The 57,132-nt window shown below is 60.7% G+C and carries 53 protein-coding genes and 1 pseudogene (1 of these 54 only partly in view); 27 read left to right on the forward strand and 27 right to left on the reverse strand.

The annotated features are described in order from the left end of the window. Positions 1 to 171: 171 nt before the first annotated feature. The 4 genes from P3T25_RS19220 to P3T25_RS19235 all read right to left on the reverse strand — a co-directional run bounded on the left by P3T25_RS19220 (position 172) and on the right by P3T25_RS19235 (position 6,560). The gene (locus P3T25_RS19220) at positions 172 to 1,821 is read right to left on the reverse strand and encodes a PQQ-binding-like beta-propeller repeat protein (RefSeq protein ID WP_429358715.1); all 1,650 of its coding nucleotides are present in this window, start codon (positions 1,819 to 1,821) and stop codon (positions 172 to 174) included. A gap of 228 nt (positions 1,822 to 2,049) precedes the next feature. After that, positions 2,050 to 4,869 carry an ATP-binding protein gene (locus P3T25_RS19225; protein WP_429358716.1) on the reverse strand — a complete coding sequence of 940 codons (2,820 nt, stop codon included), beginning with the start codon at positions 4,867 to 4,869 and terminating at the stop codon, positions 2,050 to 2,052. Then, a complete protein-coding gene (locus tag P3T25_RS19230; RefSeq protein ID WP_154565408.1) occupies positions 4,866 to 5,999 on the reverse strand; it encodes a substrate-binding domain-containing protein in 1,134 nt (377 codons plus the stop codon). Before P3T25_RS19230 ends, P3T25_RS19225 begins: the two co-directional genes overlap by 4 nt. 204 nt (positions 6,000 to 6,203) lie before the next feature. Then, on the reverse strand, positions 6,204 to 6,560 hold the full coding sequence (locus P3T25_RS19235; protein ID WP_429358717.1) for a septal ring lytic transglycosylase RlpA family protein: 357 nt from the start codon (positions 6,558 to 6,560) through the stop codon (positions 6,204 to 6,206). Positions 6,561 to 7,129: 569 nt separating this feature from the next. Between P3T25_RS19235 and P3T25_RS19240 the strand changes: the two genes are divergently transcribed. The 12 genes from P3T25_RS19240 (at position 7,130) to P3T25_RS19295 (ending at position 19,588) form a co-directional block, all read left to right on the forward strand. Beyond that, entirely contained in the window at positions 7,130 to 8,314 is a 1,185-nt protein-coding gene (locus P3T25_RS19240) for an FIST signal transduction protein (RefSeq protein WP_171929184.1), read from the forward strand. Between the two features lie 93 nt (positions 8,315 to 8,407). After that, a complete protein-coding gene (locus P3T25_RS19245) occupies positions 8,408 to 9,445 on the forward strand; it encodes a ribonuclease Z (protein ID WP_154565411.1) in 1,038 nt (345 codons plus the stop codon). A 145-nt stretch (positions 9,446 to 9,590) separates the two neighbouring features. After that, a complete protein-coding gene (locus P3T25_RS19250) occupies positions 9,591 to 9,809 on the forward strand; it encodes a hypothetical protein (protein WP_174825323.1) in 219 nt (72 codons plus the stop codon). A gap of 6 nt (positions 9,810 to 9,815) precedes the next feature. Continuing rightward, positions 9,816 to 10,295 (forward strand): DUF417 family protein, encoded by a 480-nt coding sequence (locus P3T25_RS19255; protein WP_154565412.1) that lies wholly within the window; start codon positions 9,816 to 9,818, stop codon positions 10,293 to 10,295. A gap of 118 nt (positions 10,296 to 10,413) precedes the next feature. Continuing rightward, the gene (locus tag P3T25_RS19260; RefSeq protein WP_154565413.1) at positions 10,414 to 10,701 is read left to right on the forward strand and encodes a TlpA family protein disulfide reductase; all 288 of its coding nucleotides are present in this window, start codon (positions 10,414 to 10,416) and stop codon (positions 10,699 to 10,701) included. 118 nt (positions 10,702 to 10,819) lie between these two features. Continuing rightward, a complete protein-coding gene (locus P3T25_RS19265; protein ID WP_154565414.1) occupies positions 10,820 to 11,656 on the forward strand; it encodes a shikimate dehydrogenase family protein in 837 nt (278 codons plus the stop codon). Between the two features lie 593 nt (positions 11,657 to 12,249). Next, a complete protein-coding gene (locus tag P3T25_RS19270) occupies positions 12,250 to 13,647 on the forward strand; it encodes an MFS transporter (RefSeq protein ID WP_154565415.1) in 1,398 nt (465 codons plus the stop codon). A gap of 189 nt (positions 13,648 to 13,836) precedes the next feature. Further along, the gene (locus P3T25_RS19275) at positions 13,837 to 14,889 is read left to right on the forward strand and encodes a Gfo/Idh/MocA family protein (RefSeq protein WP_429358718.1); all 1,053 of its coding nucleotides are present in this window, start codon (positions 13,837 to 13,839) and stop codon (positions 14,887 to 14,889) included. A 239-nt stretch (positions 14,890 to 15,128) separates the two neighbouring features. Further along, the gene (locus tag P3T25_RS19280; RefSeq protein WP_154565417.1) at positions 15,129 to 15,959 is read left to right on the forward strand and encodes a 3-keto-5-aminohexanoate cleavage protein; all 831 of its coding nucleotides are present in this window, start codon (positions 15,129 to 15,131) and stop codon (positions 15,957 to 15,959) included. 115 nt (positions 15,960 to 16,074) lie between these two features. Continuing rightward, a complete protein-coding gene (locus P3T25_RS19285) occupies positions 16,075 to 17,994 on the forward strand; it encodes a bifunctional sugar phosphate isomerase/epimerase/4-hydroxyphenylpyruvate dioxygenase family protein (RefSeq protein ID WP_154565418.1) in 1,920 nt (639 codons plus the stop codon). A 54-nt stretch (positions 17,995 to 18,048) separates the two neighbouring features. Continuing rightward, positions 18,049 to 18,882 carry a sugar phosphate isomerase/epimerase family protein gene (locus P3T25_RS19290; RefSeq protein WP_154565419.1) on the forward strand — a complete coding sequence of 278 codons (834 nt, stop codon included), beginning with the start codon at positions 18,049 to 18,051 and terminating at the stop codon, positions 18,880 to 18,882. Between the two features lie 235 nt (positions 18,883 to 19,117). Beyond that, positions 19,118 to 19,588, forward strand: coding sequence for a ribonuclease (locus P3T25_RS19295; RefSeq protein ID WP_171929191.1), 471 nt, complete (start codon positions 19,118 to 19,120; stop codon positions 19,586 to 19,588). 441 nt (positions 19,589 to 20,029) lie between these two features. Here the strand turns inward: P3T25_RS19295 and P3T25_RS19300 are convergent, their stop codons facing one another. After that, a complete protein-coding gene (locus tag P3T25_RS19300; RefSeq protein ID WP_429358719.1) occupies positions 20,030 to 20,230 on the reverse strand; it encodes a hypothetical protein in 201 nt (66 codons plus the stop codon). A 153-nt stretch (positions 20,231 to 20,383) separates the two neighbouring features. Here P3T25_RS19300 and P3T25_RS19305 point away from each other — a divergent pair, with 153 nt between their 5' ends. The 3 genes from P3T25_RS19305 (at position 20,384) to P3T25_RS19315 (ending at position 23,557) form a co-directional block, all read left to right on the forward strand. Further along, positions 20,384 to 20,836, forward strand: a complete 453-nt coding sequence (locus P3T25_RS19305) for a DUF3828 domain-containing protein (RefSeq protein ID WP_154565421.1) — start codon at positions 20,384 to 20,386, stop codon at positions 20,834 to 20,836. 410 nt (positions 20,837 to 21,246) lie between these two features. Continuing rightward, entirely contained in the window at positions 21,247 to 22,626 is a 1,380-nt protein-coding gene (locus P3T25_RS19310) for a M14 family metallopeptidase (protein WP_154565422.1), read from the forward strand. 409 nt (positions 22,627 to 23,035) lie between these two features. Beyond that, entirely contained in the window at positions 23,036 to 23,557 is a 522-nt protein-coding gene (locus P3T25_RS19315; protein ID WP_166618286.1) for a PH domain-containing protein, read from the forward strand. 157 nt (positions 23,558 to 23,714) lie between these two features. Here the strand turns inward: P3T25_RS19315 and P3T25_RS19320 are convergent, their stop codons facing one another. From P3T25_RS19320 to P3T25_RS19335, 4 genes are all read right to left on the reverse strand, one after another. Then, the gene (locus tag P3T25_RS19320) at positions 23,715 to 24,167 is read right to left on the reverse strand and encodes a cupin domain-containing protein (RefSeq protein ID WP_154565424.1); all 453 of its coding nucleotides are present in this window, start codon (positions 24,165 to 24,167) and stop codon (positions 23,715 to 23,717) included. 156 nt (positions 24,168 to 24,323) lie between these two features. Then, on the reverse strand, positions 24,324 to 24,755 hold the full coding sequence (locus P3T25_RS19325; protein WP_154565425.1) for a (R)-mandelonitrile lyase: 432 nt from the start codon (positions 24,753 to 24,755) through the stop codon (positions 24,324 to 24,326). 45 nt (positions 24,756 to 24,800) lie between these two features. Continuing rightward, complete coding sequence (locus P3T25_RS19330; RefSeq protein ID WP_429358720.1) at positions 24,801 to 25,628, reverse strand: SDR family oxidoreductase; 828 nt, start codon at positions 25,626 to 25,628, stop codon at positions 24,801 to 24,803. Positions 25,629 to 25,663: 35 nt separating this feature from the next. Next, entirely contained in the window at positions 25,664 to 26,410 is a 747-nt protein-coding gene (locus tag P3T25_RS19335; RefSeq protein WP_154565445.1) for an SDR family oxidoreductase, read from the reverse strand. A 117-nt stretch (positions 26,411 to 26,527) separates the two neighbouring features. On the opposite strand from P3T25_RS19335, the gene P3T25_RS19340 reads away from it, so the two are divergent. Both P3T25_RS19340 and P3T25_RS19345 read left to right on the forward strand, forming a co-directional pair. Further along, the gene (locus tag P3T25_RS19340) at positions 26,528 to 27,463 is read left to right on the forward strand and encodes a LysR family transcriptional regulator (RefSeq protein WP_154565427.1); all 936 of its coding nucleotides are present in this window, start codon (positions 26,528 to 26,530) and stop codon (positions 27,461 to 27,463) included. 175 nt (positions 27,464 to 27,638) lie between these two features. After that, the gene (locus P3T25_RS19345; RefSeq protein ID WP_429358721.1) at positions 27,639 to 28,340 is read left to right on the forward strand and encodes an SH3 domain-containing protein; all 702 of its coding nucleotides are present in this window, start codon (positions 27,639 to 27,641) and stop codon (positions 28,338 to 28,340) included. Between the two features lie 175 nt (positions 28,341 to 28,515). Here P3T25_RS19345 and P3T25_RS19350 read toward each other — a convergent pair whose 3' ends face one another. The 5 genes and pseudogenes from P3T25_RS19350 to P3T25_RS19370 form a co-directional block, all read right to left on the reverse strand. Continuing rightward, entirely contained in the window at positions 28,516 to 29,250 is a 735-nt protein-coding gene (locus P3T25_RS19350; RefSeq protein ID WP_168435909.1) for an LrgB family protein, read from the reverse strand. Between the two features lie 122 nt (positions 29,251 to 29,372). Then, positions 29,373 to 29,696: pseudogene (locus tag P3T25_RS19355) on the reverse strand (CidA/LrgA family protein); the annotation flags it as partial. Positions 29,697 to 29,846: 150 nt separating this feature from the next. Then, positions 29,847 to 30,110: a DUF4148 domain-containing protein gene (locus P3T25_RS19360; RefSeq protein ID WP_166618287.1), complete on the reverse strand. Its 264-nt coding sequence runs from the start codon at positions 30,108 to 30,110 to the stop codon at positions 29,847 to 29,849. Between the two features lie 402 nt (positions 30,111 to 30,512). Continuing rightward, positions 30,513 to 31,235, reverse strand: coding sequence for a response regulator transcription factor (locus P3T25_RS19365; RefSeq protein WP_325063540.1), 723 nt, complete (start codon positions 31,233 to 31,235; stop codon positions 30,513 to 30,515). Next, entirely contained in the window at positions 31,159 to 32,829 is a 1,671-nt protein-coding gene (locus P3T25_RS19370; RefSeq protein WP_154565431.1) for an MASE1 domain-containing protein, read from the reverse strand. Before P3T25_RS19370 ends, P3T25_RS19365 begins: the two co-directional genes overlap by 77 nt. A 443-nt stretch (positions 32,830 to 33,272) precedes the next feature. On the opposite strand from P3T25_RS19370, the gene P3T25_RS19375 reads away from it, so the two are divergent. After that, entirely contained in the window at positions 33,273 to 34,328 is a 1,056-nt protein-coding gene (locus tag P3T25_RS19375; RefSeq protein WP_154565432.1) for a hypothetical protein, read from the forward strand. 32 nt (positions 34,329 to 34,360) lie between these two features. Here P3T25_RS19375 and P3T25_RS19380 read toward each other — a convergent pair whose 3' ends face one another. Then, the gene (locus tag P3T25_RS19380) at positions 34,361 to 35,116 is read right to left on the reverse strand and encodes a TrmB family transcriptional regulator (protein WP_154565433.1); all 756 of its coding nucleotides are present in this window, start codon (positions 35,114 to 35,116) and stop codon (positions 34,361 to 34,363) included. 296 nt (positions 35,117 to 35,412) lie between these two features. Here P3T25_RS19380 and P3T25_RS19385 point away from each other — a divergent pair, with 296 nt between their 5' ends. From P3T25_RS19385 to P3T25_RS19400, 4 genes are all read left to right on the forward strand, one after another. Further along, entirely contained in the window at positions 35,413 to 36,099 is a 687-nt protein-coding gene (locus P3T25_RS19385) for a hydrolase (RefSeq protein ID WP_154565434.1), read from the forward strand. Positions 36,100 to 36,305: 206 nt separating this feature from the next. Further along, positions 36,306 to 36,452: a hypothetical protein gene (locus P3T25_RS19390; protein ID WP_233465038.1), complete on the forward strand. Its 147-nt coding sequence runs from the start codon at positions 36,306 to 36,308 to the stop codon at positions 36,450 to 36,452. A gap of 23 nt (positions 36,453 to 36,475) precedes the next feature. Next, positions 36,476 to 37,393: a glyoxalase gene (locus tag P3T25_RS19395; protein ID WP_429358722.1), complete on the forward strand. Its 918-nt coding sequence runs from the start codon at positions 36,476 to 36,478 to the stop codon at positions 37,391 to 37,393. Positions 37,394 to 37,469: 76 nt separating this feature from the next. Continuing rightward, a complete protein-coding gene (locus tag P3T25_RS19400; protein ID WP_154565436.1) occupies positions 37,470 to 38,168 on the forward strand; it encodes a YoaK family protein in 699 nt (232 codons plus the stop codon). Between the two features lie 118 nt (positions 38,169 to 38,286). Here the strand turns inward: P3T25_RS19400 and P3T25_RS19405 are convergent, their stop codons facing one another. Continuing rightward, entirely contained in the window at positions 38,287 to 40,047 is a 1,761-nt protein-coding gene (locus P3T25_RS19405; protein ID WP_429358723.1) for an FAD-dependent oxidoreductase, read from the reverse strand. A 385-nt stretch (positions 40,048 to 40,432) separates the two neighbouring features. Here P3T25_RS19405 and P3T25_RS19410 point away from each other — a divergent pair, with 385 nt between their 5' ends. Then, entirely contained in the window at positions 40,433 to 43,198 is a 2,766-nt protein-coding gene (locus tag P3T25_RS19410; protein WP_168435910.1) for an MGH1-like glycoside hydrolase domain-containing protein, read from the forward strand. Between the two features lie 223 nt (positions 43,199 to 43,421). On the opposite strand, the gene P3T25_RS19415 is transcribed toward P3T25_RS19410, so the two are convergent. After that, positions 43,422 to 43,685 carry a DUF4148 domain-containing protein gene (locus P3T25_RS19415; RefSeq protein WP_166618289.1) on the reverse strand — a complete coding sequence of 88 codons (264 nt, stop codon included), beginning with the start codon at positions 43,683 to 43,685 and terminating at the stop codon, positions 43,422 to 43,424. 568 nt (positions 43,686 to 44,253) lie between these two features. Here P3T25_RS19415 and P3T25_RS19420 point away from each other — a divergent pair. From P3T25_RS19420 to P3T25_RS19430, 3 genes are all read left to right on the forward strand, one after another. After that, a complete protein-coding gene (locus tag P3T25_RS19420; protein ID WP_154565439.1) occupies positions 44,254 to 44,619 on the forward strand; it encodes a DUF2946 domain-containing protein in 366 nt (121 codons plus the stop codon). Positions 44,620 to 44,757: 138 nt separating this feature from the next. Further along, positions 44,758 to 45,816, forward strand: a complete 1,059-nt coding sequence (locus tag P3T25_RS19425) for a transporter (RefSeq protein ID WP_154565440.1) — start codon at positions 44,758 to 44,760, stop codon at positions 45,814 to 45,816. After that, positions 45,806 to 46,390, forward strand: a complete 585-nt coding sequence (locus P3T25_RS19430; RefSeq protein ID WP_429358724.1) for a TlpA disulfide reductase family protein — start codon at positions 45,806 to 45,808, stop codon at positions 46,388 to 46,390. Before P3T25_RS19425 ends, P3T25_RS19430 begins: the two co-directional genes overlap by 11 nt. Positions 46,391 to 46,463: 73 nt before the next feature. Here P3T25_RS19430 and P3T25_RS19435 read toward each other — a convergent pair whose 3' ends face one another. Genes P3T25_RS19435 through P3T25_RS19475 form a run of 9 tightly spaced genes read right to left on the reverse strand, consistent with a single transcriptional unit; the run spans position 46,464 to position 55,270 of the window. Continuing rightward, a complete protein-coding gene (locus tag P3T25_RS19435; RefSeq protein WP_429358725.1) occupies positions 46,464 to 47,909 on the reverse strand; it encodes an NAD-dependent succinate-semialdehyde dehydrogenase in 1,446 nt (481 codons plus the stop codon). A 23-nt stretch (positions 47,910 to 47,932) separates the two neighbouring features. Then, positions 47,933 to 48,847 carry a LysR family transcriptional regulator gene (locus P3T25_RS19440; protein ID WP_154559334.1) on the reverse strand — a complete coding sequence of 305 codons (915 nt, stop codon included), beginning with the start codon at positions 48,845 to 48,847 and terminating at the stop codon, positions 47,933 to 47,935. A gap of 9 nt (positions 48,848 to 48,856) precedes the next feature. After that, positions 48,857 to 49,192: a ferredoxin gene (fdxA, locus tag P3T25_RS19445; protein WP_097395489.1), complete on the reverse strand. Its 336-nt coding sequence runs from the start codon at positions 49,190 to 49,192 to the stop codon at positions 48,857 to 48,859. Next, the gene (locus P3T25_RS19450; RefSeq protein WP_154559335.1) at positions 49,192 to 49,965 is read right to left on the reverse strand and encodes an enoyl-CoA hydratase-related protein; all 774 of its coding nucleotides are present in this window, start codon (positions 49,963 to 49,965) and stop codon (positions 49,192 to 49,194) included. Before P3T25_RS19450 ends, fdxA begins: the two co-directional genes overlap by 1 nt. Then, positions 49,962 to 51,143, reverse strand: coding sequence for a CaiB/BaiF CoA transferase family protein (locus tag P3T25_RS19455; RefSeq protein WP_154559336.1), 1,182 nt, complete (start codon positions 51,141 to 51,143; stop codon positions 49,962 to 49,964). The genes P3T25_RS19450 and P3T25_RS19455 overlap by 4 nt, the downstream gene beginning before the upstream one ends. Then, entirely contained in the window at positions 51,140 to 52,525 is a 1,386-nt protein-coding gene (locus tag P3T25_RS19460) for an FAD-dependent oxidoreductase (protein WP_168435621.1), read from the reverse strand. Before P3T25_RS19460 ends, P3T25_RS19455 begins: the two co-directional genes overlap by 4 nt. Before the next feature lie 37 nt (positions 52,526 to 52,562). After that, complete coding sequence (locus tag P3T25_RS19465) at positions 52,563 to 53,402, reverse strand: ABC transporter permease (protein ID WP_154559338.1); 840 nt, start codon at positions 53,400 to 53,402, stop codon at positions 52,563 to 52,565. After that, positions 53,402 to 54,235, reverse strand: a complete 834-nt coding sequence (locus tag P3T25_RS19470) for an ABC transporter ATP-binding protein (protein WP_154559339.1) — start codon at positions 54,233 to 54,235, stop codon at positions 53,402 to 53,404. Before P3T25_RS19470 ends, P3T25_RS19465 begins: the two co-directional genes overlap by 1 nt. A 3-nt stretch (positions 54,236 to 54,238) precedes the next feature. Then, the gene (locus P3T25_RS19475; RefSeq protein ID WP_154559340.1) at positions 54,239 to 55,270 is read right to left on the reverse strand and encodes an ABC transporter substrate-binding protein; all 1,032 of its coding nucleotides are present in this window, start codon (positions 55,268 to 55,270) and stop codon (positions 54,239 to 54,241) included. A gap of 519 nt (positions 55,271 to 55,789) precedes the next feature. On the opposite strand from P3T25_RS19475, the gene P3T25_RS19480 reads away from it, so the two are divergent. Next, complete coding sequence (locus tag P3T25_RS19480) at positions 55,790 to 56,917, forward strand: porin (RefSeq protein ID WP_154559341.1); 1,128 nt, start codon at positions 55,790 to 55,792, stop codon at positions 56,915 to 56,917. Positions 56,918 to 57,014: 97 nt separating this feature from the next. Here P3T25_RS19480 and P3T25_RS19485 read toward each other — a convergent pair whose 3' ends face one another. Continuing rightward, positions 57,015 to 57,132, reverse strand: partial view of a DNA-binding protein gene (locus P3T25_RS19485; RefSeq protein WP_154559342.1) — the final stretch only. Its footprint extends 2,315 nt past the window's final position; 118 of the gene's 2,433 nt are visible here — the last part of the coding sequence; its start codon lies off the right edge, out of view — the gene reads right to left on this strand; its stop codon occupies positions 57,015 to 57,017.

Raw genomic sequence — 57,132 nt, forward strand, 5'->3', positions numbered from 1 at the left:
TGGCCCGTGCAGCGGGCACACCGCTTTCATGGTGTCTCCTGAGACTCATAAGTCAACTGGTCCTATCGTACACGCAGCTCGCCGGTCCGGTATGGTCCGATGCTGGCGAGCGCTATTGCAACAGTTTTGACCGACCGACGGGGTGCGTTAAGGGTTATTCGATGCCGTGTGCTACAGACCGAAGGCACGCAGTATGTGGTCGAGGCCCGCCACGAAAAGCTGCCCGTTCACGACTGTGGGCGACGTTAGGACGCCGCCCGCGGGCCGCTCAGCGACCGGAAGGTTATCGGTGCTCCAGAGTATCTGTCCGCTTTTTGCGTTCACCGCATACACCTGGCTGGCGATGCCGTCGGCGTAGTACACCACCCCGTTGGCGACGATGGGAGGGATGGACGGATTGTCGGAAATCGTGTTTTTTCCGACCGGTTGCTGCCAGGCAAGGCTGACGGTACACGTGCTGTTGAAGGCCAGCGCGAGAAGCCCGTGCTTGTTGAAGCCGGTCGGCGAATCGGAGGGCGACCCGATGTATAGCTGTTTCAGTACCGGATCAAATGCAGGCAGACCGATGTTGGTTCCGGCATCCCTGGGCTGACTGATATCCAGTGTCTGAACGGGGCCGGACGGGATGGTGGCCTGGTTATAGAGGAACAGTTCGCCGGTCTTCTGGAACGCTGCCAGCATCGTTGGGCAACTACGCGGCTGGAACAGCGGTGCCGTCGCACCGAAGTCGGCGTCTTTGGTAGCCGGCGGCATCGGTGCGTTTGACGCAGTCACAGCGAGGCTGCTGGTGAGCTTGACGACGTGTTCTGCAAACGCGGTATTTTGCGGACTGGCGAACGCGTTGCCCGTCAGGGCGTACACCGCTGACCCGCCACGCACGACCGAGACGCCCCCAAACCCCCAGATACCACCGCCATTCGGTCCGGTTGCACCGTCCGGGTACCATTGCTGCAGGATCGCCCCGTTGGTAACCGAGACTTGCACGCCTTTTCCATGGTACGGCGTGAAATCGCAGGCACTGGCCGTCGTGACGTATAGCGACGTGCCGCTAAGCGTCGGGCCGCCGAAGACAAAGGTCCTTGACACATCGGCCTTATCCGGGATCAAGACGTGCAATGCCGGAAGGTCGGCGCCGGTTGCCAGGTCATACGCATGTAGAAACCCGTCCCCACTCACGATGTACAGCCGGTTCCGGGTACGGTCGATGGCGGGCGTCCCGATGTACCCGATGTTGCCACCTGACATGTTGAAGTCGGCGCAGGTGGTATGCGCGGGCGTGACCTTTTGTTGCCAGATGACGGCACCGGTGGAAGCGTTAAGCGCAAACATGCTCCCCTGGAGGGTCGCGGCATAGACGACATCAGTCAGCGTGCCGTTGATGTTCACGCCCGCCGCCAGCGTCGGCTGGGTCAGGATGGGGCCGCCCAGATCCTTCGTCCAGTGAGTGTGCAAACTCGCCACGGTGGACGTCGTCAACACCGTCTCCACCGGGTTATTTCCGGTCCGCTGCGCGTTCATGCCGAACGTGGGCCAGTCGGTCGCGGTGAAGGATGGGGCGAGGGCGGCGCCAGGTGTCAGTGCGCGTGTCGCGGCACTAACAGCCGCAGATGCGAGGTTCGGAGGATCCTCCGCTGGCTCCGACCCGTCTGCAACGTTGTCCGGATCGACGCCACTTAGCGGCTGCTGCTGGCTCACGGGCGAAGCATCGGGGGGCGCAGTCGCTTGCGACGTTTGCGCCTGCGCACTCGAGCCGCCGGCAACAGCGAGCATCACAGCGGCGACCAGTGTACGGGGTTTGAGGGCGGGGCGGGCGTTCGTCATTAAGACACCTCCTGCACGTCGACTAAAAATGAATGGCTGGTAGGGAAACGTAATAGGTCGAAAATGTGACTGTATGGTGATTGTTCATAGCGCAAAGCATAGTCCTTCCGGAAGGACCGCATTAAGAATGCATCCGCTGCCGACGCTGTCCACTCTCATCAGGCACCAGCCGGCCACGAAGCCTCATTCGCCCGTCTTGCGGCTCGGACGCTCAGACGTCGGTGCCAATCATGGTGCTTGCCTCCTTTCCAGATATTGCTCGACGAAGCTGAGGATTGCTTTGGATCGGTAATCCTTCGCTAGCTGGCAAAGGTGGTCGGCGAAAGGACGATAGCGCTCGTCAAGCTCGGTCAGGTGCGTGGCATGTTGCACGATGGCACGCATGTCGCCCAGTCGCGCCAGGTGGTGTAGCGCTTCGATTTCCCCCGGCGGCGGCACGATCAAGCTTCCCACGGAGGGATCGGCGGCGCGTACAGCCGTTCGGCCCGCTCCGGCGGCTTGCGTCTGCGGAACTTCGTCGCTCCACTCGATATTCAGGAGGGCCGCGACCTGTGACAACAGCCGACTGAGGTCAACCGGTTTTGACAGAAAGGCGTTTGCACCGGCCGCCAGGCTTTTCGCCGCATCACTCCCCGAGGCGCCGGCGGAAACCGCAACGATGGGCAGATCCCCGAACTCCGGCATTTCGCGAAAGCGCCGCGTTGCTTCGAGCCCGTCCATCCCAGGCATGAGGACATCCATCAGGATGAGCGCCGGCCGTAGCGCTTTGGCTTTCTCCAATGCTTCAAATCCGTTGACGGCCTCCACCACGTCGAATCCGAGCTGGCCGAGCATATCGACTGCCACAGCACGGTTTGCCGCTACGTCATCCACGACGAGAATGGTCTTGCGCGGCCCCTTATAGCCGCTTACCGCCCATTCGGACGGGACGACAACTGCCTGAGGCGCCACCACCGGGACGTTCAGCTCGAACGAGAAGGCGCTGCCTGCACCGCGGCGGCTCTCGACGCGGAACTCGCCACCCATCAAACGCACAAGCTGCCGGCTGATGGCCAGGCCCAGCCCCGTGCCACCAACTCGGTGCCGAGCATCGCCCACTTGCTCGAAAGGCTGGAAGATCGCCTCCAGACGCGCTTCGTCTATGCCAATGCCGGTGTCCTGCACTTCGAAACGCAGCCGCGCAGGCGGCAGATAACCGACGCGCAGACACACACTCCCCTCTTCGGTAAATTTGATTGCGTTGGAGAGCAGGTTGAGCAGCACCTGGCGCAGCCGTTTTTCGTCGACCCGCACGCCCGCGGGCAGATCGGGTGCCATCTCGCACGCGAAGGCCAAGCCCTTTTCCGTTGCCTTCACCCGAATCGTCTCGGCGATGAAGTAGATGAACCGGTCAAGCGAAATGTCGGATAGGTTGAGCTCCGCCCTTCCGGCCTCGATTTTGGCCATGTCCAGGATGTCGTTGATGATCGCAAGCAGATGTTCGCTGCTGCGCTGGATCACCGTGACCCCATCGACCTGGCGTTGATCTAGGCGCTTATCGCGCTTCAGGATCTGCGCGTACCCTAGAATTCCGTTCAACGGCGTGCGCAACTCGTGGCTCATGTGCGCAAGAAAGTCACTCTTGGCTTGATTGGCCGCATCGGCGTGTTCCTTGGCGACGGCCAGTTCAGCCGTTCGCTCGCGGATCATATCTTCGAGGTGCTCGCGATAGCGCCGCAGTTCCTCTTCGGCACGCTTCTGCTCTGTGATGTCGCGTGAGATGCCGAGCAGGAACTGCGGCTCGCCGCGCACGTCGACGATCGGGATCTTCATTGTGTGCACCAGGCGCGGCCCGTGACGTGTGTGAACCGGCTCCTCTGGCACGTCGACCATCTGCTGCGACTCCAGCACGTCACGATCCTTCAGTGCGAAGAAATCTGCCTCCTGCGCCGGAAACAGCTCGTGGACGGACTTGCCGATGAGTTCCTCGCGCCGGTAGCCGAGCAGTTGCTCTCCCGCCTTGTTAAAACGCACGAAGCGCAGCGTCGCCGCATCCTTGACGAAGATCATGTCGGGGATGTTCTCGATGATGCTGTCCAGGAAGTGCTCGCTCGCTCGCGCAGCCTCTTCGGCGTGCTGCCGTTCGGCGATCTCGGCCGTCTGGCCCGCAAGCGCCGTGCTGAGTTCGGCCGTGCGCTGTGTCACGCGTGCCTCGAGTTCGGCGTTGAGTTCCTTCAGCGCATCCTCGGCTTGCCTGCGCTGGCGCCGGTCTTCGAGGAACTGCTCGACTGCGCGCGCCATATCGGCAATCTCATCGCGGCCGTGAACGGGGACACCGGCTTGCACGCCGTCGACGTCACCTTGCCGCAGGAAGTGGCTGACCCGGCGCAGCCGCGCCACGACGTGGCGACCGAGGAATGGCCGGGCGATCAGCCAGGCAAGCAGCAGGCTCACCGCAACTTCGCCCCCCACCCAGTTGCGCGTGCGGTCCAGGTCTTCGGCCAGATCCTGAACCGCTTTCCGGTAGTCGCGCGTGAAATAACCCAACTGCTGGCGCGCCGCGGCGGCCAGAGCGTCAGCCTGGCGGCGCAGATCGTCGTCCAGGCTGGCCAATGACGCGCCGGACCGCGGCGCGGCTCCGGTGCCCAGCGCAGTCTCGCGCACCTGCGCCTCGATGTTGACCGTGTTGCGGAAGCGCTGGCTCGATCGATGCATCGCCAGCGCGTCGACACCGACGTTGTCGCTCGTGGTCGCGGAGGCGAGGCGGTCCACCAGGCGGTCGAAGGATGCCAGCTGTTCGATGACATGCCGATGCGTCTCGCGCACAGCGTCCACCGTATCGTCACTGGACAACTGCAATGCCAGGCGTTCGATCATCAGCGTGCGCTGCGCCAGGTCCTGTGCGTCCTCCTGGCGGGCCAGCCGCTCTTCGGCCAACTGGCGGATCGCGTGGACCGAGCCGGCCAACGAGTAGAGGGTCGTGGCACTGACCGCGATTACCAGGGCGGCCAGGCACGAAACCGCGAGCGTGAACTGCGCGGTGAGCGATCGTGGGAGTGGAAGTGTCACGGGCGTTGCCAGATGCGGCGATAGACGTCGCGATAGCCGTTGGCCGGGTCGTAGAGCAGACGATTGCCGCCGTCCGCGGCGATGTTGTCCGCCGTCACGAGATGCACCGGAAACACGTAGTCCGTGACGCCTTCCCTGGCGAAGAGCCGGTTCATCTCGTCGACCAACTGCCAGCCGTGCAGATTCACGGGTTCGGCCACGGTGGCCGTCTGGAAGCTGCCCGTCTGGATACGCAGGAAGGCGGACTCGCTGCCGTCGCCAGCCGACAGCATGGCCATGGCGGTGTTCGGCATTTCGGCCTGGGTCAGCACCGGGGCGGCGTAGTCGAAGTAGATGTCGTTGACGGCCAGTGCATACGTCCACCGCTTGCCATACCGCGCGAGCAAGGCGCGTGTCGTGCCCGGCATCAGTTCATGGCTGCGCGAGATCGCCACGTCGCGCACTTCGAGCAAGGTGCAGCCGCTGCACGCGCGCACAACGGCAGCCATTTCATCTGCCTTGCCTTGCGCAATTCGGAAATTGGAGTCGGTGAAGATGACGACTGCCGCATGCCCGCCGGACTGTACGATGGCTGCCAGCGAGGTCACGCGCGCGACCTCGAGCGGATCCGTCGCCACGTTCATCGCCACGGGCGTGCCAGGCACCGGTCCGGCCTGGGCCGCGACATGCCAGCCGACGATCGGAATGCTCCGCTCGGCAAACGGCCGCAGCCCGGGCAGCAGCGCGCGTGCGTCGCCACCGACGATGATCAGACCGTCTGGACGACTTGCCAGCGCATTCGCAAGCATCTTCAGCCGCAGGTCCGGCGTGCCGCCGGAGTCGAATATCTTTACGCTCCAGCCGATGACCTTGGCCGCTTCCAGCACGCCGTCGACTACGCCGACGATGCCGCCGTTGCGCAAATCCTCGGCGACGATGGCGACGCGTTTCCCGAGTTGGGCGCGCGGCCCGTTGCGAGGCCCGTTCCAAGGTGCAGCGGGTTGCGCCGCAGCATCGACGACTCGCTTCGCTCCGGCCAGGTAGTCCTTCGCGCCGACCGTGGTCCCGGGCACGGGGGCAGTCGCCAGACCCTGCGCCGCGGCAACCGACAGCACACACGCGCATACCCATGCCACAAGCAAGCCCCTCATGCTGTTCCCCAAGGGCCCAATCGCGGTTTATTGACCGCTATTGACGACGTACCCAATGCCGCGCGCAGGATGATCCTGCGAATACGATAGTACACCCCGATGCTCGCGTGTCCTGTTCAGCCACGATTACTGTTGGTGGCGAAGTCGCTGGGGTGCTCTTTTAACGACCCGGAACCACAACGCCGTTGACGCCCCGCGTGTTTTCTACCGACTGCCGTTTCCCGTCGTCAAGATTCCGCCGCCGTCCGACTCCGTCTGTGTGCTCGCCGTGCTCTCTACTCGTTCAATCCGTACTTGCATCGACCGTGCGTCTGTCAAACCCAAGGTCTTCGCCGCGGCATAAGAGAGATCGATAATTCGGTGTTTGATGTATGGTCCGCGATCGTTGATACGCACGACAACCGACTTTCCTGTTGCCAACGAACTGACGCGCACATAGCTGCCGAGCGGCAATGTTCGATGGGCAGCCGTTAATGCGCCGCCATCATAGCGTTCTCCATTTGCGGTCAGATGCCCCTGGAACGTTGCCGAATACCATGACGCCTCGCCGGATTGCAACATCTCGTGTCGCATGCGACAGGAATCAACTCTGCACGCAGCATGTTCGGGCGCAATCTGTCCGCAAGCCGCGAACAAAGCGCAGATTCCCAAAACTCCCAAATAGCGGAGTGATAGCACCATAGACCACATGTCAGTTAATGAGGCGTGGTTTTAACGTTCTCAAAAAGCTCAGGCAAGCCGCATGCCCGGGTGACATAACATCTTGACAAATTTTTTGAGGTCTCATGCAGTGGGTCTGTCAGTCCGACCCTGATTTCATTGCAGGTGTCGCCGATGCGATTGGTACCGGCCTTGACGAAAATACGTGAAATACGTATTCATTTGCCGGGGGCCACATGGCTATCATAACGGCCACCGATCTCGCCCGGTGCGCGAAGTTACACGCCGCACCGCTCAATTGTTCGGGCTGCTCGCCACGATGCAACGTCCACGACGTTCCGGACATCACGAGTTGTACTCATGAACCGCAAGCCCTGGCGGCCGGTCTGATCTCGGGTTTCTCAACGGCCGGCTGAACATGCCTTGCCAGCGGAGGTCCAACTTATTGTTGTCTTCGACAGGGTTGGGCCATGTCCCGCGCTTCGTTTGTCCACGCTCACGCCGCCCACGCCGATTGGCGGGTGGCTCTCGCCGAGTGCCAGAGGCAAATTCAAACCCAAATTGCGGCCCGTGCGGCGCAGCTTGACGAATCCGCTCCGTTCACGCTCGGCTGGTGTTACGTGAGCGACTATTACGCACCCGCGTCCGAGGCGATCCTCGACGAACTGCACCGGGGTCAGCCAGGCGTCGCCTGGGTCGGTACGGTCGGTGTCGGTGTGGCCGCCAGCGGCATCGAATACATCGACGAACCGGCCCTGGTGCTGATGCTCGCGCCGCTGCCACGTGAATCGTTCCGGCTATTCTCCGGTTTGCAGCCCCTGCCTGCGACATCCTCCGGGTTCGTGGCCCATACCGCGCTCGTCCATGCCGAGGGCAGCACGCCGGACGTGCAAGAATTGCTGCACGAACTGAGCGCCCGCACGACCACGGGTTATCTCTTCGGCGGCCTGTCCTCGGCGCGAAACCGTCCGCTGCACATGGCGGATGGAGTGTTCACCGGGGGAATGTCCGGCGTGCTCTTCGGCCCCGAGGTCGGTCTGATCTCACGCGTGACGCAGGGCTGCCAGCCCATCGGGCCGGTGCGCACCATCACCCAGGCCCAACACAATCTGGTGGGCACGCTGGACGGCAAGCCCGCACTCGATTGCGTGTTGCAAGATCTTGGACTCGACCGGGATCTGCCAATCGATGTGTTGTCGCAGGCGCTGTCTACCACCCTGGCCGGCTTGAGCACCGGCGCCGAGGACGTGCCGAAATGGCCTGGAAAGTTCGGCGCGGATACACTCGTGCGGCACCTGGTGGGCGTGGATACCCAGCACCGGGTCCTGGCGATTGCGGATCGGGTCGAGCCCGGCATGCATCTGGCCTTTTGCACGCGCAACCCCGAGGCTGCGCGGGTCGATCTGGTGCGCATTGCAACGGAAATCCGCGCGGAACTGGAAAGCGGCACGGCGGGGCACATGTCGGGCGCCCTGTATGTCAGTTGCTCGGGACGGGGTGGGCCGCACTTCGGAGCGCGGCATGCGGAGTTGCAGACCGTGCGAAATGCCCTAGGCGAGGTACCGCTGGTGGGATTCTTCGCCGGCGGCGAGATTGCAAGGAATCACCTTTACGGCTACACCGGCGTATTGACGGTCTTTACGACCCCGGACTGACGCTCCGGACGGTTCTGATTTTTGCCATAGCACGAAGAATATCCATACTGCGTTCATCCACAACAGCCATTCGTACTCCGCCCTGGCAGATTCATGCATGCCCTCTTCAAACCAACGCTTGTCAATGACGCGTTTGGCGACCCAGGTCTATATGTGGACTTTTGCGATGAACGGCGTGCCCTCCTTTTCGATCTTGGCGATATCTCCACGCTGCTGCCCCGCCACCTGATGCGTTTGTCACATGTGTTCGTTACCCATACGCACATGGACCATTTTTCCGGCTTCGATCGTCTTTTGCGCGTGATGCTCGGGCGCAAGGCTGGCATCGTGATGTTTGGCGGACCCAACTTTCTTGCACAAATCGAACACAAGCTGAGCGCCTATACCTGGAACGTAGTGCATCGTTACGAGGTCGAGCTGGTGATCGACGCGCGCGAAATCGGAGTGGACGGTGGCGGGCAGCGCGCACTCTTTTCAAGCCGGAGACGGTTCGTCCGCGAAGCCGGCTCATCCTTTGAACGATCTGACGACGTGGTGCACAACGAAACAACCTTTCGCGTGCGTGGCCGATTTGTCGATCATGACATCCCGTGCCTTGCGTACGTGCTCGAGGAGAAGGCCCGCGTCATCGTCGCGAAGGACCGGCTCGCGGCGCTGGGGGTGTCGACGGGTGCGTGGCTGCGCGAACTGAAACATGCGGTGCTGACCGGCGTCCCCGACGAGACGCCCATTCAGGTTCAGTGGCGCGATCGGCATGGCGACCACGCGATGACCCGACAGGTCGGCGAACTGCGTCACCTGATCCTCGACGTCGTTCCCGGGCGGCGCATTGGCTACATAACAGACTTGCGCTATACGGAACCGAACGTAGAGACCCTGTCGGAGTTGATGCACGACGTGGACCTGCTTTTTATCGAGAGCGTATTTCTTGACGAGGACAAGACCCATGCCCTGCGCAAGAATCACCTGACGGCCCGCCAGGCGGGTCTGATTGCGCGCCGGATCGGCGCCCGGGGGGTTGTACCGTTCCACTTTTCGCCGCGTTACGAAGGACGCTCGGCAGCACTGATTGCAGAAGTGCAGGCGGCGTGGTCCGCTACGTCGGTTCCGGGTGACGAAAAGCCTGATTAGACGCGATGAACGCGATGTCCGCGTTGCCCGGCCAACTGAAAGAAATGATACGAATGAGCATTTTATTGCGATTTTTTAGGCTTAAAAATATCATTCCCTCGGCTTAAAGTGAAGACTCCTACCCACCTGATGAAGGAGTAACACCATGAGCCGAATCACCGTACCCGCAGTTGAGTCCGCCACTGGCGCGACTGCCGAAGTCTATGCCCAGGTCAAGAAGGCCGCAGGCAGCATCCCGAACCTGTTCGTTGCGCTAGGCGCGCTGTCGCCCGAAGTACTCAAGGCGGTGCTGAATGCCGAAGGCGTTCTGGCTTCCGGCACGCGCCAGGACAAAACCATCGCAACTTCTACAGAGGCAGTGTGAAAGATCATGAACATTCATTTCCGAGTGGCAGAAAAGAGCAGCGGGACTTATCTGCATCTGGCATTTTTGCGGTGGTCGATGGTGGCCATCTTCATCTGGTTCGGGATACAGAAATTCACGCCCTATGCGGCCGACGCCATCGCGCCGTTAATCTCACACAGCCCGTTGATGAGTTGGCTGGGCGTGTTCGGCGTAAGAGGTGAAGCCCGGATTGTGGGGACGATCGAACTGACGACCGCGGCCGCTCTGATCATCGGATCGATGATTCCAGCGGTGTCCGCCTTAGGAGCAGCGATGGCGAGCGCCACCTTCCTCCTGACGACGTCCTTTGTTCTCAGCACGCCGGGTATCACTCAAATAAGCCCGACCGGTTTCCCGATCATCTCGACCTTGCTGGAGCAGTTTCTGCTGAAGGATATCGCCCTGTTGGCAGCCTGCTTTACCCTGCTTCTCGCCTCTTTGTCGCCGCGCGCTGCGGCGTCGTAAAGGCTCGGATCCATGTCGTATCCTGGCGTCGTTGCTCCATAAAAGCCGAAGGATTCCACAGCATGAACATCGCACCTGCTTCTTTCCCATTTGACCTGGTATCAACGAAGCGGGAACCATGCAGGCTCTTGCTCCGCGTGACGGAAAACCGCTCGTCATCAATCTCTGGGCAACGTGGTGCGCACCTTGCCAGGCCGAGATGCCGGTACTTGCAAGCGCCCAGGCAAGATACCCAGGATTGAATCTGGTTTTCGTCAATCAGGGGGAGCGGCGCGATACCGTGGATGCATTCATCAAGGCGCTGAATTTGCGCATCGCTAATTCGCTGTTCGATCCCGAACTCAGCGTTGCCAAGGCTACAGAAACGACCGCATACCCGACCACACTCTTTTACGATGCGTCGTAAGCAGCACGTCCGTCGCGCGGCCGCCCTAGTTGGTCCGCTGTCATATATATTGATTGTTAGTGATGGTCGACGCGCCGAAATCCCGGCCTGGTTCTGGAATCTTTTCGGGAGTGCTGCAATGATCAGCGGAAGAACTACCCTTATCGCGCATCTTGGGTATCCCACCGAGGCGTTCAAGGCGCCCATGATCTATAACCCGTGGTTCGAGAAAAACGGCATCGACGCAGTCGTCATGCCGATGGGCGTGAAGCCAGACGATTACCCGACCTTTCTGGCTTCACTGTTCCGGCTCACCAATATCCGCGGCGCGCTAGTCACCATGCCGCACAAAGTCACCACCGTCGGCCTGGTTGACGAAGTGACGCCGACCGCGCGCATTGCGGGCGCATGCAACGCGATTCTCAAGCGGCCTGACGGAACCCTGCTGGGCGATCAGTTCGACGGCGCCGGCTTTGTGCGCGGCGTCGAACGCAAGGGCTGCCTGCTCGAGGGGGCACGCGCGCTCGTATTGGGCAGCGGTGGCGTCGGCTCGGCCATCGCCGCGTCATTGGCTGCGGCAGGTTTGGCGGGACTGGCGCTGTTCGATGCCAGCGACGCCGCGGCCGGTGCGCTCGGCGAGCGGTTGCGCACGTATTACCCGCAACTGGTCGTCACCACTGGATCAAAAGATCCGGCGGGCTACGACCTGATTGTCAATGCCACGCCGCTCGGCATGAAGGACGACGATCCATTGCCATTCGACATCGACCGCATCGCACCGACCACGTTTGTGGGCGAAGTGGTCATGAAGGCGGAATACACGCCGTTGTTGCTGGCGGCGAAGGATAAAGGATGCAGCGTGCAGGTCGGCACCGACATGCTGTTTGAAATGATTCCTGCGTACCTCGAATTTTTCGGCTTTGGCACTGCCACACCGGACGAGTTATACGCGGTTTCGCAAATCAAATACTCGTAGCGGTCACATTCGACGCAGTGCGTCTCCCGGTTCTGGTCCTATAGGCTGCTCAAGCTGATTGCTGCGACCGCACAACCGTTGCGATCCCTTAGCGGTACTGATATCCCTCGCATGCCCGTTTCGAGCTATTGCTCAGAGAACGCATAGCCGCGGTTAAATACCTGCTGATCGCCAGCGCTTTCGCCGTGCCCTCGATCCGGTCTTTGTCGTGCATCGCCGAGCTCCGTAGAAACCCGATTTTCGGGCGAAAGTCGCGCGTGATGCGCGAATAGCGCCCACTTTTTGCCGATTGATGTTGTCCCCTATCGGTCCGTCGCGTACTTTTCAAACATACCGTTCGCGCGATCGCAGCGGCGCAAACTTAGACGCTCACGCGGCTCTCTTGAAACGGCCACGCCCGTCTCATGAGTCTGCCGGATGCACATCATGAACACTTCAGATTCGCCTGCGCGGGTAGCGCTCGTCACCGGAAGCATCGGTGAATCGTCAGAGGTATGGCGATCGCGCTCACGAGGCGCGGCTTCCAGCCTTCTTGACCGCTGACGTGCAGGGCGCACGCCGACTTCAATCAATTACTAATATTGGAGACTCAAATGGCTAGCATCACGGAACATGAACCGCACGGCGCACATCAGACCAAAAAGGCGACCGCCAGCGGCTGGATCGGCTCGGCGCTGGAGTACTACGACTTCTTTATCTATGCGACAGCGGCGTCCCTGATTTTCCCCCAGTTGTTCTTCCCCTCAGGGAACCCCAAGATCGCCATTGTCGCGTCGCTGGCAACCTATGGGGTTGGATATGTCGCGCGGCCGATCGGCGCCTTCGTACTCGGGCACTGGGGCGACACCCATGGCCGAAAAACGGTGCTGCTCCTGTGCATGTTCCTCATGGGCTTTTCGACGATGGCCGTCGGCCTTCTTCCGACGTACCACCAGGTCGGCCTGCTCGCCCCAGTGCTGCTCGTCATCCTGCGTCTCATCCAGGGTTTCGCGGTGGCTGGGGAGATCTCCGGCGCCAGTTCGATGATTCTCGAGCACGCGCCATTCGGGCGGCGCGGCTACTACGCCAGCTTTACGCTGCAGGGCGTGCAGGCCGGACAGATCCTTGCCGCGGCGGTATTCCTGCCGCTCGCACATTACATGCCTGAAGACGCGTTTAACTCGTGGGGTTGGCGCATCCCCTTCCTGCTGAGTGTCGTCGTGCTGTTTGCGGGCTACATCATTCGTCGCGAAGTTCACGAGACGCCCGCTTTTGCCACGGAGGAGGAGCAGGGTGAAGTCCGAAAATCGCCGATCATCGAAGCCTTCACGCATTGCTGGAGGGAGATGCTTGCCGTCGTCGCCCTGGCGCTGATGAATGTCATCCCGGTGGTCACCACGATTTTCGGCGCGGCCTACGCGGTCCAGCCGTCATACGGGGTCGGCTTTCACAAGAGTGTCTACCTGTGGATCCCCGTGATAGGCAATATCGTGGCGGTGATTGTTATTCCAATTTTCGGCAATCTGTCGGACAAAATCGGCCGGCGGCCGCTGATCATCGGTGGTGCGCTCGGTTCAGGGTTGCTGTCGTTCGGCTACCTCTACGCGATCAGCATTCACAGCGTGGCGCTGGCAATCGTTATGTCAATGCTTATGTGGGGCATCGTCTACCAGGGCTACAACGCGATTTTCCCGAGCTTTTATCCCGAACTTTTCCCGACACGCGCCCGTGTCTCGGCAATGGCCATTGCCCAGAACATCGGCACCACGATCACTGCATTGCTACCCGCACTCTTCGCCACCGTGGCGCCGCCCGGATCAACCGACATTCCCCTCACGATCGGGGCAATCACCTTCGGCATAACGATAATCTCGGCGTTCGCGGCCTGGATGGTCCGGGAGACGTACCGGATTCACCTGAACGATCTCGGTGAACGTGGCGCAGTTCCAGTCGACAAGCTGGACTACAACCTGATGCGCAAGCAAACCCTTGCCGCGGCGAAGGCTGCCTGAGTATCCGTGTGGGCGCCAGCGTCAGCGAGACCGTGCCGGTTGCGGGGTCTCGCATCCGGCTCTATCGCGGGACCGTTGCCTCTGACAGCGCTCGCTGTGCCGCCCGGGTCAGCGAGCGGGAGTCGCCGCACAGATGACGTGCGGCATCGGCTGGCAGCGCTCTGTCCGTTACCCGAGGGGTGCATATCAATGAACAAGACACGAATTGCCGTGGCCGGCGCCGGTTACATCGGCCTCGCCCATATGGGCGTGACACAGCGGAGTCCGACCTGCATGCTATCGGCCGTTGTGGACCCGGGTCCTGCTGCAGAGGCAGTCGCGGCCAAGGCTGGTGTGCCGCTTTACCGGTCACTGGACGAAATGCTTGAAAAGAACCGCCCCGATGGCGTGATTCTCGCGACGCCTAACAAGTTGCATGTCGAGCACGCACTGAAGTGCATCGAGGCGGGAGTGCCCATGCTGCTCGAGAAGCCGATCGCGCCAGGCGTTGAGCAAGCCGAGGTGCTGGTGGAGCAGGCCGACCGGGCGGGGGCGAAGATCCTGATCGGCCATCATCGGGCGCACAGCCCGATCATGGCGCGCGCGAAGGAAATGATCGATGAGGGCCGGCTCGGAAAACTCGTTGCCGTGATGGGTGCCGCGGCATTTTTCAAAGCCGACGAGTACTACGCCGAGGCGCCATGGCGCCGGGAACCCGGCGGCGGCCCGATCCTGATCAACATGATTCACGAGGTGCACAACCTTCGCATGCTGTGCGGCGACATCGTCGCGGTGCAGGCGTTGTCGTCGCACGCCACGCGTGGCTTCCCGGTGGAAGACACCGTTGCGATCAACCTGCGCTTCGCCAATGGCGCACTGGGGAGCTTCATGCTGTCCGACACAGCCGCTTGCGCGCGCAGCTGGGAGCAGACCTCGCAGGAGAACAAGGCTTATGCGACCTATCTCGACGAAGACTGTTATGTCATTGCCGGCACCTTCGGTTCGCTGTCGGTGCCGACGATGCGCATGAAGACGTACGCCCGCGCGCAAGACCGCTCGTGGTGGAAGCCGTTCGAAGTCAGCGTCGCCGAGATGACGCGCGAGGATCCGCTCGCGCGTCAGATCGAACACTTCGGCCGCGTCGTGCGAGGGGAAACCGAACCGATCGTCAGCGCACGGGACGGTCTGCGGAACCTGCGCATTACCGAAGCCATCACTGAAGCTGCGAAAAGCGGATCGATCTTCGACACGACGCCGGTCTGATTTCGCTGCCCGACATCACAGCATCGCGGTCGCGTTCTAGCCAGTGGAGGAGAAAAAACATGCGGCTGCGCCGCCGAATGGCGCACACCGCGGTCGCTTAAGAGTACCCGGACGTCAGCGCGTCCGGGTTGAACTAGACTTGGTAGTGGCATGCTGCGCGGACAGTTTCCCGGGCACGCTGTCATGATTGCTCGCGACATGCGCGAGACAGGTTGGACCGATATCCTGGAGTGTTAGCCATGAGTCAACCATGCATTATCTCCGTAGCCATCACAGGCTCAGTGCCGCGCAAGAAGGACAATCCGGCCGTGCCGATCACAATCTCAGAGCAGATTGAAAGCACCCATGAAGCGTACGAAGCCGGTGCATCGCTCGTTCATCTGCACGTGCGCGACGAACAGGAAAACTCCAGTTCCGACCGGTCGAGTTTCGCCGCGCTTCAGGACGGCATCCGCAAGCACTGCCCCGACATCATCATTCAGTTTTCGACAGGCGGCCGCGGTCGCTCATTCGAGCAGCGTGGCGCGATGCTCGATCTGCGCCCGGACATGGCATCGCTCGCGACGGGTTCGGTCAATTTTCCGACTACCGTCTATGAAAATCCGCCGGACTTCGTGCGCTCGCTCGCGAAGATGATGCTCGACTACGATGTCAAACCGGAAATCGAGATCTTCGATCTGGCGATGCTGTACAGCACGGTGGACCTCGTGCAACAAGAGCTGCTGAAATCCCCGGTGCATGTTCAGTTCGTGATGGGCGTGAAGAACGCACTCCCGGCACGTCGAGAGATTCTTGAGTTCGAGGTCCAGCAACTCAAGGCGTTGTTGCCGGATGCAACATGGACCGCGGCTGGCATCGGGCGGCACCAGCTCGAGGTGAACCACTGGACGTTGCAGATGGGCGGGCACTGCCGCACGGGTCTGGAAGACAACGTGCGCTGGGACAAGGAAACGCTCGCGAAGAGCAATGCGCAACTGGTCACGCGAGTGGCGTCGTTGTGCGGCGAATATGGCCGGCCGGTGGCGAGCGCAGCCAAAGCGCGCGAAATGCTGGGTCTGCCGGCTCGATAACCCGACGCGATGCGCGAGCGCCCGGCCCAGCGGGCGGTCCGCCTCAATGGCACGCGCGACGTCGGGCAACGATGCCCCATGGAGGGCGGCGGTAACGTAAGCCGAGGAACAAGTCATGCGCCGAACCATCGCGACCGTGTCGCTCAGCGGGACGCTGCCCGAGAAGCTGGAGGCCATTGCGGCCGCGCGCTTCGACGGTATCGAACTGTTCGAGAACGACTTCATCAACTTCAAGGGCACAGCCCGGGACTTGCGCGTCATGGCGGCCGACCTTGGGCTGACCATCGACCTGTATCAGCCGTTTCGCGATTTCGAAGGAATGCCCGAAGCGCAGTTTCGGCGCAGCCTGGAGCGTGCCGAGCGCAAGTTCGACCTGATGCAGGAACTGGATGCGCCGGTCATGCTGTGCTGCTCGAATACGTCGCTGCTCGTCATCGACGATCCGGCGCTGGCAGCCGCGCAACTGCACGAACTTGCCGGGCGCGCGGCGATGCGCAACCTCAGGGTCGGCTTCGAAGCGCTCGCGTGGGGGCGTGTGACCAAGCTGTATGGGCAGGCGTGGGAGATCGTCCGGCGCGCTGATCATCCGCACCTTGGGTTGATACTCGACAGCTTTCACACACTGTCGCTCAACGATGACCCGTCGGGCATCGCCGACATTCCGGGGGAGAAGATCTTCTACCTGCAGATGGCCGACGCGCCGCTACTGTCGATGGATGTGCTGCAATGGGCGAGGCACCACCGGTCGTTTCCCGGCCAGGGACAGTTCGACATGACGAATTTCCTCGAGCAGGTGCTGCTGGCGGGCTATACCGGACCCTTGTCGCTCGAGATTTTCAACGACGTATTTCGCGAGACGCCCAATCGGCGCACTGCGGTCGATGCGATGCGCTCGCTGTTGTATCTGGAGAGCCAGGTGCGCCAACGTCTGCAGGAGCCGGCGCAGAGCAACGCACGCTTCACGGACCGGCGCGCGAGCGTGCTGCAACGCGTCGAGCTGTACAGTCCACCCCCGGTGCCCGACATCATGGGACTGTCGTATATCGAGTTCGCCGCGGATGAATCTTCAGCCGAAGCTTTTGACGTACTGCTGCGGCAGTTCGGCTTTCGGCGTGCCGGCACCCATCGCTCGAAGGCCGTCGTGCTGTACCGGCAGGGCGACATCAATCTGATTGTCAACGCACAGCCGGACTCCTTCGCACGCCGCCGCTTCGAGGCCCACGGGCTGTCTGTGTGTGCGCTCGCCATGCGCACCGCCGATCCGGCAAGCGCGGTCGGCCGCGCCACCGCGATGCACTCCCAGCGCTACGATGGTCCTTTGGGGCCGCATGAGCAGCGGGTTCCGGCGATAGTTTCGCCCGGGGGGATGCTGATCAGCTTCGTGTCGTCCGCGCTCGGACCAAATGGTCTGTACGAGGCGGATTTCGTGCTGGAGGACGAGCCTGGCAGGTCCGCCGCTGGAGCCGGCCTGAAACGTATCGATCACGTTGCGCTCGGGCTCGCCGTCGATCAACTCGACACGTGGATCCTGTTTGTGCGCGCGGTGCTCGGCCTGGAGCCCGGGGAGAGCCTCGAACTCGCCGATCCGTTTGGCCTGGTACGCAGCCGCGGCGTAGCCAACGCAGATCGCAGCGTGCGGCTGGTGCTCAACGTCTCGCTGAGCCAGCGCACGCGCACGGCCCGCACGGTGAGCGCCGGAGGAGGCGTGGCGGTTCATCACATAGCCTTGAGTACCGATGACATCTTCGACGCAGTGGCGCGCCTGACGGCCAGCGGCGCGCGCTTCGTGCCGATCTCGGGAAACTACTACGACGATCTGATCACGCGCGTCGATCTCGATGACGATCTGCTGGCGCGCTTGCGAAGCGCGGGCGTGCTGTTCGACCGGTCCGCGGCCGGCGACTATTTCCATATCTACACGGAGTGTTTGGACGGCGGGCTGTTCTTTGAGGTCACGCAGCGCGTGAATGCATACGATGCGTACGGCGCGATCAACGCGCCGGCACGCATGGCTGCGCAAGCTCAAGGAGCCTGACGACACAATCGATGCGGCACCAGGTCCTTCATCGAACGAATGGAACGAGACGACATGACACAGCAATCTTCGCGCGCGCTCTCGCTGTCGGCGCTGACCATACTCGAACTGAGCCCGCCGCAGATGGTCGAGTGCGCAGCCCGGGCCGGCTACGATTTCGTCGGCCTGCGGCTGCTCCCGGCGACCGATCACGAAGTGCGGTACGAGCTCGTCGGCGATACCCCGCTCAAACGCGAGACGCTGGCGCGCCTGAAAGACACCGGCGTGCGCGTGCTCGACGTCGAGATCCTGCGGCTCAAGCCCGATACCAATGTGACCGCGTACAAACCCACGCTCGACACCGCCGCCGAACTTGGTGCGCGCTACGTGCTGGTGGCTGGCAACGACCCGGATGAGGCTCGTACCGCCGAGCGCCTTGCGCAACTCTGCGATCTCGCCGAGCCGCTCGGCCTTTCTCCATCGCTCGAACCGATGCCGTGGACCGACGTAAAGAACATCACGCAGGGCGCGCGCATCGTGAAGGCAACGCGGCGGCGCAACACAGGGCTGATCATCGATCCCATCCACTTCGACCGGGCAGCGTCGTCAATTGACGAACTGCGCGCGTTGCCGCGCGAGTATTTCGGATACCTGCAGTTCTGCGACGCGCCCGCCGAACGTCCCACCGATCTCAACACGCTGCTGTATCAGGCGCGTTGCGAGCGTTTGATTCCCGGGGAGGGCGGTCTCGATCTGGCGGGCATCCTGCGGGCGCTGCCCGACGATTTGCCGATCAGCATCGAAGTGCCGATGGAGCGCTGGGCAAAAACGGCGAGCGCCGTCGAGCGGGCTCGCAAGCTGCGCGATGCGACATTTGCCGTCGTCGAACGGGCCTATGCGGGGGTGTAAACGGCGGGCTGATCTTGCCTGGCCGAGTTTACCAGTCCACCAGTTCGACGATAAAACGATTCTCACCGCAATCTGCTTGATCCGCCTATTTCTCGAACGCCGAGAACCGCGCATCGGCCTGGTTGTCGAGTAAAAAATTCCTATGTCCGCCGAACATTGATTCGCTCTGCCGTTAGCGATACCCTTAAATCGTTCGTGATCGTCGAATGTTAGTCAACCCGGAGACGACCGTATCGTGAAGCGAGCGTGGGCTTTCTCCTGCATCCTCGCCTTGAGCGCTATCCTCGGCGGATGCGGCAAGGACGGATCGCGAAACGCTACTCAGGAACCGGGCGCATCCGCGAGTCAGGCACCGGTTCAGCTTGGGCAGGCCGCGAGCGACACACCCGCCGCATCGGGCGCGCAGGAGCGGAGCGCGCCGGCCGCCGTCACTAAGGCGCAGTTGCCGGGGGAAGCAGCCGAAACACTGCGTCTGATCAAAGCGGGCGGCCCTTTCCCTTTTGGCGAGGACGGTGTCTTGTTCCGTAACAGCGCGGTATTGCTGCCGCAGCATCCGCGCGGCTATTACCACGCATACACAGTTCGCACGCCTGGCTCGGCGGATCGCGGGCAGCGCCGCATCGTATGTGGTGGACCGCGTAGGCAGACCGGCGACTGCTACTACACCGACGATTACTACGCCAGTTTCAAACGCATTGCACAATAACTTGAGCCAATTAAAAACGCCCCGGGCCTCCTATAAAGCAGACGCCCGGGCGTTGTATTTTCAGAAGGCGTGCCGCGATGGCACGATCAGTGGCGTTTGCCCTAGCCGCTACCCGCCATCTGCTGCGATGGTGTCGTGAGCGACAGGTAAGAGGCTTCCGGCGGATCTATCACGGTTGGCCATCGAACGGCAGGAAATGCCGTTCGACGGCAGTCGACCCGCGCGAGCGAATGTCCGTTGGACCTTGGAAACAGCCGTTGCTCTCGCGGTGGCCCGAATGACGGCAAGGGGTCGGAAGTGTGAGTTCGCTGATGCAGGAAGCTGCCATTCGACTGCTCGATGCTGCCACTGTCAGCAATCCGCCACATTGCTGACGTAGAACCCGACCTGCCCCAATGTCGGAAATGGCCGATGAGCCGCCGGACAAAGCCAAAACGCAAATCAGCGCGTACCGCCACGCAACGGTTCAAGCATGTCGTGGATGCCAAACGTCATCATCGCGAGAAACGCCAAAAGCGCCAGATAGTAAAACGCATAAGTGAGTTTCACCGACGGCGCAATGCCATAGTATCGAACGTTCTCCGGACTAGCCGGATCGTAATGCCATGCGCGCTTGAGTTGCGGCATCGCCAGGATAGCCATGACAATCAGGAGTGGACTAGGATGCCACGCGAACAATCCGACAAGCACAGGAACGAGATAATGGGCATGCTCCGTGAAGCCGACCATTAACATAACGATCCGGGACGCAATGCAACCGGCATATAAAATTTATCGATACAACTGAGACGAAAGATGAAGAAGCTATTTACCTTCGCCGTGTCGGTACTGCTGCTGGTTGGCGGGTTGCTTTTCCAGCAAGGGGCGTTCGCGGATAGCGCGACTCCTGACGCAAGCACGAAGGCGTTTTACGCCTGGTATATCAAGTTGGAATCTAAAGATACCTATCCGTTGTTGGACAAGGGCATTTATGTCTACGTGACCAAAACGACGGTTGACAGACTTCGAAGCGCGTATCGCCATAACAGGCTGCCTGGCGACGTCGACTATTTCACGAAGGTTCAGGACTACGACGAACAGGACTGGTCTAACAACATCGCAACACACCAGGCGATCATGCTTGACGATGTTGCGGTTGTTCCAGTTACTTTCGGCTCGAAAGACAGAATCAGCGTGTTGGTTTTTCTGCGCAAGCAAGGTGACAACTGGAAGATCACCAAAGTCGACGACACGCTAGATTATCAATAGACATGTCTAACGTAGGCGGTCACGTTGTCGACCTCCTGATGCATGTTCAAGGCATACACCTAACTCAATCCCTTTCCGGCAATGTCAGACTCCGACACGCTCGATCGGTTTGAGATGACCCAAAGCATCACCCCCACCGCCTCGGCCGCCGTGAGGCCGAACGCCTGGCGCAACTGGACCGCTGTCACGAGACGAACGCCGTGTGACACGCTTTAGCTGTCGGCGCCGACTAGGTAGTCACAACATTAGTTGAAGTTGTCTTCAGCCTTTCAGCCTGTCGATCGTATAGGTGTAGGGATCGGTTTAGCAGGGATCACAGGCATCAACCAGATATTCGAATGACACGTGGTTTTGAAATGACTGCCGCTGTACCGTCTTTAAGATTACGAAGGCAGAAAACTGAAGGGAGAATGAAAGTGTCGAACTACCATGCCAGAATTACCGGAAGCGACTACGCGGCGATGGCCGACCTCGTGACAAAGTATAAAGTCACGGTCGCCCGGCATACTGTCGAGAAAGTCGCAGAAGGCTACCGCGTCGACGCGCACGCTAGCGACGAACAAATTCGTGCGCTTGAAGCTGCGGGTTACAAGGTTGAACGTCTTGAGGATGCGCAAATCGAGGGTGTGGCGCGACAGAAGGAGAAACGCAAAAGCCCAGTCGGCGCATTGACGCGTGAAGCATTGTCGGTCGCCGCTGGCACGGGATACCTCGACGTCGCGCATATTGAAGCGGCCCTGGTTGCCGAATCAGAGGCTCCGAATGACGCGTTCACCACGTTGATCAAGCTGCCGAACGAGACATGGGAGCAGCGTGTTTGTCACGCGCTCAAGATTGGCAAAGGCAGCGGCGCGGGCCGCGTCGGAATCTATTTCCTTGGCGGCGTTCACGCACGCGAATGGGGCAGCCCCGACATTCTCGTCAACTTTGTGCAACTGCTCGCCAACGCATACCGGACAAATACGGATATCACAATAGGCAGCAGGACCTTTACCGCAGCGCAGATCAAATCCGTGGTGGAGAAGAAGGACATTTACGTCTTTCCGCAAGCCAATCCTGACGGACGCAACTACAGCATGCTGACCGAACCGATGTGGCGCAAGAATCGTCGACCGGCGCCGGCGGGACATACGCAATCCCAATGTGTCGGTGTCGACGTCAACCGCAATTACGATTTTCTCTGGGACTTCCCAAAGTACTTCGATCCGAAGTCGCCGATTGCAAACTCCACGGATCCGTGCGATCACGATGTCTACATTGGCCCCGCGGCAACCTCCGAGCCGGAGACAAAGAACGCTGTCTGGATGTTCGACAACTTTCCGCACATTCGCTATTTTGTCGACCTGCATAGCTACTCGGAAGACATTCTGTACAACTGGGGTGACGATGTCGATCAAAGCGCCGATCGAGCGATGAATTTCCAGAACCCCGCGTATGACGGCAAGCGCGGCATCGCCAACGACAAGGTGTACCGAGAGTACATCGCGGCCGAGGACAAGAAGATCGCAGTCAATCTGGCGAATGAGATGCGTGATGCGATCAAGGCATCGCGTGGCCGACTCTACAAGACGGAACAGTCGATGAGCCTTTATCCGACTGCCGGCACGTCGGATGACTATGCGTTTAGCCGTCACCTGGTCGACGCAAAAAAAGCGAAGGTGTTTTCGTACACGATCGAGTGGGGCAGTCCGCAAAATCCAACCCCATTCCATCCCCCGTATCCGGAAATGAAGCAGATCATCGACGAGGTCACGTCGGGACTTTTGGCGTTTTGCATTTCGGCGCAGTGACTATCGTGCCTCCAGCAGGAAAAGGTTTCAGCAGCAACGAATCGCGGACCGCTCTAATGGTCCAGCCGAAGTTCGGTATCGGACAAAGCTGGTCTCTGTGCGTACATCGCGGACGATACTCGTCGTAAAGGCTATACTGGCACACCATAGGTATCAAGTCGCGCTACGACTTCAAGACAGTGACGTGCGAGTCAACTATGTTCGCTTCAACAGCCGATGCGTCGACGATGCGTTGCGTCGCCACCGGACGTTTGAAACATGTGCAACTAAGCCGGCGCGTATGTCTGCATGGCGCGAGAATCGCTGCATTCCCGCCGGCCACTCAATTTGCTGACGCGCAACCGAATCAGGCAGCGCTGCCTTTTTCGACGGACAAATGGTCCGTGGGTCAGAAAAAGGGACATGTGCAATGGCCAATCAGGTAATTTTCAGTGGCGCTCCGTCGCAGGCATGCAACCTTGCCGCGATCCTGAAGGGGGGCGCTGTCATGGCAATGATTGGCGCTATACATGTCTACGCGTCTAACTCTTTCCCGCTTCAGTGGCATGTGCTGCTCGCACAAGCTGGTGCGGTTTTGATCGGTGTCGGGTTGCCGTTCGCCAAGACCGCGTTCACCCGAATCGTCATCGATACCGCGCGGATTACCTGGACGCAAGGTATTCTGCATCGCCGTGTATCAATTCTCGAGATTTCCCGGATTCAGTGCGTCACGTCGATCCACCCATGGTGGCAGCGCCTGTTCGGCGTCGGCACGATCATTCTAACGACCAACGATGCAACTCGTCCCGTGAGGCGTCTGCCGGGCATCAAGGGCGCTGACCAGGTCGGCAGGAGGCTTGCCGAGGCCGTTGCCATGCATCAGGAGCGGGGCATTTCCGCAAACACATATGATCCGAACGCCGCTGGTTACTCTCAGGCGCAGAGTGGTTGAGCAGGCGGTATCGGTTCGCGACTGACAGGTCTTGTTGACCGTCCCATATTGGCCGCGTGCCTTCAAACGGCATGTGCAGTTTCCGATGCTCGCGTGTCCTGTTCAGCCACGACATGGTGACGCGTCATGGCGCAAAGCTCCCTTGCACTCAGATCAATCAGAGCGGTGAAGGCAGAACGCTCGACCAGTCAGGTAAGGCATCAAGATCCGGCCGCATCGTGACGCTCTCCTGTTCGTTGGGATCGGTTCGGGCGATTACCGCGACGCAAGGCTCATCCGCGCTCGCGTTGTACGGAACATGCGGCATCCCTGCGGGGATGTAGAAGAAATCTCCGGCCTGAACCACCGCATGGTGCTCCAATCGTTCGCCATACCAGCACCCCGAGATGCCGCTCAGCTGATAGATGGCCGTCTCATGCTCCGCATGGAGATGCGCTTTGGCCCGGGCAGCCGGCGGAATTGTTGCTAGCTGAAGATGCACATGCTTCGATCCCACACTTTCAGCTGAGATACCTACCGCATAGGTCAGCCCTTGCTTCCCCTCGAACTGTGGGCCAGCTTGCACCAGTTGACAGGTTGGAGTGCCAGGCTTGTGTGTGCTGATGTTCATCGCTTCTCCAAACAATGAGCGCCGACGTCGGCGAAATGGCGTGCATACGACCGCAGAATACACCCGCCCGCTGTTTGAAAACGGTCATCCTTTATCGGCAGATGTCGGCCATGAAGCGCCATTCGACAACATCGTTAGACAGTCTCGGTTGGTGGCTTAGTCAGTGACGAGCGGGCCAGCCTCATACTGCTCATCGGTTACCGACTCCATCCACTCGACGTTCTTGCCGTCGAGCATTTCAGTGACCGCAAAGTGCGACATCGCCGTGGTTGCAGCAGCACCGTGCCAGTGTCGCTTTCCGCACGAGCACGAGACGATGTCACCAGCGCGGATTTCACTGCGCTGGCCACCTTCGCATTGAGTCCAACCTACCCCTGAAAGCACGACCAGAATCTGACCGAGTGGATGCGTATGCCAGTGGGTGCGCGCGCCGGGCTCAAACGTCACGATGGCACCACCGGTTCGCCCCGGCTCCTCCATCTGGAACAGGCTGTCGATACGGACGGCGCCGGTAAACCAGCTTCCCGGGCCTTTGATGGACGGCTTGCTGCCGTTGCGGATGATGGTTTGGGCTTGTTTGTCTGTCATAGCTTCTAATCCTTTCACGTAGGAGTCTGGCGTAACGTCACACCATTATTGCGGTGCCAGCTCTCCTAACCAGTAAGACGCCGTCACGCCACCATCCATCAGGAAATCGCTTCCGGTGATGAATCCTCCGTCAGGCCCCATGAGCAGCGCGGCAACATTTCCAACTTCATCCGGCGTGCCGGCGCGCTTGGCCGGGCACCCGTCAATCATGCGCCGATAGCCTGCCCCACGCGGGCCGGATAACTCGTCCTTCGCAAGCGGCGTGATGATGATGCCTGGGCTGATGGTATTGATACGAGCGCCACGCTTGCCCCAGCGGACTGCCTCAAACATCACGCGCAAGGCGTTGCCGCGTTTCGACAACTGATAAGCATGCAACGAATCCTTTACCTGATCAGACTGAAGCATTGGCAGCTTTAGCAATTCTTCGACAGGCGTCGTCGCAAGCGCGTGGTTATCTTCCGTGGTCAGCGGCGGCAGACGATGACCGGACTGAGAGGCGATTACAACTCCCGCTCCGCCCTCGGCCATCACTTCGCCAAATACTTCGAGGATCAACGCCGTGCCGTAGAGATCGATTTTCAGGATCGTCTCTGGTGAGGCCTGCGACGGCGAAACGCCGGCCGCATGAATGAGGCCATGGACGGCGCCCAGTGAAGTCGCTTTCGCGACCAGGGCTTCAACGGACGCACGCGATGAAATGTCGACGGCCGCCGTCGTCACCTCAAAACCCGCCTCGCTCAGCGTCTTTGCCGCTGCGTCGGCCTGCTCCTGACGCAGGTCGGCGAGTAACAGGTGTTTGCCTGTGCCCACCCGTCGCGCAGTGGCTTGCCCAATTGATCCCGGACCGATTACAACGATGACTTTTTGCATGACGCTTCTTCCTTGTTCCTGGATTGGCCGATCGCTTAAATTTCCTGACGAGTGGGTCGAAACAGGATTTCATTTACGTCGACTTCCGGAGGCTGACTAATCGCGAAGGCGACGGCGCGTGCGAACGATTCCGCTGGGATCGCGATCTCTTCGTAGAACTTGCTGATGAAGCCGGCTATATCCGGTTCCGTAATGCTGTTCGGAAGCTCAGTCGCAACCGCACCCGGCGAGAGAATCGTCGTGCGAAGACCGTAGGGTTTGACTTCCTGGCGCAAGCCTTCCGAGATCATGAGCACGGCGCTCTTGGTTGCCGCATAGACAGCGCTGCCGGGCCGCACGATCCGTGCCGCCACGGAAGCGACGTTGATGATCTGGCCGCTCTTCTGCTGTTTCATGTGTGGCAAGGCAGCGGCGATGCCGTACAACACACCCTTGATATTTACGTCGATCGTCTGGTTCCAGTCATCGATCTTCAGGCGCTCAAGCGGTGAATGCGGCATCAATCCGGCGTTGTTGAGCATGACGTCGACGCGCCCGAAGGTCTGCACTGCTGCATCGACCAGGGCTTTGACATCCTCGTGACGAGTCACGTCGGTTGCCATAGCCAGTGCCTTGCCGCCTTTGTCGATTAATTCCTGTGCCAGCGACTGAATGCGATCGACCCGCCGCGCGCCCAGTACGACGATCGCGCCCTGCGCGCTCAGATGCTTGGCAGTCGCTTCGCCCAAGCCGCTGCTGGCACCCGTGATAACGACAACTTTGCCTTCAATGTTGTTGCTCAAGCCATTGCGCGTTTCCACAGACCTTCTCCGGTTGAAATCAATGTCCAGATCTTAGGTTGATGTGAATTCATTAACAATAAGGCTACAATTTCACGGGGTGTTAAATTGAAGTTAATTATGCTGCGCACAGGTCTGTCGGAACTGACGGCGTTCATTGCCGTCGCTGAGCATCGAAGTTTCCGCGCGGCGGCGAAAAAACTGGGGGTTTCCGCGCCGGCGTTGAGTCATGCGATCAGGAATCTCGAATCGGGTCTCAACGTGCGCCTCTTCAATCGGACGACCCGCTCGGTAGCGCTAACTGAAGCTGGCGAACATTTGTTGCGGCGTGTCGGTCCGGCACTTGCCGACCTTGAAGATGGCATCAATGAAGTGATGTCCGCAGGTACCCGGCCGTCCGGATCAATCCGGATCAGCTCGGCCGAAGCCGGCGCGAGACCACTGATCCAGCACGTGCTTCCGGATTTTCTCGCGGCTTATCCGGAGATTCACGTGGAGGTCGTCGTGGATACCCGATTGATCGATATCGTGGCAGACGGATTTGACGCTGGGATACGGGTGCTCGACGATGTTCCGCGCGACATGATTGCGGTCGAATTCGGTCCGGCATTCCGGTTTGCAGCGGTCGCATCGCCCGAGTATCTCTCTCGCCACCAGCCGCCTAAAACACCTCAGGACCTAAGACAGCACAAATGCATCCGCTATCGATTTCTTAGCGGTACGCTATACCACTGGGAGTTTGAACGTCGAAGCAGTGGCCTCAATGTCGATGTCGATGGCCCCATGACGCTAGGTAACTCAAACCTGATGGTCGATGCCGCGCTGGCCGGCATCGGTGTCGCCTGGGTTCCGGAATATCTTGTCGTGGAACATCTGGCGACCGGCCGATTGGTTCATCTACTACCGGACTGGAGTCCATCCATGCCAGGCTTGTGTCTCTACTATCCGGCTAACCGGCACCCACCGGAAGCGCTTCGGCTGTTTTCGCAGGCGGTACGCGAATGGGCCAACAAATCGACGAAAGATAAAGGCAACGCAAAGAGCGGCAAAGCATGAAAGTTGCTGAACGGTAAGAACGCTGACAAACCGTAATTGCGCAGACAGTCGGGTGCAATTCGAACGCCCCCAGGCTTGTCAAAGCAATGTGGCCCTGCTATCGAGGCGCCGTTAAGGCCGGGACGAAACGAATAGCGCACCTCATGCATGGGCCGCTCTTTCCGAGGGAGGAATCGTGCAAAAGAAAATCGTCACTCGAGCCATCGCGGGAGGCGTTTGCCTGATGGCGCTGTCCGGCGCTGCGTTCGCTCAATCGCTGGCGTATACGAATCAGCCCGTGGACGTTTATGCGGGTCCGTCCGGGGATTATCCGGTGGTCGCGCAAGTGCCGCCGAGCGCGGAGCTTACGGTGTACGGCTGCGTTTCCGATTACAGCTGGTGCGACGTCGGAGCGCCCGGACTGCGCGGCTGGGTCTACGGCGAATATCTCGACTATCCGTATCAGGGTACCGAGGTGCCGATCATGACTTACGGCTTGCAGATTGGGGTGCCGGTCGTGGCGTTCTCGTTCGGAACTTACTGGGATCACTACTATCGCGGCCAGCCTTGGTATCACGACCGGGACCGGTGGGCGAATCATCCGCGGCCGCATGGTGGCCAGCCGGCGGCGGGCGGTCCGGCTATGAACCCGAGGCCGGTCATGCACGGCAGCCCGCAGCCGCAGCCGCAGCCGCAACCCCAGCCCCAGCCGGGGTACGCTCATGGGCCGATGCAGCCGCAGCCGGGATATACGCACGGGCCTGCGCAGCCGCCCGGGCAAATGACGGGCGGCCCTCAGGGACAGGCTGCCGGGCACCCGGGCGGTCCGTCCGGTGAGCACGGCGGCGAGGCGCGCGGCGGCAATGGAGACCGCAATCATCCGCCGGATAACCATTAGCGATTGAACGCTTCTCGCCCGCCACCGCTTCGCGATCGCCTGGCAACGCGCCTCGCGCCCATGCCGCTCAATTCGACGGATGATCGTCGAGGTGATCGTGAAGCGGGTCCGGGCTCTTTTGCGTCGAGCGCAACACGCCTGCGTCGTCGAAATAGAAGTAAGTGGGTCTGTCGCGTCAGAAAAAGCCGCTCAGGATTGGATAAATAATTGGCAGGACAAAGGACGTCAGAATGCCGTTCAGGCCCATCCCGAGGCCCGCAAATGCGCCGGCTTCTTCACTCATCTGCAACGCACGAGCAGTGCCGATTCCATGGGACGCGACACCCAGTGCGAAGCCACCCAGGTCATGCCTCGACACGTGAATCAACCTCAAAAGGCCGCTGCCAATCACCGCGCCAGTGATGCCGGTCATGATCACAAGGACGGCCGTCAGCGACGGCAATCCGCCGATTTTCTCGGAAATACGGATAGCAATTCCTGCCGTAACGCTCTTCGGCGCAATCGTGGCAAGTATTTGACCCGTGGCTCCCAGGAGCCTTGGGATCAAAAGGGCCGATGAGATGCCCGTCGCACAGCCCGCCACAAGTGCGCCAGCCAATTGCGGGGCCAGCCGGCGCAATTTAGGCAATTGCCGGTGCATCGGTATAGCGAGCGCGACGATTGCCGGTCCGAGCAAAAATTGAATGGGCTGGGCGCTTTGCATGTAGGTGACATACGATGTGTTCGATTCACGCAAGGCAAGTATCAAAAGCGCCACTGCAATTAACACGGGATTCGCGAGCGCACTTTTTCCCAGCGAACCGTGGACGACCTGCGCGATTACGTACGCGAGGAACGTGAGGGTCAGCCAAAGAAGCGGTGTTGTTCCGAGAAATGCCCACGCGGACGCGATGTTCTGATGAACGTTCACGGTGTATCAACCTTCTCAATGTCGGCAGCCGCAAGCGCTGTGTTTCCGTCGGCATGGAGCGGCGATGCAAACGGTGTTGTCGGGGGTGCAAGCGGTGCAGCGCGCGCGGGCCATAAAGCGCACAAGCCTTGGCCGACAAGCGCGGTAACGACGATTGTTAGCGCCGTACACACAACAACGGACACGGCTATTGGGAGCAGGTCATGCGCCACGCGGCCGGCAAAGACCATGATGCCGACGCCTGCTGGAACGAACAAAAGAGGCAGAAACCTAAGCAGGGCAAGAGCGTCGCTCTCAATGGCGGATGAAAGGCCGGGGCGGAGACTCAGCGAGGCTAACAACAGGATCATCCCTATAACCGCGCCGGGGATCGGCAGGTTCCCGGCGTAGGCTATCAATTCGCCAAGGCACTGGTAGGCGAGAAGGACAGTGAACGTCTTGATCATCGGGTCACCTTCGCTTCGGACGCGCACACGTTGAGCCACCAGCAAAGCACGACAAAGTGGGTGAAAGCCGCCGTGCCAGAACTTGTTCACCCGTTGGCAATATTCATCATTGCAGTGAGCAAAAAGGCGTCGGCCATCCCGTGCATCTGCTCACTGCCCGCCGTAGAGCGAGTTCAGGCGATCCATCGTGCCGTCCTGCTGGGCGCGCTGCAATTCCTGTTTGACCTCCGCGCGAGTCTTGGCATGGAGGGCGCCGCTATTGCTACTGCCCATGGACGTACCGCCGACAGCGTCCGACGTCATAGCTGCGTTGCTGTCGGTGGCCGTCCTGGATGTGTCGGTGATGTCACCCGCATAGGCGAGCGTGGTGCACAACGTCAATGCGGCAATAGGGATCAAAGTCAGAGCTTTCATCATATCCTCCAGCATGGTGCATGACATGCCCGACGCCGATCGAATCACGCAGTTTGCGCCGGGATTTCGTGCCGCTTCGAAAAGCATCAAGGGTTCTCGCAAGGACTCGGCACGCTCTTGCATACCCGGGAAGAATTTCCTTCATTCCCGAGTCATCTTCCTTTTTCGTATCGCGACCGCTCCAGGATAGGACCGGTGCATCCAGCCTGGATCTATTTTCATCACCTGCAACCTGGCGGCGATCCTCGTGGAGCTGCTGGGTTTCGACTGCCCACCCCGTCCACGGGTTGCGGCATGCCGGCAGGTACCACTGCACTGTATGCGCTGACCGCAAGCGCATGAATAAGGCGCTTTTCCTAAACGAGGCTAGGGGATTGCCTTATTCAGTGACTGGGCTCCGCTCTATTGGCTCTCGATCCACTGAATTGCAAAGCGCATCAGCTCGTTGCCGCTACGGATATTCAACTTTTCTTTGATGTTGGCCCGGTGTGCCTCGATGGTCTTGACGCTCCGATTCAGTTTCGCGGCGATTTCGCGGGTACCGAAACCGAGTCCGATCAGATGCAGGACCTCGAATTCCCGAACCGAAAGGCTCGCAATTGGGCCGGCCGGCGTTTTTCTGGGACCCGCCAGGGCTCGCGCCAGGTTTTCATGCATGGCGGCGCTCAAATAAATATTGCCTGCCAGCACTTCGCGGATGGCGCTCACGACATGCTCCGTGGCCTCGAGTTTCATCAGATACCCGTTTGCCCCGGCCCGTAGTGCGCGTTCGGCAAACAGGCTTTCGTCATGCATGCTGAGGACGAGGATTGCCAATTTTGGGTAGCGGTGGCGGAGGGTCTTGACAAGATCCAGGCCGGAGTCCGATTGCAGACTGATGTCCACAATGGCCATGTCGGGCAGGCAGTCCATCGCCGCCAGGGCCTCTTCGGCGCTGCCGACCGCGCAGCAGACGTGCAGATCCTCTTGCAGATTCAGCAAGTGCGTCATCCCCTCCCGGATGATGGGGTGGTCATCCACGATCAGGATTTGAGTCGCGCGGCCTGGGCTAGACGGCTTCCCGTGCATGGTCTGGGCGCTCCGGTATCGGATAGCTGATGGCGACCGTGGTGCCACCCAAAGCATTGCGGGCCACCGTACAAGAGCCGCCCAGAAGACTCGCCCGGTGACGCAGGTTTTGGAGTCCCAGTCCGGAGGCACGCGCCATTTGTTCCGGGCCGACGCCCACCCCGTCGTCACTGATTGAAAGCGTCTGCAAGCCGCCTACGCGCTCCAGGTCGATCCAGATGTGACGGCCTTCGCTATATTTCAGCGCGTTGTTGACTGCTTCCTGTGCCGCACGATACAGGTTGATCTGAGTAGGCTGATCCAGTAAGTCTACATCTGGCTGGATCCGGAGCATGCAGTCTATGCCGTCAAGCGTGCGAGCCGTTTCCGCCAGCCCATGCAGTGCGGCCGCAAGGCCACCATATTCAATGGCGACCGGGTCCAGGCCATGGGCAATCCTGCGGGTCATCAAGGACGACTGCTTCACCAATCCGACGATGGTAGCGGCGTCGGCCGCGGCTGGGTGGCCCTGCGTCTGCAGTTTCTGATTCAAGGCGGCGCAGTACAGACCCAGGCTGGTCAGGTGTTGCCCAAGTCCATCATGCAGTTCCCGGCCAAAGAGTCTTTGCTGCTGATCGCCGATCTGGATCAGTTCTTCTTCCAACAGACGACGTTGCGCGATCTCCTCCTTTAGTTCGCTGTTTGTCTTCTCCAGGTCTTCGGTTCGCTCCTCTACGCGCCGTTCCAATTCGACGTAGGAGGCCTGCAGCAGGCGATGGACGCGCTGCTCCTGAGCACGTGCCGCCACCAGCAGCAGTCCGGTTACCGCCACGACGTTCGCGAATGTGCACCACCTCACGAGGCTATCCACCGGAGAGTTGGCGGCGAAGGGGCCGGTGCCGTGGGTGGTACCCCAGATGGCCACCACTGAGACTATCAAGGTCGCGAGACTGGTGCCCAGGTGATCGAAGCGCAGAGCCGCCCAGATAATGAACGGAAAGATCGCCAAGGCTGCAGGATAGTAGCCGTGTCCGGCAAGTTGCGGGGCACCGAAGATGAGGTAGCTCACCCAGAAGGTCGCAATGGCCAGTCCGCACGCCTCCACGGCCTGCTCCGCCGAGCGGATGGGGTTCGGATACGCGAGCAGGCTGAGCAGGGGCGGAGCCACCACCAGCACGCCCATCATGTCACCGAGCCACCATTTCAGAAAAGCTGCGCCGTACTCGGCGGCCGGCATCAAGCCCCCTCCTAATACGGCGGTCGCACCAATCAGCGCACTCACTGCCGTGCTGAGCACCGCAGCGAGAGCAATGAGGGCTAACACGTCCTTGATGCGGTCGAGGGTGATCTGGAATCGGGCTACGCGGTTCAACAGTATTGCCGCCGTCAAGGCTGCAACTATCGCGCCAACACTAATCACAGCGGCCACTGGCAAGGGCACGCCCACCGACACGTTGGCGAGGAGGGAGCCAATGACGATTCCGGGGGCAACTTCGAAGCCCAGAGCGAGCAGTGCAACAAGGGCGATGCCACTGGAGGGCCACACCAGAGACACTGCGCCGCCCACTATCGCATAAGCAAGTCCTACTTTTGCGCCCGCGTAGTAAGCCAATGCCACAAGCCCGGTGAGCAGGAAGAGTCTAAACCTGGAATCGCCCCGAATAATGGCCATTGTTCGCTTCACCCCCTCATGCGAACGATGCCCAACACGTCCCGGCACAGCCCGCAAGCAGCAATCCTGATGAACCTATCAATATGGCGAATTTGATGCCGGGATTACGCGGGTCACATTCCTCATATCAAGGCGACCAAAACTACTATGAACCCACGTCAGAATTCTTCTGCGCGCCATCGCACATACGAAGGATCATCATGGTAGTAGAGGGCGAGTTCATTCAGGCGGGTGGCCTCCTATTTCGTGAGAGGTCGGATCGTCCCTGCGAGGTCTCGCGTTGCATGACCGCTTGTCGGACCGCACTACCGTTCGATATCGATGGGTGTTCCCTCGCATCGCCCGCCAAAACACAGGTTCGAACTGGCGGAACTCCGTTCGGCCTCCGCCCGGGGCCTATGCTTGATTGGCGCATTCGCACTATATGACCAAGGAGGCGTGTCATGAAACCCGCGCTATGTGTCGCCGTCGTCAGTATGCTGTTCGGGGTCCAACTGGCGCACGCCGCCTGCCCCAACGACGCCGTCTTCCTCATTCTCGGTGATCAGATTCGCGGTTACTCCTTGCGCGCCAACGGAGCGACGGAGCCCTGCCAGGTGCTGCAAGGGCCGCTCACCACCCTCATGACCGCCGGAGCGACGGTGATCGACAAGAAGGACTCCTTTCACGTCGCGCAGTTTCTTACCAACAGCACCGTCGACATCTTTCCGCGAAAGGCCGAGGGCAATGAGGCGCCCAGGCGGTCGTTCATGTTGACGATGACAAATGACCTGCTCAGCATCGCGGTGGATTCCCACCTCAACGACTTCGTCCTGACCGTTCGCCCCACGGAGGCGGGGGTGCTGGTCGCTCCCGCCAACAGCTCCGGGCCTGTAACCAACCCGGTTCACATCACCGATCCGAATATCGTCCAGTACGTGAGCATTGCGATTGACAGCGACGACAATCTGCTGATTGCGGGCTATGACATACGGGGGGCGGCGATCATCGACACGTTTGGCACGCGTCGGAGCATGACCTCGCCTCCGCTTCTGCGCAGCCTCACGGGTAGCAAAACCGGCCTGCTGCCGGGTGCCGGACTTTTTGCAAGGAACAACATGACGATCGCTGTCGATCCGCGTACGGACGAGTTATTCGTCTACAACCAGACCGCGGACGTGACGCAGATCCAGGTGAGCGTTTTCGCCGCCGAGGCGAACGGCGACGTGCCGCCGGTACGGACAATCAGCGGTCCAGCCACGGGAATCACTGGCTCTGGCTTGCCGGGAAACAAGATCGCCATCTCCTCGGACGGGCGGCTCTTTGATGCCGAGCCGAACCTGCGCATTCTCGCGTTCGCGCCGGGGGCAAGGGGCAATGTGGCGCCGTCTCAGGTCATCGAGGACTCCACCCCCGGTCCAGTCACCCTGGGCGGGATCGCGGTCCGGTCGAGAGGAGGCCGGCAACATGATGGAAATGACGATGCTCAAGGAACGGACGAAGCCGGTGGCAGACCTTGACGCGCAGTACCCTTGGCGCGAACTAAAACCGTTCACGCGGGTTTGTCGGACCAATCGGGCGTGCTCGTGTTCCATAGCACTTCGAACAGACTGCACTCGAACGCAAAGAACTCCGCGCTTTGAATGGACAGCGCGTAGTGCTCGGCTCGCGATGAAATGAAGGCCACGGTGTCGTCGTACAGATAGGTCGTGATACCCGCTTCGAAATCCGCGGGCGCAAAGCGGAGTTCGCGGCGATCGCGCGTCGATGTTCGCCACAGATCGCGTGTATCGCCCGGACCGGAGCGGATTATGCGCAGATTGATACCCGCACGGATGCGTCGCACCGCGACGTCCCTGATGACCTCAAAACCCGGCGTCTCAAACAGCTCGCTGTTAGACATCACCGCGCGCAACTCTTTACTCTGACATTCGAGTGTTTCGTTGAGCACAGTCTTGATCCCTTCGATACCCGGGAAATAGCGCACCCGCGGTTTTCCACCCGCTGAGTTGTGAATGGAGCGCAGCCGCGGGAGCACTTCCTGAACGAGCTGACGCTGCGCCTCGATACGCCTGAGCAGCGCGATCGGATCCTGCGGAATGACATAGCTGCGCGCGCCTTTCTGCACGGTCGCGACGAGTCCGTCGGCGAGCAGCCGGTCGAGCACTTCGTATGCATTGGTGCGGCCGATGCCCGCCTTCTGGGCGATCGAAGCGACGGTGGACTCGCCGAGTTCCAGCGAGGCCAGATAGAAGTCGGCCTTGTTTCCGTCGATGCCGGCGGCCTGGAGCATCTCAACAAGGTTCATGTTCGCCAACCTCATGTTCGCCAACCGCTACGCACGGGTGATGGTCGTTACACGTCGATTCGTTCGCTTGGATGGTACAAATAAAATCTTTAATAATCAAATAGATAACAAGTTTATCGCAAGGTCGGAACGTATTTCAAGGACGCGTTTCACGGCCGCGACTAGCATTCATCTCAGTCAATTCGTTGACGCCCGGAGCCGATGAATCACATCGATCCGAAGCGAGGCGAACCGTGGGCCGGTTGAGTGACCCGCTCGTGCGCCTGATCACCCAACCACACTGAAAGGAACCCATCATGAGCAACCCCAAGCTTGAAGTACTGACGCCGCAAAATTCCCAGCTGCTTTTCATCGACCAACAACCGCAGATGGCATTCGGTGTCCAATCCATTGATCGGCAGGTGCTGAAGAACAATGTGGTAGGCCTCGCCAAGGCAGCGAAGGTATTCGGCATTCCCACCACCATTACGTCGGTCGAATCGCAAAGCTTCTCGGGCTTTACCTACCCCGAGCTGCTCGACGTGTTTCCCGGTCAGCCGGTGCTCGAACGCACGTCGATGAACTCCTGGGACGACCAGAAGGTTCGTGACGCGCTGGCTGCGAATGGACGCAAGAAGATCGTGGTTTCCGGCCTGTGGACAGAGGTTTGCAACAACACCTTTGCACTCAGCGCGATGCTGGAAGGCGACTACGAGATCTACATGGTCGAAGACGCCTCGGGTGGCACGTCGAAGGACGGGCATGACTATGCGATGAAGCGCATGATCCAGGCCGGCGTCGTGCCCGTGACGTGGCAACAGGTGATGCTCGAATGGCAGCGTGACTGGGCGCGTCGCGACACGTACGACGCCGTCATGAACGTGGTCAGGGAGCACTCTGGTGCGTACGGGATGGGCGTGGACTACGCGTACACGATGGTGCACAAGGCGCCGCAGCGCGCCAACGGGTCCCACGAGATCGTGCCCGCGGTTCCGGCCAGGTAATCTGGTCACCCACTGCCTCAATTGATGTCATGACTCCGGCCGTGCGGCAAGGTGCCGCCGGCCATCAGGAATCCATACGATATCCAGTTAAGACAGCCCCGATCTGATTCGGCCCGATGGTCGCTTCACGACGCTGAATCGTGCGAACCCGACAGCGAGCGCGATCGCCATCAAGGACGGGAAATTCACGGCCGTTGGCGTCTGACATGAGTACAAACGCGCAAAGGAATCCGCACTGGATCGCTGCGCTGCTCGCGCAGCGCTGGTTGCCGCTGGTGGCGCGCGTGGCGCTCGTCATGGCGACATGCCTTGCCGGTATCAAGCAATCCTCCGGCCGTTCCGGTGTTCAGTAAAACCTCAAAGGACGTTCAATACCATGAGTAATCTTCGCTCCCTGGCAGCGACAGCGCTTGCCGTCATCTGTCTCGCTGCATCGTCAGTCGCGGCGGCTACACCACCAAAAATTCCACAGCCCATTGCAGAGCCGCAGCTCGCTGTGGGGCCGCAATACGACACCACCCATGTCTATGTAGCGCCTGAAGACTTCGACAAATTCACCGATAGTCTTGTCGCAACCTTCGGCGGCCACAAGTCGCAACAGGGCGTCTTTCAGGTGACACCCACGTCGAGCAAGACGATGTCGCAACTCGTTTTCACGCCGGTCGGCACGTTGTCGGTGTTCGGCTTCAAGACGCCTGTTCCGTATCCGTTCGGTAGCGAGCGCACGGGATATCTCGTGACCGACATCGACGCGGCCGTCAAATCGGCCAGGCGGCACCACGCCGACGTCACGGTGGCGACGTTCCCCGATCCGATCGGACGTGACGCGATCGTCTCCTGGCCGGGCGGCGTCAACATGCAGTTGTACTGGCACAATCAGGCGCCGAACTATGGTTCTTTGCAGACGGTGCCCGAGAACCGGGTCTACGTGTCGCCGGAGCGCGCCAATCTATTGATTCGCAACTTCGTGGCTTTTTCGCATGGCAAAGTTCTGTCCGATGATCACAACGCGCCCGCCGTCGAAATTGGCCGGCCGGGAGATACGTACCGGCGTGTGCGGATCGAGTCGGGATTCGGCAAGATGACGGTGCTGGTGACGGACGGCCAGTTGCCATGGCCGTTCGGCCGGGAGATGACGGGCTATGAAGTGACGAATCTCGCCGACACGCTGCAGAAGGCGAAGGCGGCAGGCGTCATGGTGCTGGTCCCGCCGTTCACTTCGGATAAGCGCGAAGCCGCGCTCGTGCAGTTCCCGGGTGGATATATCGCCGAGATTCATGCGGTTACGCAGTAGACGCGGGACGCCGGGGTGATGCGCCATGACGGTCGCGGGGCCGCCCGATGTCATTCCCCAACACGGGAGACGATTGATGAAATCTGAAGACAGCGTGCTCGCCGCCATCGCGGGCTACGTGGACACGCTCAGCTTTGTCGCGCTTTTTGGGCTGTTCACTGCGCACGTCACGGGCAACTTCGTGCTGATCGGCGCCGAAGCGGCAGGTTACGGCCAGGGCGTGTTCATGAAGTTGATGGCGTTCCCCGCATTCATTGCAGGTGTGGCCGTCAGCAGCGTGATTGTGAAGCGCATCGAACCCGCGACGCCCAACCGCGCGGCGTGCGTTCTCTACGTTGTCCAGGCAGCGCTCATGCTGGCCTTTTGCCTCGCGGGTGTCGACGTCTCGCCCGTTGTGCATGTGGACAGCGCGCCCGTCATCGTCTGCGGGATGATCGGCGCAGCGGCAATGGGCGTGCAGAATGCGCACGGCCGGCTTGTCCCGCGTCCCGGTGTGCCCAACACCGTGATGACGGGCAACGTGACGCAGGCCGTGCTCGACTCGATCGACATCCTGTCGCCGCAGATGCCATCCGACGCACGAGCGGTGGCGCGAACGCGTCTTGGGAAGATGTTGCCGACGATTCTCGCGTTCGCCGTTGGCGCAATCCTCGGCGCCCTCGCGTATCGGCACACAGGGTTCTGGGCGTTGCTGCTGCCGTTCGTCGTGCTCCTGTGGCTGGCATTGAAGGCCCGCGGCGTATTGCACCCAGCTCGCGACACGGAGACGCCATGACACGTATGTGGCCCAGGCCGTTCGCAGGTACGAACGCGGTGGCGTTCGTTGCCGTTTTGCAAGCGCGAACTATGTCGGCATCGAACTTAAATTTGGATGGTAGTCAAATCGGAAGCGGTCAAACCTTGCAATCCATCGCGACAGACGGCTTATGGCTGGCAAGAAAGCGGTGAATCTCCGCGACCACGGCGGCCCCCTCCCCCACGGCCCCTGCAACGCGCTTGGTCGAACCCGATCGAACATCGCCAATTGCAAACACACCGTCGACACTGGTATGCAATGGCAGCATGGACCTGGTGGCTCCCGTTTCGAGGTCCGTACCCGTCAACACAAATCCTTTCGGATCCAACGACACACTGCACGTGCGCAACCAGTTCGTGTTGGGGTCGGCACCGATAAAAAGGAACACGTGATGCGTCTTCAAGCATTCGAGACCACCATCGTGTCGCCGATAGTAGACAGAATCTAGCCGTTCATCGCCTTCGAAGGCTGTGATCTCAGCGCCTGTATGGATCGTCACGTTCGGCAACGCGGCAATACGCTCGATCAGGTAATGCGACATGCTGTGCTCGACGTCCTGGCCCCTGACGAGGACATGAACGTGGGCAGCATGCGAAGCCAGAAACACAACGGCCTGCCCAGCTGAATTTCCACCGCCAATCAGCAGCACCGGTTCGCCGCGGCAAAGTCGAGCCTCGATCGACGTCGCCCAGTAGTAGACACCGTGACCTTCGAAGCCCGCAAGGCCGCTCACTGCCGGGCGCCGATACTCCGCGCCGCTCGCGATGACCACCGTTCGTGCCGCAATGCGCCGCGAACTGGCAAGCTCGACCTCGAGGGGGTATGCGCTGCAATGCAAGGCCTTCACTTCGACCGGAATCGCGATGTGCGCACCGAATTTCTGCGCCTGGTTAAATGCCCTGCCGGCTAGCGCTTGCCCCGATATACCGGTCGGAAAGCCCAGATAGTTTTCGATGCGCGCACTCGTGCCGGCCTGGCCGCCCGGCGCGTGGCAATCGAAGACGGCCACTGACAAGCCTTCGGATGCCGCATAGACGGCGGCCGCCAGGCCGGCGGGCCCGGCGCCGACGATCGCGACGTCGTAGAGATGCCCGGGATCGAATTCTGGCACGAGTCCCAGACACGACGCGAGCTGCCCCTCGTCCGGATTGCGCAGCACGGTGCCATCCGGGCAGACGACGAGCGGCATGTCATCGCGCCCGGGAGTCATGCGCTCGAGCAATGCGATAGCATCGGCACCGCCTACGTCAAGCGTCATATGCGGGAGAGCATTGCGTTGCAGGAAATGTTGCAGCGCGAGGAGCCGCTCGTTGTCGGGCGGGCCAACGAGCACCGCCCCTTGCCCACGCTCGATTGCAGCGACGCGCCTCAGAATCAGCGCGCGCATGATCCTTTCGCCGAGCTCTGCCTCGCCAATCATCAGCGCACGCAGCTTATCCGGCGAAATCACGAGCGCATTGACGTCTTCAATAACCTCAGCATCGACGAGCCCGGGCTTGCCTGAAAGCATGCCAACGTCGGACGTGAATTCACCCCGCTTTGCCTGAGAGCGCAGCAAACGTCGATGGCCGAGTCCGTCGCGTGCGGTGTATCGAATCGAGCCTGACAACAGGACGAACATGCCTGGACTCATGCCACCCGCGCGATAGAGAAATTCGCCGACGGCGTAGCTGCACATCGCACCGAATCGCCTTATCCGATCCATCTCAGGGTCCGTCAGTACCGGAAATATCTGATTCCAGCGTGAGGTGCTATATGGAGTCTGCGCATCTGCCGAGGTAGAACGATCGGCGCCGTTAGTGTCGGCTTCTGCCTGGTTCTCCTGCCCGCCCGGTGGCGAAGCTGCGTCGCTGTTCATCGTGAACCTCCCAGCAATGCGATCTTTTGGATAACCCACGTAGTCAATGCCATCCAGTAGTACAAGATAGGTTAGCCCTCAACGCGTCGCAAATAGCTAACCTGATCCTGCTCATGTCCGAGCCCTTGTGATACTCGCGACCGGCACACGCGGACTTCCTGGCGCCCCTCGTTGCACTTTCATTGGAAAATCCGTTAATCAGCTAATTAACGAGACGGTCGGAGATGTTGGTTATCGTCGTTCGCTGCTGGCACCTATCATTAAGGCACCGTAGAGAGGATGTTGAGCGCCTGATGTGCATCGCGCACACGGCGCTCGTGATGGAAAGGGAACGACATTCACGCACTGAACGCGTTGGATGGTCGATTTCGGGTTGGGAGGTTCCGTGCCACCGCTACGCGCAATCAATCTGCTCCAGTCGAAGGAAGGTGCCCGTCTCCATGGTCCGGAACTCGACCGCTGGCGCCGCTGGGGGCCTTATCTAAGCGACCGGCAATGGGGCACCGTTCGCGAAGACTACAGCGAATACGGCACCGCATGGGACTACTTTCCGCACGACCATGCGCGCAGCCGCATGTACCGCTGGGGTGAGGACGGCATTGCCGGATTCGGCAACGACCCGCTCGACTGGTGCGTATCGCTCGCCCTCTGGAACGGGCACGATCCGATCATCAAGGACCGGCTCTTCGGGCTGACGAACGCGCAAGGCAATCACGGCGAGGACGTGAAGGAGCTTTACTTCTATCTCGACGGCACGCCGACGCATTCGTACATGAAGATGCTGTACAAGTATCCTCACGACGCGTACCCGTACCAGGATCTGATCGATGAAAATCTGCGGCGCGGCGCCGATCAGCCCGAATATGAAATTCTCGATACGGGCGTGTTCGACGATAACCGCTACTTCGACGTCTGCGTCGAGTATGCGAAGCACACGCCCGACGATATCGTAATGCGCGTTAGCGTCGAAAACCGCGCGGATCAGCGCGCGGCGCTTCATCTGTTGCCGCAATTCTGGGCGCGCAACCGATGGGCGTGGTCGGGCAAGCCCGGCAAGCCGTCGCTCACGCTGGAGCCGAATACTGAGGAAGGCGCGCGCGTCGTCGCGCACAATCCCGCGCTCGGAACGATGATCGTGACGGCGTCGGCGCAACAGCCGATCGAGTGGCTCTTCTGTGAAAACGAAACGAATGTGCGCCGCATTTTCGGCTTCGAAGGAGCGGGACCGTTCAAGGACGGCTTCAATGACTACCTCGTTGACGGCGACGAGCAGGCAATCCGGCGCGACAAGGGCACCCGCGCCGCCGCGCATGTGTATCTACAGTTCGCGCCTCATGAGCGCTCGGTGCTGTATCTGCGCTGGCGTCCAGAATCGTCCCCGGCTGCGGCTTCGAATACCGTGCCGCTCGAGATCAACGAGCTCTTTGCGCGCCGGCAAGCGGAGGCCGACGAATTCTATGCGGCGCTTCAGCACGACATCCCCGACGCCGATGCTCGGCTCGTGCAGCGTCAGGCGCTCGCCGGCATGCTGTGGTCGAAGCAGTACTACCAGTTCGACGTGACGCGCTGGCATGACGGCGACCCCGGCCAACCGAATCCACCGAGAGCACGGAGGCGCGGCCGCAACGCGGACTGGCGGCACATGTGCAATGGCGACGTCGTGTCGATGCCCGACAAGTGGGAGTATCCATGGTACGCGTCGTGGGACCTCGCGTTTCATGCGGTCGCGTTCGCCATGATCGATCCCGACTTCGCGAAGAAGCAATTGCTGCTGCTCGTGAAGGAGCGTTATATGCATCCGAACGGGCAATTGCCCGCCTACGAGTGGGCGTTCGGCGATGCGAATCCGCCCGTTCATGCGTGGGCAACATGGCGTGTGTATGAACTCGACCGCGAGGTGACGGGCATTGGCGATCATGAGTTTCTTGAAGTCATGTTCCACAAGCTGCTGCTCAATTTCTCGTGGTGGGTCAACCGCAAGGACGCCGATGACCGCAACATCTTTCAGGGCGGCTTTCTTGGGCTCGACAATGTCGGCATCTTCGACCGGTCTTCGCCGCTGCCGACTGGCGGCCGCATAGATCAGGCCGATGGCACTGCGTGGATGGCCTCATACGCGCTCGACCTGATGCAGATCGGCCTCGAACTGGCGATGACGAACAGCGCGTACGTCGAAATCGCGGTGAAGTTCTTCGAGCACTTTCTGTATATCGCGGAAGCGGTCAGTTGCAGCGAAGGCTGCAGAACAGGGTTATGGGACGGACAAGACGAATTCTTCTACGACGTACTGCACCTTCCGGACGGTACCCGTGTGCCAATGCGCATTCGTTCAATCGTCGGACTGATTCCTCTGTTCGCCGTTCACGTGCTCGAGGATCGGGTGTACGGTCATCTGCCGGGATTGCGCGAACGGCTGGCGTGGTTTCTCGATCATCGGCCCAATCTGGCAAAGCTGGTCTCGCGCTGGACCGAACCCGGCACGGGCAACACGACGCTGCTGTCGCTGTTGCGCGGACAGCGGATGACAGCGCTGTTGCGCCGCGCGCTCGATGAAAACGAATTTCTCTCCGAGCACGGCGTGCGGGCGCTTTCCCGTGTGCATCGGGATGCACCGTACGTCTTCGACCATGATGGCGTGAGCCTCCGCGTTCAATACCAGCCAGCCGAATCGGACTCGCGTGTTTTTGGCGGCAATTCGAACTGGCGCGGGCCGATCTGGATACCAGTCAACTATCTGCTGATCGAATCGCTGTATGAGTTCTATCGCTACTACGGTGATGAGTTTCGCATCGAATATCCGACGGGATCGGGCAACCGCGCTTCGCTGAGCGGGATCGCCGACGACCTTGCACGGCGAGTCACCACGCTCTTTCTCAAAGACGCACAAGGCGTGCGGCCCGTGATGGCCGCTTATCCGATGCTGCAAGCCGACCCGCGTTCGCAGGATCTCGTCCTGTTCCATGAGTACTTTCACGGCGACACTGGACGCGGGGTCGGCGCTTCGCATCAGACCGGCTGGAGCGGGCTCGTCGCGCTGCTGCTCCAGCCGCGCATGATGAAGCTGTCCCATGTAGCGCCTGATGTTGCGCCCGATGTAGCGCCTGATGTTGCGTCGGTGGCCGAAGACACCGCATCAGCCATGGCTCGGTAGCGATGTGTTAGCGTTCCACCGCGAAACAGGCTGCCTGGCGACGTCGACTATTTCACGAAGGTTCAGGACTACGACGAACAGGACTGGTCGAACAACATCGCAACGCACCAGGCGATCATGCTCGGCGACGTTGCGATTGTTCCGGTTACTTTCGGCTCGAAAGACAAAATCAGCCTGTTGGTGTTTCTCCGCAAGCAAGGCGTCGGCCATCCCGTGCATCTGCTCACTCTCCGCCGTAGAGCGCGTTCAGGCGATCCATCGTGCCGTCCTGCTGGGCGCGCTGCAATTCCTGTTTGACCTCCGCGCGAGTCTTGCCATGGATGGCACCGCTATCGCTACCGCCCACGGACGTACCGCCGACTGCGTCCGACGTCATAGCTGCGTTGCTGTCGGTGGTCGTTTTGGATGTGTCGGTGTTGTCACCCGCATAGGCGAGCGTGGTGCACAACGTCAATGCGGCAATAGGGATCAAAGTCAGAGCTTTCATCATATTCTCCAGCATGGTGCATGACATGCCCGACGCCAATCGAATCACACAGTTTGCGCCGGGATTTCGTGCCGCTTCGAAAAGCATCAAGGGTTCTCGCAAAGACTCGGCACGCTCTTGTAATACCCGGGCAGAATTTCCTTTATTCCCGAGTGATCTCCCTTTTTTGTATCGCGACTTGCCCCGTTCTTTCCCCACTCTTTTGTAGGATATTTACCCATCGGCGCTGTCAAAAGCTTGCGCGACAATCGTCTACAACACACTAGCCGGTCGGTACGTCAAGATCATGCCTCGCCTTTTCAATTCGAAGATTGGCGGCATTCTCAGATTGCTTGCAATCCCGATGGCAATGCTCGCACCGCCGGTCTCGCAAACCCTTTCGGCTGATCAACGTGTCGATCTGACCGCGGGCGCTTTCTGTTCCGCGCGAAACGGTCCCGACTCTCAATTACCCAACGATGTACCTGTCCAGCCGATCCGGCCCCTTCCGGCTGATGGCACGCATAAGGAAGGTGCTATACGGGCCCGCTATCCGACGGATAGAATCCTGAAAAATTTTTGACTACCCATGAAGCTCGGCGTCCACAAACACTCCGTCGCGTGGCTTGGCCTTATCGCCATGTGGCTTGTCGTTTTCGCGCCGCTCGTGAGCCAGTTGCTCGTTGCCTCCCGCGCCGATGAGCCGGTCAGTGCCATCTGTTCGGCAGTCGACAGTGACGCTCCCGCCGCACACCATGCGTCCCCGGACAAGACCGCAGCGTGTGGATACTGCGACTTCCTCGCTCATCATGTAGCCGCTCCGAGTGTCCCTCCGGCCGGCCTCGTTGCAACGCTTTCACTAGCGGATGCGCAAGTATCGGCGCCGCCCCCGTTTGTCCCTCACTCGGCCGCGTTTCCATCCGGCCGGCCTCGCGATCCTCCCGTCCTTTCCTAGTCGTTGTTTCTGTCAGTCGCAGCGTCAGCCTGCTTCGTAATCAGGCCGTCGCGGCAGTCTGTCGTCTCAGGAAAACACGCACGTCCTTCCTCCCGAGGGGGGGGTCGACGAGCGCCCGCATCGAGCGGAGAGGAAACCATGTCTACCAACCCGAACGCGCTATTGCGCTGCACGCTGCCTTTCGTCATGGCCGCGATCTTTCCCGCTGCGGCTCACGCATGCGCCACTTGCGGCTGCTCCTTGAGCACCGATGCAGCGATGGGCTATTCCGCCGCCCCTGGCTGGCGAATCAACATCGAATACAACTTCATCAACCAGAACCAGTTGCGCAGCGGCACCGGTTCAGTGTCGAACACACAACCCGCCAGCATCAATGACGCCGGTGGCAGCCAGGAGGTGGAGCGCCAGACGATCAATCGATACATCAATCTCGGCATCAGCTATAGCCCAAGCGCGAGCTGGAACTTCAGTGCGCTCATTCCTTATATTTACCGTAGCCACACGACATATGGCAACGCGACGACGGACCAGCTCACTCCCGACAACGTGAGCGGCGCAACCAGCAAAGGCCTGGGAGACATCAAGCTGATCGCCAGCTATCAGGGTTTTCTACCTACGCACAATCTTGGATTGCAGCTTGGCGTCAAGTTACCCACGGGGCGGTATGGCGGTCAGAACGTCAACACCGGCGCAACCGTTGGGCACAACCCAGTGTTCTTCTCGAACGGCCCCAATGCGGCCGCAGGCCAGGCGCTCGACACCAGCTTGCAGCCGGGCACCGGCAGTACTGACCTGATTGTAGGGGCCTACTATTACCAGGCGATCAGCCAGAACTTCGACGCGTTCATTAACGGGCAATTCCAGTCCGCAATCGTGGAGAATCTCGATCACCCAGGCGCGACATACCGCCCCGGGAATCTGGCCAGTTTGAGCCTCGGCCTGCGCTACGAGGCGAATCCGAAGTGGGTTCCGCAGTTGCAGATCAACGTTACCCGCAAGAGCCATGACCAGGGCACGCTTGCGGATACTGCGAACACAGCGGGAACCGTCGTCTATCTCAGCCCCGGCATCACCGTCAACGTATGGAAAAACCTGGAGGTGTATGGCTTCGTGCAGCGCGCTATATACAGCAAACTCGACGGTTATCAGTTGTTTCCACGCTGGAGCGGCAACGTGGGGATGAGCTATGCGTTCTGACGAATCGCGAGCGCCACTGGCGCATGACGACCCCGCCTCCTCGATATCGACTGCGCGGCGCGCGTGGTTGCGTGCCGTGCTGGCAGTGTCCCTGGGTGCAGGCGGGTTGGGCCGGCCCTTGGTGGCCCGCGCGGCCACGCTGGCCGTTGGTCAACCTGCTCCGCCTCTAGTCCTTCATACACTGGATGGCCGGAGCATAAGCAGCGCTGATCTGCTCGGCAAAGTGGTTATTCTGACGTTCTGGGCCACCTGGTGCGAGCCGTGCCGTGACGAACTGCCTCTGCTGTCGGCCTATGCCGTGCGCAACGCAAATAGCGGGCTGCAAGTACTCGGGTTCAGTCTGGATGGAGCAGACGATCTGTCAACCGTTCGCGAGGTTGCCGCCGGCCTTAGTTTTCCGGTGGGCCTGCTGGGCAGCGCCTGGGCAGGTGACTACGGGCGCATGTGGCGCATTCCGGTGAGCTTCACGATCGGACGAACGGGTCTCCTCGCGGACAACGGGTGGGACGACAAATCTCCCGTTTGGACATCCGATCGCTTGCAACGCGTTGTCACGCCACTTCTGAGGCAATAGAGGCGTAAATGACGGGTGCGAATTGTGGTGACCGTCTGCTTACGAGCCCACCGGATTTGACCGTTTCGCGCTTCTAAACAGCCAGGACCGACACTGCCTTCGTCACCAGATAACCTTCCATCGCCTCCGGACCGCCTTCCGACCCATAGCCCGAATCCTTCACGCCGCCAAACGGCATTTCCGGCCAGGGCGTGGCAGGCTGGTTGATCCACAGCATGCCGACTTCCATCTGTTGCGACAGCAGATGGACGTTGCGGAACGACTTCGTGAACGCATAACCCGCGAGACCAAACGGCAGACGGTTCGCCTCGGCGATCGCTTCTTCGAGCGTGTCGAAACCGCGGATCGCGGCGATCGGGCCGAACGGCTCGTTGTTGAACACGTCCGATTCGAGCGACACGTTGGTCAGCACGGTCGGCGCGAAGAAGTTGCCTTCCGAGCCCACGCGTTCGCCGCCCGTCTCGACCTTCGCGCCGGTCTTGCGCGCGTCGTCGAGCACCTTGCTCATCGCGGTGAGACGGCGCGCATTGGCGAGCGGTCCGATGGTCGTGCCTTCCGCCAGACCGTCGCCGAGCTTGAGACCTTCAGCATGCTTGACGAGCGCCGCGGCGAATTCTTCGCGGATGCTGTTGTGCACCAGAAAGCGCGTCGGCGAGATGCAGACCTGGCCGGCATTGCGGAACTTCGCGGCACCCGCGGCCTTGATGGCCAGCGCCACGTCGGCGTCTTCGGCCACGATGACAGGCGCATGACCGCCCAGCTCCATCGTCGCGCGCTTCATGTGCGTGCCGGCCAGCGCGGCCAGTTGCTTGCCGACCGGCGTCGAGCCGGTGAACGTGACCTTGCGGATCACCGGATGCGGAATCAGGTAGCTGGAAATCTCCGCCGGATCGCCGAACACGAGGCCGACCGTACCGGCCGGCACGCCGGCTTCGACGAACGCCTGCAGCAGCGCCGCCGGCGACGCCGGGGTTTCTTCCGGCGCCTTGACGAGGAACGAGCAGCCGCACGCGAGCGCCGCGCTCAGCTTGCGCACGACCTGATTGACCGGGAAATTCCACGGCGTGAAGGCCGCCACCGGGCCGATCGGCTCCTTGAGCACGGTTTGCTGCACCGCCAGATTGCGCGGCGGCACGACCCGGCCGTAGACGCGGCGGCCTTCGTCGGCGAACCATTCGATGATGTCCGCCGCGGACAGCACTTCGACGCGCGCCTCGGCGAACGGCTTGCCCTGTTCCTGCGTCATCAGGCGGGCGATGTCCGAAGCACGTTCACGCACCAGGGCCGCGGCCTTGCGCACGGTGGTGGCACGTTCGTTGGCCGGAATCTTGCGCCAGGCTTCGAAGCCGCGCTGCGCGGCGACCAGCGCGCGATCCAGATCGGCGATACCGGCGTGAGCCACCTTGCCGATAGCTTTGCCGGTGGCGGGATTGACGACGTCGAGGGTTTTGCCGCTGGCGGCGTCGCACCACTCGCCGTTGATCAGAAGACGGGTATCTGTATAGCCTGATGTGACCACGTTATGTTCCTGTTAGTTGATGATCACGCGTCGCGCAACGCCAATTCGACATGCCTCAGGCGCCGCACGATACGTTCGACGAACTCCAGCGTCACGTGAGGTAACGCACGCTGATTGGGTGTGATGACGCCGACGGTGAGTGCGTTCACGTTCACGTCGTCGAGCGGTCTCCATACCACGTCACCGCGCGCCAGTTCGTCGAGGAAAGCTAGTTTTGAAAAAAATGAAATACCCCGCCCTGACGCAATCAGCCGCTTGAGCAGCGTCGTCGAGTTGCAGGTGACGCTCGGCTGCAACGACTCCCAGTACTCGGGAAAGTCGGTCGTGACGACGCCCTGGATCGGCGATCGTCCTTCAAGCCGCAGAAACGCGTGATTACGGCATTCGTCGAAGCTGATGCGCTCCGTCTTCGCCAGCGGATGCGACGACGCCATCACCACACCCGGCGGCAACGATACCTCGGTCACGACATCGAGGCCGGCGGGCAGCTTCGTAATGTACGTAATGCCGACGTCATACTCGCCACTCACGAGTCGCGTCGGTACGTCGTGCGGCGGCACCGCGGCGATCGAATAAGTGACAGCCGGATAGGCGTCCGAAAACTCCTCGACGGTCGCCGGCAGAAAATCGACGAACAGCGAATCCATTGCCACGACCGAGACGTGCCCCTTGCGTTCGCCCTTCAGATCGTCAAGTTCGCTGCGCATCAAGTGGAAGTCGTTCAGCGTCGCGCGAATGTGTTGCAGCATGCGCTCGCCGGCCGCGTTCAGCCGGATGCCGTTCGGCAGCCGGTCGAACAGTTCGGTCCCCATCTCGGCTTCGAGCTTCAGGATCTGCCGGTTGACCGCGCTCGACGCGACATAGAGGTTCTGCGCGGCCTTGCGGATCGAACTGCACCGAGCCACTTCGACAAAATACTTCAGGACATTCGCATGCATCGTGTTTTCTCAGTTCATCGGCCGCACCGTCCAGGCGGCGACCACGGGATGATCGCAGGCTACCTTGCCCACGTCACATGCGCCACCCGGGGAACCGAGCGCACTCGCTTCCGGCCCGAAGAAATCCCGGTTCACGGCGGCGAAGATGGCCTCCGATTGCGGGAGTTCTTCATCGTGAAAGATCGCTTCGGTCGGGCACACCGATACACACACCCCACAGTTGATGCACTCCTCAGGGTGGATGTAGAGCGTGCGCCCACCTTCGTAGATACAGTCGACCGGACAGCATTGCACGCACGCCCCGTCTTTGACGTCGATGCACGGCGAAGTGATGACGTAGGCCATCAGCGTCCACTCCAGACCGGTTTGCGCTTCTCCTGGAACGCGCGCACGCCTTCATTCGCGTCCTCGGATTGCAACGCGGCCACCAAGGCGGGCAGTCGCAGTGCCTGGGCGTCCGCAGGCGAGAGTGTGGAGGTGCGTTTGACCACCTGCTTGATCGCCTGCAGCGACAGCGGGGCGCACGCGAGCAGCGCCTGAACCCAGCGCTCGACGGCGGCGTCCAGTTCGGCACGCGGCACGACTTCGTTGACGAGGCCCATCTCGAGTCCCTCGCGTGCCGAAACGCGTCGACCGGTCATCAGCATCGCCATCGCCTGGCGGTACGGGATCTGGCGTTGCAGCAGGGTCATGCCGCCGTCAAGCGGCATGCGCCCGACGAGCGCCTCGGGCAGCCCGAAGCTCGCCTCGTCACACGCGACCACCAGATCGCAACCCAGCACCATTTCGAAGCCGCCACCCAGCGCATAACCGTTGACCCGCGCGATAACCGGCACGTTGAGCGTCTCGCGAAGCGCAATGCCACCAAAGCCGCCTGGCCGTGGCGCCGCCCAGTACTCAAGGCCGCTCACCGACGGATTCTTCAGGTCCGCGCCGACGCAGAACGCGCGCTCGCCTTCGCCCGTCAGAACCACGACCCGCACATCGCGGTTCCGTTCGAGCTCGTTCCACACGCGTTGCAGTTCGGCTTCGGTGGCGAGGTCCACGGCGTTGAGCGCTTCCGGCCGCGCCAGCGTCACCGTGGCAACGTGCTGGTCGATGACAAGACGTACGCTCATACAGCCTCCGTGGCGACCTTGCCGCGCAATTGTTGCAAGACCTCTTCGGTATGCTGGCCGAGGCGCGGCGGCCCACGCCGCAAGCCAACCGGCGCGAGCGAAAGCTCGATCGGGCTGCCGATGAAGCGCACCGGCTGGCCTTCGCCCTCGCCCTCCAGAATCAGCTGGTTATGCAGCGTCTGAGGATCGACCAGCGCTTCACGCAGATCGCGCACCGGTGCACACAGCAGGTCCTGATCTTCGAGGCGTGCGAGCCAGAAGTCGCGCGTGTTGCTTGCAAAGCGCTCCCGGAAAATCCGCTGCAATTCGGTCTTGTGAACGAACTGCTGGTTGAGATTGCAAAAGCGCGCGTCGAGCGACAGGTCGTCGATATCCAGCGCGGCGCAGATGTCGCGCAGCGGATTCGCCTTGAACGCACCGACGAGCACCAGTGCGCCATCCTGGGTATCGAAGACACCCGAGAGCGGCATCGCGGCCCAGTTCACTTCCGAGTCGGCCATCATGATCATGGCGGCTTCCTGCATCTGCATCGCGAGCATCGAGTTGTACAGCGACACGTTGACCTTCTGCCCCTCGCCCGTGCGCTCACGATGCAGCAACGCGAGCAGGATGCCCTGCACCATGTGCATGCCGGCCGAATAGTCGGCGAGCGCAGTCGGGTACACGGAAATCGGCAACGACTCATCAGCGCGGCGCGCCATCACACCGCTCATCGCCTGGGCGAGCACGTCCTGGCCACCCTTGTGCGCATACGGTCCGGTTTCGCCGAAGCCCGTGCCCACCGCGTAGATGATCCGCGGATTCAATCGGCGGCAGTCTTCGTAGCCGACGCCCATACGGTCCATCACGCCCGCGCGGAAATTGCTGACGACCACGTCCGCGTCCGCGATCAGCGCCTTCAGATCAGCCAGTTGCTGCGCGTCGCGCAGGTCGAGCGCCACGCTGCGCTTGTTGCGATTCAGACTGCAGAAGATCGGATTGTCCGCACCGGCCACCGGCTCGAACGTCGAACGGCTCAAGTCGCCCGCGCCCTTTCTCTCGACCTTGATCACGTCGGCGCCGTAATCGGCGAGCATCTGCGTGCAGACCGGACCCATCATGACCTGCGTGAGATCGACTACGCGCACGCCGGCAAGCGGCAGGTCAGTTGTCTTCGCGACGTTGTCGGCGACGCTCATGCGGCCTCCCGCTTCTCGATGTGTGCGGCAAGCGATGGGACGTCGGCGTTGCGGCCGGTCTGGTCGCCCGGATCGGCGCCTTGTGTGCGCAAGGTCTTCTGCAGCGAGTGCACGTCCACGTCGCGCACTCGCACGCCCGCGTCGAGCGCGAGCGCGGCAGCCACACCGGCGGCTTCGCCCATCGCCATGCAAGGCGGAATTTCACGCGACATCTTCTGCGCCTGCGAGGTCGCCGAATAGTGCCGGCCGGCAACCAGCAGGTTGTCGATCTGCTTCGGCAGCAACACACGATACGGCATGTAGTAGTCACGGCCACGCGCGATGCTGTCGTCGAAACGGGTACGCTGCGCGAGGTCGTCCTTCGTCATCACATACTCGCCTTCGAGCAGGCGCGTCTGGCGCACGCCGGTTTGCGGCGCGACATCGATCACGTAACACTGCTCGAACCCGGGCAACTTCTCGCGCACGAAATCGACCACCGCGTGAATGTGCTTCCGGCCCTGTACTTCAGCGCGTGTCAGGTCTTCGGGATTGAGGCCGTCAAGACCGGCCATGTGCGGGCAGTTGCACCACACCACGCCGGGCAACGGTGTCTTCAGCCACCAGTAGCCCCACGAGCCACCGAGAATGCGCTTGATCTGGCGATCGAGTGCCGCGAATGCCTCGGGTTCTTCGGCTTCGAAACGTTCGGCCGCTTCCGTATCGACGCCGCCGAGTCGAAATACCGTCGTCGTGATATAGGTGCCGCCGACATGCGGCACGCCCGCCGACGCAGCAACATCCAGGTCACCCGTCGCGTCGATCACCACGTCGGCGAGGATCGCTTCACGACCGCTCTTCGTCTCGCAGATTACGCCCTTCACCTGACCGTCTTCGACCAGCGTGCGCGAGAACCATGAATGCAAACGCAACTTGATGCCGAGCGATTCCACCATCTCCAGCGCGACGCGCTTCATCCCATCCGGATCGAACGCTGCGGCGAAGCACACGGGGTGAGGCGTCTTCTGGCTGTGAAAGTCGAAGGTGCCCCAACGTCCCCACTTGCGATACGCGGCAGGATCCTCGCCCCACTCGTCCGAGCGCGGGAACGCCGCCAGCTTGCGCGCCGCCATCCGTTCGATGAAGGTCATGCAGACGCCGCGCACCGAAATTTCCTGCAGGTGGTTGTCCCACATGTCGTCGAGCACCAGCACCATGCCGCCGGATGCGAGGCCGCCCAGGTGGTTGTAACGCTCCAGCAGAATCACTTCGGCGCCGTTGCGCGCCGCCCCGATCGCTGCCGACAGGCCTGCGGGACCGCCGCCCACCACCACAACATTTGCCTTGGCCGCAACGCGCACGTCGCGCGCATTTTCCTGAATCAAATCGCTGATCATGTTCACTTGTCTCCTCTGAGAATTCGGGTATTTCGTGTTCGGTTCAATGCGTGCTTTCGGGCTGCCATCTGACCACCAGGCGTTCGATAATCGCGATCACCAGGAAGAACATGCCGGACAGCACAGCGCTCATGATGATTGCCGTGTACAGCAGGGCTGAATCGAAGCTGTAGGTCGCCTGGATGATCATGGCGCCGATACCTTGCGTGGCGCCGATCCATTCGCCGACCACCGCGCCAATTACCGACATCGACGCAGCGATGCGCAATGCGGAGAAGAGATAAGGCAGCGAAGCGTAGAGGCGCAGCTTGAAGAAGATTTCGCGCTTGCTTGCCGACAGGATCTGCATCAGTTCCATCGCCTGCGGGTTCACCGCTTGCAGCCCGCGAACCATATTCACGAGCGTCGGGAAGAAACAGACGATCGCCGCGATCGTGATCTTCGGCTCAAGACCGTTACCCATGATGAGAACGAGAATCGGCGCCTTCGCGACCACCGGAATCGAGTTGATCATCACCGCGACCGGATAGAAGATGTCCTGCAGCGTCTTGTTGTGCACGAAAACGGTGGCGATCAGGATCGCCGCCAGGTTGCCGAGCAGAAAACCTCCCACTGCCTCGATCGCGGTCGGCACCAGGTTCTGCAGCAGCACGTCGCTCTTGTTGAACAGCGTCTCCAGAACCAGGAGCGGCGACGGCGCGATAAACGGCTTCACATGAAAGCCCGCCACCACCGCCCACCACGTGAACAGCAAGCCCGCGACGCCGAGTACCGGCAGGAGGCGCGCGCGCCACAGGCGCTGGCGGCGTTGCGCAAGCCATGCTTGCGCTTCAGGGTCCGCCGCTTGAGACGACAGGTTCAATTGCATTTCGGACGTGGTCATCAGCAGGTCTCCAGTACGCGCCGCAGATAGGCAGCGAGTTCGACGAATTCACGGGTCTCGCGGATATCGAGCGTCCGGTCTTCCGGCAGTCCAACCGGGACGATCTCCTTCACACGCCCAGGATTGGCGGCCAGCATCAGCACGCGCTGGCCGAGAAACGCCGCTTCATAAATGCTGTGGGTGACGAAGAGCGTCGTGAGGCCCATCTCTTTCCAGACGCGACGCAATTCTTCGTTCAGACGGTCACGCGTGATTTCATCGAGCGCGCCAAAAGGCTCGTCCATCAGCAGGACTTTCGGGTCGCTGACGAGCGCACGCGCAATCGCGACACGCTGGCGCATCCCGCCGGACATCTCGTGCGGGTAAGCGTCCTCGCGCCCCTTGAGGCCGACGAGTTCGAGCAGTTCACGCGGTGTCGCCCGGCCTGCACGCGCCTTGCCACCCGCGACTTCGAGCGGCAACTGCACGTTCTGGATCGCCGTGCGCCACGGCAGCAACGCCGCGTCCTGAAACACGAAGCCGATGTCCCGACGCTCACGCGCGACACGGGGCGCCGCGCCAAGCACGCTGATTTCGCCACGGCTCGGCTTGATGAGGTCCGCGACGACTCGCAGGAACGTCGACTTCCCGCAGCCTGAGGGACCGAGGAGCGTGAGGAATTCCCCGGCGGCGACGTCAAGGCTCAAGCCTTCGATCGCGGTGACGCTGCGCCGGTCGGTGAAAAAGCGCACATTGATATTGCGGCAACTGATAGACAGATTGGTGTCTTGCAGCGCGCCGGCAGACGAACCGGACCCGTCCGCGCGCGGCGGATTCATAGTGGCAGCATGCATGGATTACACCTTGAGGCGAGAGGAACGGGTAGCGTTAAGAACGTCCATCGTCATCACGTCATCGACCTTGGGCTGACTTCCCCGGAACTGGCCGAGTTGACCGTACATCGTGATCTGCTCCTCCCAGACCTTCGCGTCCATCGTGCCCCAGCCCTGGGTCTGCGTGGCCTGATCGAACGCGTAGCCCATCAGCGAATCGATCGCGACGCGCTCATCGGCGTGGTTCAGATTCGGATATTCCTTGATGAGCAGATCGACGGCCTGGTCGCGATGCGCATTCGCGTAAAGCCAGCCACGCGCGGTTGCGCGCATGAACCGCGTAACGATGTCGGGATGGTCCTTGAGTGTCGCGGTGTTCGCGTAGTACGGCAGCGCGTAGAGGCGCACGCCGGTGTCCCACAGACGCAGGTCGACGCGATCTGCCCCGAGCGCCTTGAGCGCTGTGGTGTTGGTTTGCCAGCCAGTCACCGCGTCGACCTGGCCACTCAGAAGCGGCATCATGTCGGCGCCGATCGGCACGATGTTGACCTGGCTTTCCGGGATCTTGTTCTTCGCGAGCAGCGCCTTGAGCAGCACCATGCCCGTCGACTGGATACCGATACGCTTGCCGATCATGTCGTGCGGCGTGCGCACAGGATTCTTCTTGAGCGAAAAGAAACTGTAAGGATGCTGCTGCAGCCCGACCGCGATACATTTGATCGGCAAACCTTCTGAGACCGCAAGCATGATCGACGGGCTCGACGAAATCTCTCCGGCTTCGGATCGGCCCGAGGCGACAATCGCGACGCCGTCAATGTTCGGGCCACCCGGCTGGATGTGAAAATCGATGCCTTCCTGCTCGTAATAGCCGAGCCGCTTCGCCGTCACCTCACCGACCTGGTTGCCGCCCGGAATCCAGCCCAGTTGCATGTTGACGGTTGCCCTGTCGCCTGCAAAGGCGCGCACGGAAAGCAGCGCGCCCGTTGCAGCCATGCCGCCCGCCGCGAGTGTCATCCGCAGCAAACGCCGACGTCCGGCATTTTCGATTACTGACATCATCTCCTCCGTTGGTCCTTCCTGGATACAAGGGGCCGGTCGTTTAACGCTGAGTGCTGCCGGTCCAAACGATTATTAAGAGCCAAAAGTGTCCCCGCAAGCATCAATTTTGAAGATGAGTGATGCCGGAATTAGCTCACCCATTCTGCGCAAAACATCAGACAAATTGCACGCGAGCGTGCGCGATTCGCGCACCTCTGAGCCTTCGATGCGCTAAAAATTCGATCACTGGTAGTCAAATTCGGTGCTAGCTGTCGTGAATTTTGTTCCGCAAGAATCGCCAGCAATCGCACCAGATTCGCATCGCCGTACAGGTCGATTACCGAAAGGCAGTGGTCGCGACAGACCTTCACGGCGCGGGAACGCCAGGCTGATCTGTCCATTCACCCGAGAAAGTTGAGACGGTTATCGGAGACACAAAGCCTTCTCTGTGCAATGACTTTGCTTCGTGATCCTAAAAACAATTCAGATTCAAGTATTTGCTTTCACTTTCCCAAAACAAGCCATTTAAAGGAAATCATGAATCGACGCATCTTTGTTCTCGCTTCAATGGCCCTGCTCTGCCAGACGGCATCTGCCCAAAGCAGCGTGACCCTGTACGGGCTGATCTCGACCGGCATCGTCTACGCGAACAATCAGAAAGGGGCCGACAAGCAAGGGCACGCGACGTGGCAATTCGCGAGCGGCCCGATGCAGACGCCTCGCTGGGGGATGAAGGGCGTAGAGGATCTGGGTGGAGGTCTGAAGGCCATCTTCACGCTGGAAGGCGGCTACAGCCTGGCGACTGGCGCACTGTCCCAGGGAGGCCGTGAGTTTGGCAGGCAGGCGTTTGTCGGCTTGTCGTCGGATACCCTCGGAACGGTGACGCTCGGCCGTCAATACGACGAGGCGGTAACTCTGTGTGTATTCTCGTCGGCCTGTCAGTTCGCGGCGTACGGCGCGCACATTGGCGACAGTGATAACGTGTTCGACACGTTCCGGATCAATAACGCGGTCCAGTACAAGAGCATCGACTACAAAGGTCTTCAGTTCGAAGGGCTCTACGGTTTCTCGAATAAGGCGGGCGGCTTCTCCGACAACAATGCCTATAGCGCCGCGGTGCAGTATCGCAACGGGCCGCTATCAGCCGGCCTGGCGTTCCTTCAGGTCAATACGCCGAACGACGCCAATAACACGAACGGCGCGGTGGTCAACGACTATGGCTTCACGTCACCGTTCATCACGAATCCGGCGACCAAAGCGGGCGTCAACAAGCAGAGGATGTTTGGAGCGGGCGGCGCTTACGCGTTCGGGCCGGCGAACCTGTCGCTGCTTTATACCAACGCGCGATTCGACTATCTCGACACGTCGCGCCTGACGCTGCAGAATTTTGAGGTTTCGCTGACTGACTACGTGACGCGGCAACTCATTCTTGGCGCCGCGTATATCTTCACCACAGGGCAATACCACCCGCAGAACAACAGTCCAAAATGGCATCAGGTGAATACCGGCGTGGACTACCTGCTCAGCAAGCGCACCGATCTATTTCTGGTAGGCATCTATCAGAAAGCGGCGGGTGATGCGCAGTACGCGCAGATCTATTCGCTCTCACCGTCCACCACCAAGTCGCAAGTGTCGGCGGTGATCGGACTCCGGCATAAGTGGTAAGCCGTGTGATTTGCCGGCACGACGGCGCAGAACGCCGGATCAAAGGATCCGGCGTTCTTCAGTGGGCTGGCCGGCGATGTCGATGGCCAGCAGGAAATCAACGCTCTACCTTCGACATAACCGCCGTCGTCGGGTCATACCGATAACCCTTCTGCGAAAGTCGCTCGGTCATCGTCGCCCCGATCAGCTTTTGCTGCGTGTCCCGGGATACCAAC

This window comes from Paraburkholderia sp. GAS32 (assembly GCF_050434225.1).
GTDB classification, from domain to species: Bacteria; Pseudomonadota; Gammaproteobacteria; order Burkholderiales; family Burkholderiaceae; genus Paraburkholderia; species Paraburkholderia madseniana.

Excerpts from the sequence above, each read along its gene's own strand:
- P3T25_RS19220 (WP_429358715.1), bottom strand. The coding sequence starts at position 1,821 with ATGACGAACGCCCGCCCCGCCCTCAAACCCCGTACACTGGTCGCCGCT.
- P3T25_RS19230 (WP_154565408.1), bottom strand. The coding sequence starts at position 5,999 with ATGAGGGGCTTGCTTGTGGCATGGGTATGCGCGTGTGTGCTGTCGGTT.
- P3T25_RS19235 (WP_429358717.1), bottom strand. The coding sequence starts at position 6,560 with ATGTTGCAATCCGGCGAGGCGTCATGGTATTCGGCAACGTTCCAGGGG.
- P3T25_RS19240 (WP_171929184.1), top strand. The coding sequence starts at position 7,130 with ATGTCCCGCGCTTCGTTTGTCCACGCTCACGCCGCCCACGCCGATTGG.
- P3T25_RS19245 (WP_154565411.1), top strand. The coding sequence starts at position 8,408 with ATGCATGCCCTCTTCAAACCAACGCTTGTCAATGACGCGTTTGGCGAC.
- P3T25_RS19250 (WP_174825323.1), top strand. The coding sequence starts at position 9,591 with ATGAGCCGAATCACCGTACCCGCAGTTGAGTCCGCCACTGGCGCGACT.
- P3T25_RS19255 (WP_154565412.1), top strand. The coding sequence starts at position 9,816 with ATGAACATTCATTTCCGAGTGGCAGAAAAGAGCAGCGGGACTTATCTG.
- P3T25_RS19260 (WP_154565413.1), top strand. The coding sequence starts at position 10,414 with ATGCAGGCTCTTGCTCCGCGTGACGGAAAACCGCTCGTCATCAATCTC.
- P3T25_RS19265 (WP_154565414.1), top strand. The coding sequence starts at position 10,820 with ATGATCAGCGGAAGAACTACCCTTATCGCGCATCTTGGGTATCCCACC.
- P3T25_RS19270 (WP_154565415.1), top strand. The coding sequence starts at position 12,250 with ATGGCTAGCATCACGGAACATGAACCGCACGGCGCACATCAGACCAAA.
- P3T25_RS19275 (WP_429358718.1), top strand. The coding sequence starts at position 13,837 with ATGAACAAGACACGAATTGCCGTGGCCGGCGCCGGTTACATCGGCCTC.
- P3T25_RS19280 (WP_154565417.1), top strand. The coding sequence starts at position 15,129 with ATGAGTCAACCATGCATTATCTCCGTAGCCATCACAGGCTCAGTGCCG.
- P3T25_RS19285 (WP_154565418.1), top strand. The coding sequence starts at position 16,075 with ATGCGCCGAACCATCGCGACCGTGTCGCTCAGCGGGACGCTGCCCGAG.
- P3T25_RS19290 (WP_154565419.1), top strand. The coding sequence starts at position 18,049 with ATGACACAGCAATCTTCGCGCGCGCTCTCGCTGTCGGCGCTGACCATA.
- P3T25_RS19300 (WP_429358719.1), bottom strand. The coding sequence starts at position 20,230 with ATGGCTATCCTGGCGATGCCGCAACTCAAGCGCGCATGGCATTACGAT.
- P3T25_RS19305 (WP_154565421.1), top strand. The coding sequence starts at position 20,384 with ATGAAGAAGCTATTTACCTTCGCCGTGTCGGTACTGCTGCTGGTTGGC.
- P3T25_RS19310 (WP_154565422.1), top strand. The coding sequence starts at position 21,247 with ATGAAAGTGTCGAACTACCATGCCAGAATTACCGGAAGCGACTACGCG.
- P3T25_RS19315 (WP_166618286.1), top strand. The coding sequence starts at position 23,036 with ATGGCCAATCAGGTAATTTTCAGTGGCGCTCCGTCGCAGGCATGCAAC.
- P3T25_RS19320 (WP_154565424.1), bottom strand. The coding sequence starts at position 24,167 with ATGAACATCAGCACACACAAGCCTGGCACTCCAACCTGTCAACTGGTG.
- P3T25_RS19325 (WP_154565425.1), bottom strand. The coding sequence starts at position 24,755 with ATGACAGACAAACAAGCCCAAACCATCATCCGCAACGGCAGCAAGCCG.
- P3T25_RS19330 (WP_429358720.1), bottom strand. The coding sequence starts at position 25,628 with ATGCAAAAAGTCATCGTTGTAATCGGTCCGGGATCAATTGGGCAAGCC.
- P3T25_RS19340 (WP_154565427.1), top strand. The coding sequence starts at position 26,528 with ATGCTGCGCACAGGTCTGTCGGAACTGACGGCGTTCATTGCCGTCGCT.
- P3T25_RS19360 (WP_166618287.1), bottom strand. The coding sequence starts at position 30,110 with ATGAAAGCTCTGACTTTGATCCCTATTGCCGCATTGACGTTGTGCACC.
- P3T25_RS19365 (WP_325063540.1), bottom strand. The coding sequence starts at position 31,235 with ATGCTTTGGGTGGCACCACGGTCGCCATCAGCTATCCGATACCGGAGC.
- P3T25_RS19370 (WP_154565431.1), bottom strand. The coding sequence starts at position 32,829 with ATGGCCATTATTCGGGGCGATTCCAGGTTTAGACTCTTCCTGCTCACC.
- P3T25_RS19375 (WP_154565432.1), top strand. The coding sequence starts at position 33,273 with ATGAAACCCGCGCTATGTGTCGCCGTCGTCAGTATGCTGTTCGGGGTC.
- P3T25_RS19380 (WP_154565433.1), bottom strand. The coding sequence starts at position 35,116 with ATGAACCTTGTTGAGATGCTCCAGGCCGCCGGCATCGACGGAAACAAG.
- P3T25_RS19385 (WP_154565434.1), top strand. The coding sequence starts at position 35,413 with ATGAGCAACCCCAAGCTTGAAGTACTGACGCCGCAAAATTCCCAGCTG.
- P3T25_RS19390 (WP_233465038.1), top strand. The coding sequence starts at position 36,306 with ATGAGTACAAACGCGCAAAGGAATCCGCACTGGATCGCTGCGCTGCTC.
- P3T25_RS19395 (WP_429358722.1), top strand. The coding sequence starts at position 36,476 with ATGAGTAATCTTCGCTCCCTGGCAGCGACAGCGCTTGCCGTCATCTGT.
- P3T25_RS19400 (WP_154565436.1), top strand. The coding sequence starts at position 37,470 with ATGAAATCTGAAGACAGCGTGCTCGCCGCCATCGCGGGCTACGTGGAC.
- P3T25_RS19405 (WP_429358723.1), bottom strand. The coding sequence starts at position 40,047 with ATGAACAGCGACGCAGCTTCGCCACCGGGCGGGCAGGAGAACCAGGCA.
- P3T25_RS19415 (WP_166618289.1), bottom strand. The coding sequence starts at position 43,685 with ATGAAAGCTCTGACTTTGATCCCTATTGCCGCATTGACGTTGTGCACC.
- P3T25_RS19420 (WP_154565439.1), top strand. The coding sequence starts at position 44,254 with ATGAAGCTCGGCGTCCACAAACACTCCGTCGCGTGGCTTGGCCTTATC.
- P3T25_RS19425 (WP_154565440.1), top strand. The coding sequence starts at position 44,758 with ATGTCTACCAACCCGAACGCGCTATTGCGCTGCACGCTGCCTTTCGTC.
- P3T25_RS19430 (WP_429358724.1), top strand. The coding sequence starts at position 45,806 with ATGCGTTCTGACGAATCGCGAGCGCCACTGGCGCATGACGACCCCGCC.
- P3T25_RS19440 (WP_154559334.1), bottom strand. The coding sequence starts at position 48,847 with ATGCATGCGAATGTCCTGAAGTATTTTGTCGAAGTGGCTCGGTGCAGT.
- fdxA (WP_097395489.1), bottom strand. The coding sequence starts at position 49,192 with ATGGCCTACGTCATCACTTCGCCGTGCATCGACGTCAAAGACGGGGCG.
- P3T25_RS19450 (WP_154559335.1), bottom strand. The coding sequence starts at position 49,965 with ATGAGCGTACGTCTTGTCATCGACCAGCACGTTGCCACGGTGACGCTG.
- P3T25_RS19455 (WP_154559336.1), bottom strand. The coding sequence starts at position 51,143 with ATGAGCGTCGCCGACAACGTCGCGAAGACAACTGACCTGCCGCTTGCC.
- P3T25_RS19465 (WP_154559338.1), bottom strand. The coding sequence starts at position 53,402 with ATGACCACGTCCGAAATGCAATTGAACCTGTCGTCTCAAGCGGCGGAC.
- P3T25_RS19470 (WP_154559339.1), bottom strand. The coding sequence starts at position 54,235 with ATGCATGCTGCCACTATGAATCCGCCGCGCGCGGACGGGTCCGGTTCG.
- P3T25_RS19475 (WP_154559340.1), bottom strand. The coding sequence starts at position 55,270 with ATGTCAGTAATCGAAAATGCCGGACGTCGGCGTTTGCTGCGGATGACA.
- P3T25_RS19480 (WP_154559341.1), top strand. The coding sequence starts at position 55,790 with ATGAATCGACGCATCTTTGTTCTCGCTTCAATGGCCCTGCTCTGCCAG.